41 protein-coding genes and 2 pseudogenes are annotated in these 41,706 nt (G+C 66.8%); 23 read left to right on the top strand and 20 right to left on the bottom strand.

What is annotated here, in order from left to right; all coding sequences use genetic code 11:
* Positions 1-181, top strand: a 181-nt coding sequence (locus G3N61_RS21820; protein WP_205823547.1) for a hypothetical protein, incomplete at its 5' end; no start/stop codon positions are given.
* A 22-nt stretch (positions 182-203) separates the two neighbouring features.
* On the opposite strand, the gene apaG is transcribed toward G3N61_RS21820, so the two are convergent.
* Entirely contained in the window at positions 204-578 is a 375-nt protein-coding gene (gene apaG / locus G3N61_RS21815) for a Co2+/Mg2+ efflux protein ApaG (protein WP_011350820.1), read from the bottom strand.
* 178 nt (positions 579-756) lie between these two features.
* Here apaG and rpe point away from each other — a divergent pair, with 178 nt between their 5' ends.
* The 8 genes from rpe (at position 757) to G3N61_RS21775 (ending at position 8,069) form a co-directional block, all read left to right on the top strand.
* Positions 757-1,443 (top strand): ribulose-phosphate 3-epimerase, encoded by a 687-nt coding sequence (gene rpe, locus G3N61_RS21810; RefSeq protein WP_011883156.1) that lies wholly within the window; start codon positions 757-759, stop codon positions 1,441-1,443.
* A 4-nt stretch (positions 1,444-1,447) separates the two neighbouring features.
* Complete coding sequence (locus tag G3N61_RS21805; RefSeq protein ID WP_089449836.1) at positions 1,448-2,212, top strand: phosphoglycolate phosphatase; 765 nt, start codon at positions 1,448-1,450, stop codon at positions 2,210-2,212.
* Positions 2,213-2,569: 357 nt separating this feature from the next.
* Positions 2,570-4,063, top strand: a complete 1,494-nt coding sequence (gene trpE / locus G3N61_RS21800) for an anthranilate synthase component I (RefSeq protein ID WP_043191540.1) — start codon at positions 2,570-2,572, stop codon at positions 4,061-4,063.
* Between the two features lie 13 nt (positions 4,064-4,076).
* Entirely contained in the window at positions 4,077-4,664 is a 588-nt protein-coding gene (locus G3N61_RS21795; protein WP_043191542.1) for an aminodeoxychorismate/anthranilate synthase component II, read from the top strand.
* Positions 4,665-4,677: 13 nt separating this feature from the next.
* The gene (gene trpD / locus G3N61_RS21790) at positions 4,678-5,709 is read left to right on the top strand and encodes an anthranilate phosphoribosyltransferase (RefSeq protein ID WP_043191545.1); all 1,032 of its coding nucleotides are present in this window, start codon (positions 4,678-4,680) and stop codon (positions 5,707-5,709) included.
* Positions 5,710-5,738: 29 nt separating this feature from the next.
* Positions 5,739-6,524: an indole-3-glycerol phosphate synthase TrpC gene (trpC, locus tag G3N61_RS21785; RefSeq protein WP_043191548.1), complete on the top strand. Its 786-nt coding sequence runs from the start codon at positions 5,739-5,741 to the stop codon at positions 6,522-6,524.
* Positions 6,524-7,150, top strand: a complete 627-nt coding sequence (locus tag G3N61_RS21780) for a CYTH domain-containing protein (protein ID WP_089449834.1) — start codon at positions 6,524-6,526, stop codon at positions 7,148-7,150. The genes trpC and G3N61_RS21780 overlap by 1 nt, the downstream gene beginning before the upstream one ends.
* A 13-nt stretch (positions 7,151-7,163) precedes the next feature.
* On the top strand, positions 7,164-8,069 hold the full coding sequence (locus G3N61_RS21775; protein WP_205823545.1) for a uracil-DNA glycosylase: 906 nt from the start codon (positions 7,164-7,166) through the stop codon (positions 8,067-8,069).
* A gap of 118 nt (positions 8,070-8,187) precedes the next feature.
* Here G3N61_RS21775 and G3N61_RS21770 read toward each other — a convergent pair whose 3' ends face one another.
* The 4 genes from G3N61_RS21770 to G3N61_RS21755 form a co-directional block, all read right to left on the bottom strand.
* The gene (locus G3N61_RS21770; protein ID WP_043191557.1) at positions 8,188-8,784 is read right to left on the bottom strand and encodes an NAD(P)H-dependent oxidoreductase; all 597 of its coding nucleotides are present in this window, start codon (positions 8,782-8,784) and stop codon (positions 8,188-8,190) included.
* A gap of 147 nt (positions 8,785-8,931) precedes the next feature.
* Positions 8,932-10,731: a PDZ domain-containing protein gene (locus G3N61_RS21765; protein WP_205823544.1), complete on the bottom strand. Its 1,800-nt coding sequence runs from the start codon at positions 10,729-10,731 to the stop codon at positions 8,932-8,934.
* A 106-nt stretch (positions 10,732-10,837) separates the two neighbouring features.
* The gene (locus G3N61_RS21760; protein ID WP_043191561.1) at positions 10,838-11,566 is read right to left on the bottom strand and encodes a DsbC family protein; all 729 of its coding nucleotides are present in this window, start codon (positions 11,564-11,566) and stop codon (positions 10,838-10,840) included.
* A gap of 90 nt (positions 11,567-11,656) precedes the next feature.
* Complete coding sequence (locus G3N61_RS21755) at positions 11,657-12,835, bottom strand: UbiH/UbiF family hydroxylase (RefSeq protein WP_205823543.1); 1,179 nt, start codon at positions 12,833-12,835, stop codon at positions 11,657-11,659.
* A gap of 246 nt (positions 12,836-13,081) precedes the next feature.
* On the opposite strand from G3N61_RS21755, the gene ychF reads away from it, so the two are divergent.
* Positions 13,082-14,176 carry a redox-regulated ATPase YchF gene (gene ychF / locus G3N61_RS21750; protein ID WP_089449830.1) on the top strand — a complete coding sequence of 365 codons (1,095 nt, stop codon included), beginning with the start codon at positions 13,082-13,084 and terminating at the stop codon, positions 14,174-14,176.
* 170 nt (positions 14,177-14,346) lie between these two features.
* Here ychF and G3N61_RS21745 read toward each other — a convergent pair whose 3' ends face one another.
* From G3N61_RS21745 to G3N61_RS21730, 4 genes are all read right to left on the bottom strand, one after another.
* Positions 14,347-15,267 carry an alpha/beta fold hydrolase gene (locus G3N61_RS21745; protein WP_241017846.1) on the bottom strand — a complete coding sequence of 307 codons (921 nt, stop codon included), beginning with the start codon at positions 15,265-15,267 and terminating at the stop codon, positions 14,347-14,349.
* A 298-nt stretch (positions 15,268-15,565) separates the two neighbouring features.
* Positions 15,566-16,957 (bottom strand): GABA permease, encoded by a 1,392-nt coding sequence (gabP, locus tag G3N61_RS21740; protein WP_043191570.1) that lies wholly within the window; start codon positions 16,955-16,957, stop codon positions 15,566-15,568.
* A 417-nt stretch (positions 16,958-17,374) separates the two neighbouring features.
* On the bottom strand, positions 17,375-17,719 hold the full coding sequence (locus tag G3N61_RS21735; protein WP_205823542.1) for an MmcQ/YjbR family DNA-binding protein: 345 nt from the start codon (positions 17,717-17,719) through the stop codon (positions 17,375-17,377).
* Positions 17,720-17,800: 81 nt separating this feature from the next.
* Positions 17,801-19,120: an MFS transporter gene (locus G3N61_RS21730; RefSeq protein ID WP_205823541.1), complete on the bottom strand. Its 1,320-nt coding sequence runs from the start codon at positions 19,118-19,120 to the stop codon at positions 17,801-17,803.
* A 192-nt stretch (positions 19,121-19,312) separates the two neighbouring features.
* Here G3N61_RS21730 and gcvA point away from each other — a divergent pair, with 192 nt between their 5' ends.
* From gcvA to ettA, 3 genes are all read left to right on the top strand, one after another.
* Entirely contained in the window at positions 19,313-20,230 is a 918-nt protein-coding gene (gcvA, locus tag G3N61_RS21725; protein WP_089449824.1) for a transcriptional regulator GcvA, read from the top strand.
* An 83-nt stretch (positions 20,231-20,313) separates the two neighbouring features.
* The gene (locus G3N61_RS21720; RefSeq protein WP_089449823.1) at positions 20,314-20,622 is read left to right on the top strand and encodes a DUF3761 domain-containing protein; all 309 of its coding nucleotides are present in this window, start codon (positions 20,314-20,316) and stop codon (positions 20,620-20,622) included.
* 189 nt (positions 20,623-20,811) lie between these two features.
* Positions 20,812-22,479 (top strand): energy-dependent translational throttle protein EttA, encoded by a 1,668-nt coding sequence (gene ettA, locus G3N61_RS21715; protein ID WP_027788485.1) that lies wholly within the window; start codon positions 20,812-20,814, stop codon positions 22,477-22,479.
* A 135-nt stretch (positions 22,480-22,614) separates the two neighbouring features.
* Here ettA and G3N61_RS21710 read toward each other — a convergent pair whose 3' ends face one another.
* From G3N61_RS21710 to G3N61_RS21695, 4 genes are read right to left on the bottom strand one after another with little or no spacing between them, the layout of a single operon-like run.
* Positions 22,615-23,238 carry an HAD-IA family hydrolase gene (locus G3N61_RS21710; RefSeq protein ID WP_205823540.1) on the bottom strand — a complete coding sequence of 208 codons (624 nt, stop codon included), beginning with the start codon at positions 23,236-23,238 and terminating at the stop codon, positions 22,615-22,617.
* Positions 23,235-23,786: a cysteine hydrolase family protein gene (locus G3N61_RS21705; RefSeq protein WP_205823539.1), complete on the bottom strand. Its 552-nt coding sequence runs from the start codon at positions 23,784-23,786 to the stop codon at positions 23,235-23,237. Before G3N61_RS21705 ends, G3N61_RS21710 begins: the two co-directional genes overlap by 4 nt.
* A 54-nt stretch (positions 23,787-23,840) precedes the next feature.
* Positions 23,841-25,655, bottom strand: coding sequence for an aminopeptidase P family protein (locus G3N61_RS21700; RefSeq protein ID WP_175023509.1), 1,815 nt, complete (start codon positions 25,653-25,655; stop codon positions 23,841-23,843).
* An 18-nt stretch (positions 25,656-25,673) separates the two neighbouring features.
* Positions 25,674-25,928 (bottom strand): hypothetical protein, encoded by a 255-nt coding sequence (locus G3N61_RS21695; protein ID WP_043191589.1) that lies wholly within the window; start codon positions 25,926-25,928, stop codon positions 25,674-25,676.
* A 171-nt stretch (positions 25,929-26,099) separates the two neighbouring features.
* Here G3N61_RS21695 and G3N61_RS21690 point away from each other — a divergent pair, with 171 nt between their 5' ends.
* The 7 genes from G3N61_RS21690 (at position 26,100) to G3N61_RS21660 (ending at position 32,197) form a co-directional block, all read left to right on the top strand.
* A complete protein-coding gene (locus tag G3N61_RS21690; protein ID WP_043191592.1) occupies positions 26,100-26,864 on the top strand; it encodes a response regulator transcription factor in 765 nt (254 codons plus the stop codon).
* Between the two features lie 26 nt (positions 26,865-26,890).
* A complete protein-coding gene (gene hemA, locus G3N61_RS21685) occupies positions 26,891-28,189 on the top strand; it encodes a glutamyl-tRNA reductase (protein WP_043191595.1) in 1,299 nt (432 codons plus the stop codon).
* A gap of 82 nt (positions 28,190-28,271) precedes the next feature.
* Positions 28,272-29,354 (top strand): peptide chain release factor 1, encoded by a 1,083-nt coding sequence (gene prfA / locus G3N61_RS21680; RefSeq protein WP_043191597.1) that lies wholly within the window; start codon positions 28,272-28,274, stop codon positions 29,352-29,354.
* 7 nt (positions 29,355-29,361) lie between these two features.
* On the top strand, positions 29,362-30,204 hold the full coding sequence (gene prmC / locus G3N61_RS21675) for a peptide chain release factor N(5)-glutamine methyltransferase (protein ID WP_089449820.1): 843 nt from the start codon (positions 29,362-29,364) through the stop codon (positions 30,202-30,204).
* 69 nt (positions 30,205-30,273) lie between these two features.
* Positions 30,274-30,585, top strand: a complete 312-nt coding sequence (grxD, locus tag G3N61_RS21670) for a Grx4 family monothiol glutaredoxin (protein ID WP_021161789.1) — start codon at positions 30,274-30,276, stop codon at positions 30,583-30,585.
* A gap of 13 nt (positions 30,586-30,598) precedes the next feature.
* Positions 30,599-31,195 carry a UbiX family flavin prenyltransferase gene (locus G3N61_RS21665; RefSeq protein ID WP_205823538.1) on the top strand — a complete coding sequence of 199 codons (597 nt, stop codon included), beginning with the start codon at positions 30,599-30,601 and terminating at the stop codon, positions 31,193-31,195.
* Between the two features lie 210 nt (positions 31,196-31,405).
* Positions 31,406-32,197: a class III extradiol ring-cleavage dioxygenase gene (locus G3N61_RS21660; RefSeq protein ID WP_205823537.1), complete on the top strand. Its 792-nt coding sequence runs from the start codon at positions 31,406-31,408 to the stop codon at positions 32,195-32,197.
* Between the two features lie 123 nt (positions 32,198-32,320).
* Here G3N61_RS21660 and G3N61_RS21655 read toward each other — a convergent pair whose 3' ends face one another.
* Positions 32,321-33,919, bottom strand: coding sequence for an APC family permease (locus G3N61_RS21655; RefSeq protein ID WP_043191605.1), 1,599 nt, complete (start codon positions 33,917-33,919; stop codon positions 32,321-32,323).
* Positions 33,920-34,339: 420 nt separating this feature from the next.
* On the opposite strand from G3N61_RS21655, the gene G3N61_RS21650 reads away from it, so the two are divergent.
* A complete protein-coding gene (locus tag G3N61_RS21650; protein ID WP_006477070.1) occupies positions 34,340-34,543 on the top strand; it encodes a cold-shock protein in 204 nt (67 codons plus the stop codon).
* A 99-nt stretch (positions 34,544-34,642) separates the two neighbouring features.
* On the opposite strand, the gene G3N61_RS21645 is transcribed toward G3N61_RS21650, so the two are convergent.
* The 3 genes from G3N61_RS21645 to G3N61_RS21635 all read right to left on the bottom strand — a co-directional run bounded on the left by G3N61_RS21645 (position 34,643) and on the right by G3N61_RS21635 (position 38,135).
* The gene (locus G3N61_RS21645; protein WP_205823536.1) at positions 34,643-35,893 is read right to left on the bottom strand and encodes an Hsp70 family protein; all 1,251 of its coding nucleotides are present in this window, start codon (positions 35,891-35,893) and stop codon (positions 34,643-34,645) included.
* A gap of 188 nt (positions 35,894-36,081) precedes the next feature.
* Positions 36,082-36,687 carry a nitroreductase family protein gene (locus G3N61_RS21640; RefSeq protein WP_089449816.1) on the bottom strand — a complete coding sequence of 202 codons (606 nt, stop codon included), beginning with the start codon at positions 36,685-36,687 and terminating at the stop codon, positions 36,082-36,084.
* A gap of 164 nt (positions 36,688-36,851) precedes the next feature.
* The gene (locus G3N61_RS21635; protein WP_089449815.1) at positions 36,852-38,135 is read right to left on the bottom strand and encodes an MFS transporter; all 1,284 of its coding nucleotides are present in this window, start codon (positions 38,133-38,135) and stop codon (positions 36,852-36,854) included.
* A gap of 220 nt (positions 38,136-38,355) precedes the next feature.
* Between G3N61_RS21635 and G3N61_RS21630 the strand changes: the two genes are divergently transcribed.
* Positions 38,356-38,976, top strand: coding sequence for a TetR/AcrR family transcriptional regulator (locus G3N61_RS21630; protein WP_043191616.1), 621 nt, complete (start codon positions 38,356-38,358; stop codon positions 38,974-38,976).
* 55 nt (positions 38,977-39,031) lie between these two features.
* On the top strand, positions 39,032-39,604 hold the full coding sequence (locus G3N61_RS21625; protein ID WP_041492730.1) for a DUF1415 domain-containing protein: 573 nt from the start codon (positions 39,032-39,034) through the stop codon (positions 39,602-39,604).
* 81 nt (positions 39,605-39,685) lie between these two features.
* Here the strand turns inward: G3N61_RS21625 and G3N61_RS21620 are convergent, their stop codons facing one another.
* The 3 genes and pseudogenes from G3N61_RS21620 to G3N61_RS21610 all read right to left on the bottom strand — a co-directional run.
* A complete protein-coding gene (locus tag G3N61_RS21620) occupies positions 39,686-40,573 on the bottom strand; it encodes an SAM-dependent methyltransferase (RefSeq protein WP_043191902.1) in 888 nt (295 codons plus the stop codon).
* An 89-nt stretch (positions 40,574-40,662) separates the two neighbouring features.
* Positions 40,663-41,586, bottom strand: a pseudogene (locus tag G3N61_RS21615) (class I SAM-dependent methyltransferase); the annotation flags it as partial.
* Positions 41,574-41,706: pseudogene (locus G3N61_RS21610) on the bottom strand (ABC transporter ATP-binding protein); the annotation flags it as partial. The pseudogenes G3N61_RS21610 and G3N61_RS21615, both read right to left, overlap by 13 nt.

Genomic DNA, 41,706 nt, shown 5'->3' with positions numbered 1-41,706 from the left:
CATCGTCGGCGGGCCGCTGGCCGGCGCGCTGATCGAACTCGACGGCTCGCTCGGCTTCCACGGCTGGCAATGGCTGTTCGTCGTCGAAGGCATCCCGGCGATCCTGCTCGCGTTCGTCGTGTGGACGTCGTCGGGCAGAAAGAAGCACGCCCGCAGCAACAACGACCGCCAGCCGCGCTAACGCACTGACGCACTCCGCACGCTCAATGCAGCGTGCGCGGCATGTGCAGTGCGAACTCGTCGACCGGCGCCTCGAAGCGCTCGCCGTCCTCCGCCACGCAGAAGTACGCGCCACGCATCGTGCCGACCGGCGTCGCGATCACGGCCCAGCTCGTGTACTCGAAGTGCTCGCCCGGCTGCAGCAGCGGCTGGTGCCCGACGACGCCGAGCCCCTTCACTTCCTGCACGTGGTTCTCGCTGTCCGTGATGATCCAGTGACGCGCGATCAGCTGCGCCGCGACCTGTCCCGTGTTGCGGATCGTCAGCGTGTACGCGAATGCGTATTGACGGCGATCGGGGTCGGATTGTTCCGGCAAGTAGCTGGTTTTCACCGAAACGGTGAACTGATACTGACTCATGATGTTTCCGGTGGAAGGTGACTGCCCGTGCCGGCAGGGGCAACGGGGCCGCGGGCGCGCCGCATTGGTTCGGCATTCTATGCGCAATCGGGCCTCGGCCGCACGGCCCGCCGCCGCGCACCGGGTCGCCGGACGGTAGAATGACGGTTTTGCGCCGCAACGTCCCCGCTCCCCTGCCATGACCCAATTCCGTATCGCTCCCAGCATCCTGTCGGCCGATTTCGCACGGCTCGGCGAAGAAGTCCGCAACGTCGTCGCCGCCGGCGCCGACTGGATCCACTTCGACGTGATGGACAACCATTATGTGCCGAACCTGACGATCGGCCCGCTCGTGTGCGAAGCGATCCGCCCGCACGTCCAGGTGCCGATCGACGTGCACCTGATGGTGCGCCCGGTCGACCGGATCGTGCCCGATTTTGCGAAGGCCGGTGCAAACCTGATCAGCTTCCACCCGGAAGGCTCCGATCACATCGACCGCACGCTGTCGCTGATCCGCGACCACGGCTGCAAGGCCGGCCTCGTGTTCAACCCGGCCACGCCGCTGAACTACCTCGACCACGTGATGGATCGCCTCGACTTCGTGCTGCTGATGTCGGTCAACCCGGGCTTCGGCGGCCAGTCGTTCATTCCGGAAACGCTGAACAAGCTGCGCGAAGCACGCGCACGCATCGACGCGTACACCGAGCGCACCGGGCGCGAGATCCTGCTCGAAGTCGACGGCGGCGTGAAGACCGACAACATCGCGGAAATCGCGGCGGCCGGGGCCGACACCTTCGTCGCGGGTTCGGCGATCTTCGGCAAGCCCGACTACCGCAAGGTGATCGACGAGATGCGCGCCGCGCTCGCTACCGTCGAGCGGAGCTGACGCCGTGGCCGACTCGTCGCTCGCCGGCCATGCGCCGGCCGGGGCCGCAACGGACGCCGCCCCGATCCGCTTCGCCGCGCCGCGCATCGACGCGGCGCTGATCGATCTCGACGGCACGATGGTCGATACGGCCGACGACTTCACGGCCGGCCTGAACGGGATGCTCGCGCAGCTCGGCGCGCCGGCCACGTCGCGCGACGAGGTGATCGGCTACGTCGGCAAGGGCTCCGAACACCTGATCCAGAGCGTGCTGAAGCCGCGCTTCGCGGCCGACGAAGCGCACGCGCGCTTCGACGACGCGCTGGCGATCTACCAGACCGAATACGCGAAGATCAACGGCCGCCACACGCGCCTCTATCCGGACGTGGCGGCCGGGCTCGACGCACTGCGCGCGGCCGGCATCCGGCTCGCGTGCGTGACGAACAAGCCGCACCGCTTCGCGGTCGAGCTGCTCGAGCAATACGGACTGGCCGATTGCTTCGGCATCGTGCTCGGCGGCGACAGCGTCGCGCGCAAGAAGCCCGATCCGCTGCCGATGCTGACGGCCTGCAACGCGCTCGGCGTCGCACCCGATGCGGCGGTCGCGATCGGCGACTCGGAAAACGATGCGCTGGCAGGCCGCGCGGCCGGGATGGCGACGCTGACGGTGCCCTACGGCTACAACCACGGCAAAGCTATACAAACGATAAATTCGGATGGTATAGTCGATTCGTTGCTGGTCGCAGCTCGCGCAATTTCTGCGCACAACGCCGGCCGGCCAACCATCTGATTATTTCTTCCATCTGCATGTTTCTGAATAAAAAACGGAGTCTGAGCAGCATCGACCGGGGAGCCTGGCCCTGGCGTCGCTGGTCGCGCTAACCTCTTCGATGAGGTACGCTGAAGCACGTCTTCAGCGCCGTTTTTTATCTCGCTGCGCATCCGCGCGCCGACCGTCGCACCACCTCGAGTTCTACCGCGTCCGAACGCTTGCGTTCAGGCTCGGCCGCAGGCTCGCGACGTTCACGCCCGGAGTGCCGGCCGGCAACAGGCACTTCTCGATCGACCGCCCTTTCGCCGACGGCAACCCGCGCAGCGTCAAGTGATCCCTGGCGCACGCGCCGCTCGTCCCGAACAGGACCGGAACATGACCGAACTCGAATTTCAATCGCTCGCGAACGAAGGCTACAACCGCATCCCGCTGATCGCGGAAGCCCTCGCCGATCTCGAAACGCCGCTGTCCCTCTACCTGAAGCTGGCCCAGCCCGAACGTGCAGGCGCCAACTCGTTCCTGCTCGAATCGGTGGTCGGCGGCGAACGCTTCGGCCGCTATTCGTTCATCGGCCTGCCCGCCCGTACGCTCGTGCGTACCCGCAACGGCGTGTCGGAAGTCGTGCGCGACGGCCAGGTCGTCGAGACGCATGACGGCGACCCGTTCCAGTTCATCGAATCGTTCCAGGCGCGCTTCAAGGTGGCGCAGCGCCCGGGCCTGCCGCGCTTCTGCGGCGGTCTCGCCGGCTATTTCGGCTACGACGCGGTGCGCTACATCGAGAAGAAGCTCGCGAACACCGCGCCGCGCGACGATCTCGGCCTGCCCGACATCCAGTTGCTGCTGACCGAGGAAGTCGCGGTCATCGACAACCTCGCCGGCAAGCTGTACCTGATCATCTACGCGGATCCGAGCCAGGCCGAAGCCTATACGAAGGCGAAACAGCGCCTGCGCGAACTGAAGCAGCGCCTGCGCACGACCGTGCAGCCGCCCGTCACGTCGGCGAGCGTGCGCACCGAGACGTTCCGCGAGTTCAAGAAGGACGACTATCTGGCCGCCGTGCGTCAGGCAAAGGAATACATCGCAGCCGGCGAACTGATGCAGATCCAGGTCGGCCAGCGCCTGACGAAGCCGTATCGCGACAATCCGCTGTCGCTGTATCGCGCGCTGCGTTCGCTGAACCCGTCGCCGTACATGTATTACTACAACTTCGGCGATTTCCACGTGGTCGGTGCGTCGCCGGAAATCCTCGTGCGCCAGGAAAAGCGCGGCGAAGACCAGATCGTCACGATCCGCCCGCTCGCCGGCACGCGCCCGCGCGGCAACACGCCCGAGCGCGACGCGGAACTCGCGACCGAACTGCTCAACGATCCGAAGGAGATCGCCGAGCACGTGATGCTGATCGACCTCGCGCGCAACGACGTCGGCCGTATCGCGGAAATCGGCTCGGTGCACGTGACCGACCAGATGGTCATCGAGAAATACTCGCACGTGCAGCACATCGTCAGCTCGGTCGAAGGCAAGCTGAAGCCCGGCATGACGAACTACGACGTGCTGCGCGCGACGTTCCCGGCCGGCACGCTGTCCGGCGCGCCGAAGGTCCGTGCGATGGAACTGATCGACGAGCTCGAGCCGGTCAAGCGTGGGTTGTACGGCGGCGCCGTGGGCTACCTGTCGTTCTCGGGCGAGATGGATCTCGCGATCGCGATCCGCACGGGCCTGATCCACAACGGCAACCTGTATGTGCAAGCGGCGGCCGGCGTCGTCGCGGATTCGGTGCCCGAATCCGAATGGCAAGAGACCGAGAACAAGGCGCGCGCGGTGCTGCGTGCGGCCGAACAGGTCCAGGACGGCCTCGATAGCGACTTCTGACCGGAGACTGACCATGCTGCTCATGATCGACAACTACGATTCGTTTACCTACAACCTGGTCCAGTACTTCGGCGAACTCGGCGAGGATGTGCGCACCTACCGCAACGACGAAATCACGCTCGACGAGATCGCGCGCCTGAATCCCGACGCGATCTGCCTGTCGCCCGGCCCGAGCAACCCGCAGCACGCAGGCATCACGCTCGACGTGCTGAAAGAATTCGCGGGCAAGAAGCCGATCCTCGGCGTCTGCCTCGGCCATCAGGCGATCGGCGAGGCGTTCGGCGGCCGCGTCGTGCGCGCGAAGACCATCATGCACGGCAAGGTGAGCAAGATCGAAACCGACTGCCGCGGCGTGTTCGCCGACCTGCCGAAGCACTTCGACGTCACGCGCTATCACTCGCTCGCGGTCGAGCGCGAATCGCTGCCCGACTGCCTCGAGGTTTCCGCGTGGACCGACGACGGCGAAATCATGGGCCTGCGTCACAAGACGCTGCCGATCGAAGGCGTACAGTTCCATCCGGAATCGATCCTGTCCGAGCACGGCCATGCGCTGCTCGAGAACTTCCTGAAGCAGGCCCGCGCGGCCGCGCACGCAGCCTGACGGGAGCCTCACGATGACGATTACCCCGCAGGAAGCGCTGCAGCGCACGATCGAACACCGCGAGATCTTCCACGACGAGATGCTGCACCTGATGCGGCTCATCATGCGCGGCGACATGTCGCCCGTGATGGCGGCCGCGATCATCACCGGGCTGCGCGTGAAGAAGGAGACGATCGGCGAGATCGCCGCCGCCGCGACCGTGATGCGCGAATTCGCGAACCACGTCGAGGTGCAGGACAACTCGAACTTCGTCGACATCGTCGGCACCGGCGGCGACGGCTCGCACACGTTCAACATCTCCACCGCGTCGATGTTCGTCACGGCGGCGGCCGGCGCGAAGGTCGCGAAGCACGGCAACCGTGGCGTGTCGAGCAAGTCCGGCAGCGCCGACGTGCTCGAGGCGCTCGGCGTGAACATCGACCTGCAGTCCGACCAGGTTGCCGCGTCGATCGCCGAAACGGGCATGGGCTTCATGTTCGCGCCGAATCATCACCCGGCGATGAAGAACATCGCGGCCGTGCGCCGCGAGCTCGGCGTGCGCACGATCTTCAACATCCTCGGCCCGCTGACCAATCCGGCCGGCGCGCCGAACCAGCTGATGGGCGTGTTCCACCCCGACCTCGTCGGCATCCAGGTGCGCGTGATGCAGCGTCTGGGCGCGCAGCACGTGCTGGTCGTGTACGGCAAGGACGGGATGGACGAGGTATCGCTCGGCGCGGCGACGCTCGTCGGCGAACTGCGCGACGGCAAGGTGCATGAATACGAGATCCATCCGGAAGACTTCGGCCTGCAGATGGTGTCGAACCGCACGCTGAAGGTGGAAAATGCCGACGAATCGCGCACGATGCTGCTCGGCGCGCTCGACAACCAGCCGGGCGTCGCGCGCGAGATCGTCACGCTGAACGCGGGCACCGCGCTCTATGCGGCGAACGTCGCCGAATCGATCGCGGACGGCATCCAGCTCGCCCGCGAAGCGATCGCGAGCGGCAAGGCCCGCGCGAAGGTCGACGAACTCGTGCGCTTCACGCAGCAGTTCAAGCGCTGACTCCCCTTACGAATCAAGCAGGAATCCACATGAGCGACATTCTCGACCGAATCATCGCCGTCAAGCGCGAAGAAGTCGCGGCGGCCATGCGCAGCGCGCCGCTCGAGGCACTGAAGCTGGACGCATCCGCGCGCGATCTGCGCGACTTCGTCGGCGCACTGCGTGCGAAGCACGCGGCCGGCCACGCGGCCGTGATTTCCGAAATCAAGAAGGCGAGCCCGTCGAAGGGCGTGCTGCGCGAGCATTTCGTGCCGGCCGACATCGCACGTTCGTATGCGGCGCACGGCGCCGCGTGCCTGTCGGTGCTGACCGACGAGCAGTTCTTCCAGGGCAGCGTCCGCTACCTCGAGGAAGCGCGCGCAGCCTGCACGCTGCCGGTGCTGCGCAAGGACTTCATCGTCGACGCGTACCAGATCATGGAAGCGCGCGCGATGGGCGCCGACGCGATCCTGCTGATCGCGGCCGCGCTCGACACGCCGCTGATGCAGGATCTCGAAGCGTACGCACACTCGCTCGGCCTCGCGGTGCTGGTCGAAGTGCACGACCGCAACGAGATGGAACAGGCGCTGACGCTCAAGACGCCGCTGCTCGGCATCAACAACCGCAACCTGCGCACGTTCGAGACATCGATCCAGACGACGCTCGACATGCTCGACATGATTCCGGCCGACCGGATCGTCGTGACCGAATCGGGCATCCTGTCGCGTACCGACGTCGACACGATGCGCGCGGCGAACGTGAACACCTTCCTCGTCGGCGAAGCGTTCATGCGCGCCGACCAGCCGGGCGAAGAGCTCGCACGGATGTTCTTCTGATGGCGATCGAAAAGGAAATCAAGCTCGCGCTGCCGGCCGGCCAGGCCGACGCCGCGCGACGTTTCTTCGAGACGCTGACCGGCGAACCCGGTCACGACATTACGCTCGCGAACGTCTACTACGACACGCCCGATCTCGCGCTGGCCCGCTCGAAAAGCGCGGTGCGCGTGCGCCGGGCGCCGCACGGCTGGCTGCAGACGTTCAAGACGGTCGGCAGCGCCGAAGGCGGCCTGCATCGCCGCCACGAATGGGAACTGCCGGTCGCCGGCGACGCGCTCGAGATCGATGCGCTCGTCGCGGCCTGCGACGTGCCGGAAGCCGCCGCCGCGCTGAATGACGCGGCCGGCACGCTGTCGGCGCTGTTCCGCACGGATTTTTCGCGTACGCTGTGGCGCATCGCAATCGGCGGCGCAACCGTCGAAGCCGCGGTGGACCTCGGCGAGATCGTCGTCCAGGCGGAACACGAAACGCGCCGCGAACCGATCAGCGAAATCGAACTCGAACTGATCGACGGCCCGGAAGCGGCGCTCGCAACGCTCGCCGCCGAACTGCAGCAGGCGCTGCCGGGCCTCGCTCCCGACAACATCAGCAAGGCGCAGCGCGGCTACCGGCTGCGCGCGCAATAATCACGCATCACGCATGGCAACCCGCAAGACTTCCCGCGCGCCGCAACAGGCGTCGCTGTTCGACGATCTCGTGCCGGAAACGGCACCGGCCGACAATCCGTCCCCGCCTTCCGAGCCGCCCGCGGCCGGGCGCAAGCCCGCAAAGAAAGCCGCCGCACCGGCTGCGGCCCCGACGGCACCGCAGCCTGTTGCCGCCAACGTTCCGCACCTCGCCGCGCAATTCGACGCGCTGCCGGCCGTCTGGCGCGACGTGCTGAAACCCTTTACCGACAGCGACGCGTACGCGCCGCTGTGCCGCTTCGTCGACGACGAGCGCGCGGCCGGCAAGATGGTCTATCCGACCGACGTGTTCCGCGCACTGCGCCTGACGAGCCCGGACGACGTGAAGGTCGTGATCCTCGGCCAGGATCCGTATCACGGCGACGATCGCGGCACGCCGCAGGCGCACGGGCTCGCATTCTCGGTGCCGCCGGCCGTGCGCACGCCGCCGTCGCTGCGCAACATCTTCAAGGAAATCGCCGCGAACTTCGGTCATGACACGCCGCGCCACGGCTGCCTCGACACCTGGGCACGCCAGGGCGTACTGCTGCTCAACACGGTGCTGACGGTCGAGCGCGGCGCCGCCGCGAGCCATGCGAAGCGCGGCTGGGAGCAGTGCACGGACACGCTGATCCGCGAACTCGCCGGCCGCCATCGCGGGCTCGTCTTCATGCTGTGGGGCGCACACGCGCAGGCGAAGCGCACGCTGTTCGACGCAAGCGCGCATTGCGTGCTCGAGGCGCCGCATCCGTCGCCGCTGTCCGCGCACCGCGGCTTCCTCGGTTGCCGCCATTTCGCGCTCGCGAACGACTATCTGGTCGATGCAGGCCGCGAACCGATCGACTGGCGCCTGCCGGAAGTGGCCGAAACGCTCGCCTGACGGCTGCGCCGCCGCTTATTTCGCCACGCCACCAGGCATGCAAAAACGCCGCGCCCCTTTCGGGACGCGGCGTTTTTTTATCGGACGATGCGGCGGGTGCGACGCACCCGCATCGACCTTACGCGGCGGCGATCGCTTCGCGCGCGCTTGCGAGCGAGGCGCTCTGCGCATCCGGCCCGAGGTTCAGGCCTTCCGCGAAGATGAAGCTCACGTCGGTCATGCCGACGAAGCCGAGGAACGTGCGCAGGTACGGGGTCTGGCTGTCGTTCGGCGTACCGGCGTACTTGCCGCCACGGGCCGCCACCACGTGAACCTTCTTGCCCTTGATCAGGCCTTCCGGACCATTCTCGGTGTAGCGGAACGTGACGCCTGCACGTGCGATCCAGTCGAAGTACGTCTTCAGTTGCGACGAGATGCCGAAGTTGTACATCGGTGCGCCGATCACGATGATGTCGGCAGCTTGCAGTTCGGCGATCAGTGCATCGCTCTTCGCGACGATCGCATTCTGTTCCGCGGTGCGCTGGTCGGCCGGCGTGAAGAACGCGCCGAGCACCGATTCGTCGAGGTGCGGCAGTGCATCGGCCAGCAGATCGCGAACCACGACCTTCGCGCCGGGGTTCGATTGTTGCAGCTTTGCCGTCAGTTCATTGGACAGCAGCGTGGATTGCGCACCTTGCGAACGCGCCGCGGAATTGATTTGCAGAATGGTCGTCATGTCAGGCTCCAGTAGGGTTGCGCTTCGGTAGCGCGAGTGACGCCATTGTGCGCGGCCGCATGACCGCGAAAAAGCGGGTTCAGGGCGACGGATTGTTGCAGCAACAGAACAATCCTCGATCGCGCCCCGATACCCGCTTCAGACGGTTCAACCCTTCAGCCAGGCCTCCCGGGCCTTCGATACCGCAACCGGCTTCGCGGCCGCCGCCAGCCGGTAGCGCGTGACTTCCGGGCCGTCGAGCTTCAGTTTCGCGGCGCGCAGCTCGTCGCGGCGGAACGCGTGCACCTCGACCTTGTCACCCGGCCGGTAGCGCGCGAGCAGTGCGTCGAGGTTGGTGCCCGTGACGCGCAGCCCGTCGACCGCGATCAGCGTGTCGCCGGCCGACAGCCCCGCGCGATGTGCGGCGCCGCCTTCGTAGACGGCCGCGAACGTGCAGTCCGCGCCGCCGCGCAGGCGCGCGCCGATCGTCGGCTTCGCGGCCGCGCCGTTCGCGACATCGGGCGTGAGCGTCACGCCGAACGGTGCGAGCAGCTCGGCGAGCGGCAGGTCGCGCGTGCCGTGCACGGCATCGGCGAACAGGCGGCCGAGCGCGACGCCGGTCGCCTCTTCTATCAGTGCCTCGACTTCGTTTTCCTCGACGCCCGCCTGCTTGCCGCGGTAGAAGTCACGGCCATAGCGTTGCCACAGCAGGCGCATCACGTCGTCGAGCGACTTCTTGTTGCGCGTCTGCGCACGGATCGCGAGATCGAAGGCGAGCGCGACGAGCGAACCCTTCGTGTAGTAGCTGACGATCGCGTTGGTCGCGTTCTCGTCCTGGCGGTAGTACTTGATCCACGCGTCGAACGAGCTCTCCGCGACACTTTGCTTGAGCCGGCCCGTGCCGCGCAGCACGCCGGCGACGGTACGGCCGAGCGCCGCGAAATATTCGTCCTGCGACATCAGCCCGCTGCGCACCAGCATCAGGTCGTCGTAATACGACGTGAAGCCTTCGAACAGCCACAGCAGCGACGTGTAGTTTTCCTTCGACAGGTCGTACGGCACGAACGCGGCCGGCTTGATCCGCTTCACGTTCCACGTATGGAAGTACTCGTGGCTGCAGAGGCCGAGATACGTGCGATAGCCTTCCGTCGTTTCGGGCCGCCCCTTCACCGGCAGGTCGGTGCGGTTGCAGATCAGCGCGGTCGACGCGCGATGCTCGAGGCCGCCGTAGCCGTCGCTGACCGCCAGCGTCATGAACACGTAGCGGTCCATCGGCGCTTTCTTCGATTTCGGCTCGAACAGCGCGATCTGCGCTTCGCACACGCGCTTCAGGTCGGTACGCAGGCGCTCCATGTCGAGCTGCGTCACACGCCCCGCGATCACGATGTCGTGCGGCACGCCGTGTGCGTCGAACGTCGCGAGGGCGAATTCGCCGAACGTCACCGGATGGTCGGAGAGCTCGTCGTAGTTCGACGCGCGGTACGCGCCGAACCCGTAGCGCTTCGTGCCGCGCGCCTCGGGCAACGCGGTACCGACGCGCCACGCGCGGAACGCCGCGCCGGCCGGCTTCGCGATGTCGACTTCACACGGCGCGTCTTCGCGGCCGGCAACGCTCAGGAACACGGCCGTCGCGTTGAAGAAGCCGCCCGATTCGTCGAGATACGCGGAGCGCACCGACAGGTCCCATGCATACACGTCGTAGCGCAGCGTCAGCGCGCCGTTCACGGGCGCGGCCTGCCACGTGTGCTTGTCGGTCTTCGCGATCCGCACCTTGCGGCCCGCGTCGTTGAATGCGCCGAGCGTCACGATGTTGCGCGCGAACTCGCGCACCAGGTAGCTGCCCGGAATCCACACCGGCAACGAAAAACGCTGGCCTTCGGGATCGGGATCGGCGACCGTCACCGTTACTTCGAACAGGTGCGCGGCAAGATCTTTCGGGGCAATCGAATAGCGGATCGGCTGGGTCATCGTGGCAATCGGTCGGTCGAATACGGCGGCGAAAACGAAGAGAGGCGCCGGCAGATCATGCGGGCGCCCCTCGCTGGCCGGGCCATGCGGCCCGGCGTGTGGTCGGTTACTTGCTCGAAGCGAGCGCCTGGTTGAGCTGGTCGGCCGACACCGCGCCCGGCAGACGGCGGCCGTCCGGCAGGAAGATCGTCGGCGTACCCGTGACGTTCATCCCGCGGCCAAGCGCGAGGTTCTTGTCGAGCGCAGTGGTATCGCAGGTACCGGCGCCGGACGGGGCACGATGGTCGAGCATCCAGCCCTGCCACGTTTTCGCGCGGTCGGTCGCACACCAGATCGCCTTCGACTTCGCGGTCGAATCCGGCGACAGCACCGGGTACAGGAACGTGTAGACGGTCACGTTGTCGACCGACTGCAGCGTCGTTTCGAGTTTCTTGCAGTACGGGCAGTTCGGATCGGAGAACACCGCGATCTTGCGGGCGCCGTTGCCCTTGACGACCTTGATCGCATTCGCGAACGGCAGGCTCGCGAAGTCGATCTTGTTGATTTCGGACAGGCGTGCGTCGGTCAGGTTCTTGTGCGTCTTGGCGTCGACGAGATCGCCGAGCAGCACGTAGTCGCCCGCCGCATCGCTATAGATGATCTGCGAGCCGAGGTTGACTTCATAAAGGCCCGCGACCGGCGATTTCGACACGCTCTTGATCGGCGCGTCGTTGCCGAGACGGGCCTGCAGCGTCGCTTTCAGCTTGTCGGTGGTCTGGTCGGCCTGCGCGGTGCAGCCAAGCGTCGCCATCGTGACGGCCAGCGCCAGCGACGCGATGCGGATCGTTTTTTTCATCGAAATCTTCCTTCAGCTCAATCGGTGTGCACGGCACAGTGTACGCCGTAACGGAACCGTGTCCGACCGGCGAAACGGCCGAAGGTTCGATCAGCCGAGCGCGGCCGACACGAGCCAGCGCTTCACGAGCGGCTGCGCGCCGACGAAGGCCATGCCCGCATTGCGCACGGCCTTCGCGAACGAGCCCGGCACCGCGAACAGCCGCTGCAGACCGTCGGTTGCGACCATCAGCGCGCGGATGTCCTCGCGCCGCGAACGTTCGTAGCGACGCAGCAGCACCGTATCGCCGAGGTTGCGGAAGCTTTCCTTGCCTGCGATCGCGTCGGCAAGCGCCGCGACGTCGCGCAGCCCGAGGTTCATCCCCTGCCCCGCGAGCGGGTGGATCAGGTGCGCGGCATCGCCGACCAGCGCGACGCGCGGCGCGATCAGCTTGTCGACCGTCTGCAGCGCCAGCGGGAAGCCGGCGGCCGGCGTCACGCAGTCGAGCGTGCCGACCTGGCCATGCGACACGCGCTCGACTTCGGCCGCGAGCTGCGACGGATCGAGGGTGAGCAATTCGTCCGCATGCGCGGTGTGCGCGGACCAGACGAGCGACACATGACCGTCCGGCAGCGGTAGCAGCGCGACGATCTCGCCTTCGTGGAACCACTGGTAGGCCGTCTCGCGATGCGGCAGCGACGCCTTGAAGTTCGCGACGACGCCCGTCTGCCGGTAGTCGCGCCGTTCGACCTTGGCCCCCATTTGCGAGCGCACCCACGAATGCGCGCCGTCCGCGCCGACGACGAGATCGGCTTCCAGCACCTGCCCCGACGACAGCGTGAGCACGGCCGCGTCGTCGCGCACGTCGAAGCCCTGCGCGCGCGCATCGAACCACGTGAGGTTCGGCTGGAATCGCAGCGCGGCGTCGAGCGACGCCTCGACCAGCGACGATTCGGCGATCCACGCGAGTTGCGGCACGGAAGCCTGGTACGCGGAGAAATGCAGCTCCGCGTGCGCATCGCCGTACACGCGCATGTCGTAGACCGGTGCGAGCCGGCCGTGGTCAAGCGCCTGCCAGACCCGCAGCCGCTCGAGCAGGGCCTGCGAACTGGAGGACAGTGCGTAGACGCGCGTGTCGAACGCGAGATCGGCGGGGCGCGGCGTGGCCGGCTGGGCAAGCAAGGCTGTCTTGTAGCCGGACTGGGTCAGCGCGAGCGCGGCCGTCTTGCCGACGAGCCCGCCGCCGACCACGGCGACGTCGAAGGTGTGGTGGGCAGTCATGGCGGGCATTATAGCCGCGGGGCCAAACCCTTACGCGGCCGGACTTTGCGGGAAATCAGCAGAATCGCAGGCCGATGCGGCGGCGCGGCGGCCCGCCGCATCGGCCGTTCGGCGCCAGCCCGGAATCCGGGGCGTCGGCACGGTACAATAGCGTCTTTGACCGTCGGCCCGCCGCGCCCCAAGCGCCGGCCGCCCTTTTTTCCCGCGCCGCCGTGCCCTGTCCGGCCGCGCCGCCTTACCCGTCCGAAGGATTCCATGAGTCTCAAATGCGGCATCGTCGGCTTGCCCAACGTCGGCAAGTCCACCCTGTTCAATGCGCTGACCAAGGCCGGCATCGCCGCCGAGAACTACCCGTTCTGCACGATCGAGCCGAACGTCGGCATCGTCGAAGTGCCCGATACGCGCCTGAAGGCGCTCGCTGAAATCATCAGCCCCGAGCGCATCGTGCCGGCCGTCGTCGAATTCGTCGACATCGCGGGCCTCGTCGCGGGCGCGAGCAAGGGTGAAGGCCTCGGCAACCAGTTCCTCGCGAACATTCGCGAAACCGACGCGATCACGCACGTCGTGCGCTGCTTCGAGGACGAGAACGTCATTCACGTCGCCGGCAAGGTCAGCCCGATCGACGACATCGAAGTGATCAACACCGAACTCGCACTCGCCGACCTCGGCACCGTCGAGAAGGCGCTCACGCGCTATTCGAAGGCCGCGAAGTCGGGTAACGACAAGGAAGCGGCGAAGCTCGTCGCGGTGCTCGAGAAGGTGCGCGCGCAACTCGACCAGGGCAAGGCCGTGCGCGGCCTCGCACTGTCGGACGACGAACAGGCGGTACTCAAGCCGTTCTGCCTGATCACCGCGAAGCCGACCATGTACGTGGCCAACGTGAAGGACGACGGTTTCGAGAACAACCCGCACCTCGACGCGGTACGCAAGTACGCGGAAAGCGAGAATGCGCCGGTGGTCGCCGTGTGTGCGGCGATCGAGGCGGAAATCGCCGATCTCGACGACGCGGACAAGGAAGCGTTCCTCGCCGACATGGGCATGGAAGAGCCGGGCCTCGACCGCGTGATCCGCGCGGGCTTCAAGCTGCTCGGCCTGCAGACCTACTTCACCGCGGGCGTGAAGGAAGTGCGCGCGTGGACGATCCATATCGGCGACACGGCCCCGCAAGCGGCCGGCGTGATTCACACCGACTTCGAGCGCGGCTTCATCCGTGCGCAGACGATCGCGTTCAACGACTTCGTCACGTACAAGGGCGAGCAAGGCGCGAAGGAAGCCGGCAAGATGCGCGCGGAAGGGAAGGAATATGTCGTGCACGACGGCGACGTGATGAACTTCCTGTTCAACGTCTGAGCGTTGCGTTATCGCGTCAGTGAAAAGCCCGCTTATGCGGGCTTTTTTCTTTTTGGCGCACCGGCCTCATCACGACCGGCGCTGATGACCCGATTTCGATCCGGTCAGGCCCGACGCATACCGACCGTTCGACGCGACACTCATCGCGCCGGCCGGATCGACACGTCATGTCAGCGCAGCAACCCGCTGGTGAGGGCCGGCCACAGCGACGAATGCTCGCGGCGGAACATGCCGACGTGTCCGATTGCACGGCCGTCGGGGTTTTCCGGACAGATGAAGTGGATGTCGGACCTGGCTCTCGGCAGCAGGCGCAACCAGTCTGCGATATTGGCCGGCGTGGCAAGCGGGTCGTCGGTTGCGGCCACGATGGTGACCGGAGCGGCAAATTCGTCGTAGAAGTGCCGCGCGACCCCTGCTCCGAATTCGTTCGCCACATATCCCGGCCGACGGCACCAACGGGCCCACTGAAGCCCCACGCACGGCGGCAAATCATCGCCCCAGCCGAGTACCCTGGCCGGAACGTAGCCGAGCAAGCGAACGGAAATCGGCACGTACATATGCGCAAGCAGCAAGGCCGCGAAACGCTTTGGCCAGCGAATGTTGCCGACATACCCGGAAGACGCCGAGATCGCGCACAACGAACGAACCGACGCATGATTCGGCATCAGGCCGACCAGTTGCGCGCCCGCGCTATGTCCGATCAAGTGTGCGTCGCGCGCACCGGTTTCGCCAAGGAGCCAGTCGAGCGCCGCGGGCATGTCGAGCTGCCCCCAATCCTGTTTCCGCGCCCGGGACTGTCGGACGTGATCCGTATCGAGCGACGCGCCGATCCCCCGATAGTCGAATACAAACGTCGAATGGCCGTCGTTGCGCAGCCAATCCGCGAACGGGTAATAAAAGGATTGCCGGATTCCGGTCGCAGGGCAGATGAGCACGGGAGAACGATTGCCGTCGACCACCGGGAAATAGGTTCCCTTGAGCGGGAATCCGTCGCGGGCGGGGAAAGCGATGCTGACGCGAGTTGTCGAGCGCTCAGTCATTATTTCGACTTCAATCCAGTCGACGAGCGAACAGGCGTGTCGATCGCGCAATTGGATATCAGGCCCAGCCTGACCATGCCGATCATCAACAACGGATACCCAATTGATTGATCCATCGATTCACCTCGGCATTCGAAGCAATCAATGTAGGAGCAAGTCTTTGTCGATGAAATCAGACGAGTTCGAATATTGCACGCAAGTTGCGTCTCGCTTCCTGTCTCTCGCCATCAGTCGCGTGACGACTTCGGCCGTCGCACTGGATACGACAAAAGCAAATGGCCCGACCGGCAAACGCCGGTCGGGCCATTTTTCGTGACACAGGCTTTCCGCCCGCCATCACTTCACTTCATCACGTCGCCGACACGCGCCGCCCTTCGCTCGCCTGCGCATCGCGACCACGCTTGTTCAGCCACGACGCCAGCAGCACGATCAACGCGAGTACAGCCGTCGCGCCCACTTCCATCCGGTGATCCTCGCTCACGAGCATCACGGTCAGCGTGCCGCAGATGAACAGGATCACCAGCCACGTGAGCCACGGGAACAGCCACATCCGCAGCGTCAGGTCCGCGCCGGTCGATTCGAGCGTCTTGCGCATCCGCAGCTGCGAGATCGCGATCACGAGATACACGAGCAGCGCGATCGCACCCGACGTTGCGAGCAGGAAGCCGAACACCTGCTCCGGCATCAGGTAGTTCGCGATCACGGTCAGGAACCCGAACGCGGTCGACGCGAGCACGGCCGCGCGCGGCGTGCCGGTCGAATCGGTGCGGTGCAGGAACGCCGGCGCATCCTTGCGCTTCGACAGCGAGAACAACATCCGCGACGCGGTGTACAGCGCCGAATTCAGGCAACTCGCGACCGACACGAGCACGATCACATCGATGATCGCCTTCGCATTCGGAATGCCGATCAGCTCCATCGCGCGCTGATACGAGCCGTGCGTCGGCAGCAGCGGATCGTTCCACGGCACGATGGCCGCGACGACGAGAATCGAGCCGAGATAGAACAGCGTGATGCGCCAGATCACCGAGTTGGTCGCACGCACGATCTGGCGTTGCGGGTTGTCCGATTCGGCGGCCGCGATCGTCACGATCTCGGTGCCGAGGAACGAAAACATCGTGGTCAGCATCGCCGCGAGCACCGCGCTCGCGCCGTGCGGCATGAAGCCGCCATGCGCGAACAGGTTCGATACACCCGACACGGCCGGCGCAGGGATGATGCCGACGATCGCCGCCCCGCCGATGCACAGGAACACGACGATCGCGACGACCTTGATCAGCGCGAACCAGAATTCGAATTCGCCGTAGTTCTTGACCGAGAAGAGATTGGTGACCGTCAGCACCAGCGTGATGCCGAGCGCGAAGATCCAGGTCGCGACGGAGGGGAACCACGCATTCAGGATGGTCGCGGCGGCCGTTGCCTCGATCGGGATCACGAGCACCCAGAACCACCAGTACAGCCAGCCGATCGAGAAACCGGCCCAGTGGCCGATCGCGCGATCGGCATAAGTGGAGAACGAACCGCTGTCCGGATGCGCGACGGCCATCTCGCCGAGCATGCGCATCACCAGCACGACCAGCACGCCCGCGATCGCATACGCGAGGATCGATGCCGGGCCGGCCTCCGCGATCGCGTGGCCTGAACCGACGAACAAGCCCGCGCCGATGACGCCGGCAATCGACATCATCGTCACGTGCCGCTGCTTCAGGCCCGTACCGAGGCCTGTGTTGCTTCCACTCATCTGTCTCTCTCCAAAAAACGGTTCCGGTATGGCCGGGTATCGCGTGAAGGCAGCACGGGGGATTGTGGTTCTTGAGCCGGGCCGGATGCGGCGCCTGCACGGGATGCAGACACGGGGCCGGATCGGGGGCCGTTCCGGAACGGTGCGCCATGCAGTCTGCGAAGCTGCGGGTGCGATGCGGCGCGCAGCGCGCCGACGCATCGCGTGCGCCCTTTCCGTCGGCTTTCGTCAGCTGCCTTCGAAGCGAAGGAGTGTAAGCATCAAACGGTTCTTCACTAAGAACCAATTGAAGAATTTCGATGGAACCACTTGTTGCATCGACGTCGATCGATGCAACGCTTGTACCATTCGCGGCGCCTCGCGAGCGCGCCTGCAGCGCCCGTCGACGCCGGGCAGCAAGCTGCGGCAACTCGCGCGTCAGCTCGCGCCGCGCGCCATCTCGTCGCGCCATTTCGCGGGAACGACAGCTTGCCATTCTCGCAGAAGCAGGTTTTTCACGGCGTCCGGACGGGCCGCCGACAGCCGCGCCAGCACGATCGGCCAGCCGACATAGTGATCCGTCACGTAATACACGTCGGGTTCCGATTCGATCAGCCACGCGCGCTCGTCGGGGCCGACACCCTTCACGACGAGCGTGTCGCCGTCCTCGCGTAGCCGCGCGAGCATCTTGCCCCTCACCTTGAGTGCGGGCGTGCCGTACGACGTGCCTTCCTCGACGCCGCGCCACGCCAGTGCGATCTGCCGGACTTCATCGAATGTCATCGGGCCTCCCGGCCGCACGCCTTCGTTTGACGATCCGGCCACCCTACCGGAATTCGCGACGGCGCGCCGGGCGAAGCACGCCTATCCGCGCGCCGCACGGGCGGCCGTCGCTGCACGCCCAGTCGTCGCGACGATCGCGAAGGCGATCGCATTCGCAGCGGCGCTGGCCAGGATCGGCACGAGATAGCCGCCGCCCGCGTCGTAGATGAAGCCGGCCGCGGTCGGCCCGATCAGCGTGCCGAATGCGATGCTCGTATAGAGCACGCCGATGATCCCGCTCACATTGCGGCCGCCGAAGTAGTCCATCACGACCGCCGGCAGCACGGCGACCCAGCCGCCGTAGAACACGCCGAACACGAGCGCGAACGCGGCGAGCGTCGCGACGGTGCCGGCACCGGCCCACGCGACGAGCGCGACGGCCATGCCGGCGAACATCGCGAGCAGCGACGTGCGGCGGCCGAAGCGGTCGGCGAGGCCGCCGAGAAAGAAACGGCCGGCCGTGCTGCCAACGCCGATCGCGCCGAGCAACAGCACGGCCGTCGACGACGCGACGCCATGATCGAGCGCGTACGGCACGAGGTGAACGAACGGGACGAACACGCCGAACGAGCAGATGAGGCATGCCGCGTACAGACTCGCGAACGGCCGCGACGTGACGGCTTCGCGCACCGTCGCGCCGGCAGACGCCGAAGCGGCGCCCTGCTTGCGGCCCGCGGCTGCCCCTGACACCGGGTGCCCCGCGTCGCGCCCGATGGCTTTCGCGCCGCCGCCTTCGACGGGCTCATGCACCGCCTCCCCGTCCGGCAGCAACCCACGCCCGCGCGGGTCGTTCTCGATCAGCAGCGACATCCCCGCGCCGATCACGACCGCGATCACAGCCAGCGTGAAATACGCACCGCGCCAGCCGACGTGCGCGATCAACGCGGACGCGAGCGGCGGCATCACCAGCGTGCCGACGCCGATCCCCGCAACCGCGAGCCCCGACGCAAAACCGCGCCGGCGCACGAACCAGCGCTGTACCGCGCCGACGGCCGGCACGTACGCGCAGCCGATGCCGAAACCGACACCGAGCCCGTACGCGACATAGACCTGCACCAGCGTATGCGCGGCGCCGGCAGCCGCGAGCCCGGCGCCCGTCAGCAGCATCCCGGCGATGGCGAGCCGCCGCGAGCCGAAGCGGTCGGCGAGCGGCCCGCTGACGATGCCGAAACCGAAATACAGGAAACCGGCGAGCGAGAACACGAGCGAGATCTGCCCGCGCGACGCGGCGAAATCCCGCTGCAGCGATTCGACGAACGCGCTGAACGTATACGCGCTGCCGAAACCGACGAACGTGACGGCGAACGCGGCTGCAACCACGTACCAGCCGTAAAAAAGGCGCGATGCGCCCGGGCGGTTCATGACGATGCTCCTCTCAGGTTCCACCGGCCGCCGGCAGCGACCGGATTGCCTCATGGATATAGTTGAACTATGTTGATCGCATCGGCCGCCGACAGGCAGTCGCGAAGCACGCGATCCGATGCGTCAACGGTACTCGCGCGTACGCATCGTCTCAAACGATATTTCATCGGACTTTCGATTTAGAAAAACTCAATGAATCGTTCCCGCTTGCCGCCCCTCAACGCGCTGCGCGCATTCGAAGCGGCCGCCCGCCACCTGTCGGTGAAGGCGGCGGCCGAGGAGCTGTCGGTCACGCCCGGCGCGGTAAGCCAGATGATTCGCACGCTGGAGGCGCATCTCGGCGTGCAGCTGTTCGAGCGCGTCAACCGCGGCATCCTGCTCACGGCCGCCGGCCGCGACTACCTGCCGCCGGTGCGCAACGCGTTCAGGCAGATCGCCGACGCGTCGCAGCGCGTGTCCGGCGCCGCCGACAGCGGCGTGCTGACGGTAAGCGTCACGCCGTTCTTCGCATCCGCATGGCTCGTCCCGCGCCTCGCCCGGTTCCGGGAGGCTTGTCCGGACGTCGACCTGCAGGTCAGCACGAGCCATGCACTCGCGGACTTTTCACGCGACGGTGTCGATGTCGCGATCCGTCACGGCCTCGGGCGCTACATCGGCCTGTGCAGCGAACGCCTGCTGACGGTGGAGATCGTCGCGCTCGCGTCGCCCGAACTCGTCGCACGGCTCGGCATGCCGGCGACGCCAGCCGATCTCGTCGGCTGGCCGCAGTTGCACGATGCCGAGCGCAAGGGCTGGCACATCTGGTTCGGCGCGCAGCGGATCGACGACTTCGGCCCGCCGCGCGGCCCCGCGTTCGACGACTCGGGCCTGCTGCTGCAGGCGATCGTCGCCGGCCAGGGCGCCGGGCTGCTGCCGGCCGCGATGGTGCGCGGCGAGCTGGCAAGCGGCCGGCTCGTGAAGCTCGCCGACGTCGCGTGGCTCGACGATTTCGCGTACTACCTCGTCTATCCGCCGCATCACGCGGAACGGCCGAAGGTCGCCGCATTTCGCCGGTGGATCCTCGACGCCGCGCAGGCCGACGGCGCGGCGTCGATGTCCGGCACGGCGTAGCGCCACGCCCCCGCGCGGCGCCGATCCGCGGCCGATCGGCTAACATGCGGCCCGGCACCGATAACAACAGACCGAGAGAGACCATGCCTGCCCTGCTCCGCCGCGCGACGCGCATCGCGACCCTGTCCGCCGCGTTCTTCGTCGCGTGCGCCGCGCTGCCCCATCCGGCGCACGCGTACCGCGCCCCGCCCGGCTACGGCAACGAAGCCGATCTCGACCGTCACGACACGTATCGCAACCGCGACGGCGAAACCGTGCACGCGCCCGCACATTCGAAATCGGGCCGCGTGCCCGACGGTGCGAGCGCGCGCTGCCGCGACGGCACGTACAGCTTCAGCCGTCACCGGCGCGGCACGTGCTCGGGGCACGGCGGCGTCGCCGCGTGGCTGTGAGTATGGCCCTGGCCAAAAGGCCGGCATCGCGCCAGCGGCAGGCGGCGGCGAAGTACAATAGCCGCTCTCGCCGCCGACACGCGGCGACGCCGCCGCGCCATGCGTGGCACGCTCCGTACCGAATCCCCCGACGCCGCCCCGCCCGTGCGCTGCGCGGCCGTCTCAACCACTTCTGACTTTCACACCCAAATGGCCCAATACGTTTTCACGATGAACCGGGTCGGCAAGATCGTGCCGCCCAAGCGCCAGATCCTGAAGGACATCTCGCTGTCGTTCTTTCCTGGCGCGAAGATCGGCGTGCTCGGCCTGAACGGCTCGGGCAAGTCGACGCTGATCCGCATCATGGCGGGCGTCGACAAGGACATCGAAGGCGAAGCGACGCCGATGCCGAACCTGAACATCGGCTACCTGCCGCAGGAGCCGCAGCTCGACCCGACGAAGACGGTGCGCGAAGCCGTCGAGGAAGGCCTCGGCGACCTGTTCCAGGCCAACAAGAAGCTGGAAGAAATCTACGCGGCATACGCGGAGCCGGACGCCGACTTCGACGCGCTCGCGGCCGAGCAGGCGAAGTACGAAGCGATCCTCGCGTCGAGCGACGGCGGCAGCCCCGAGCAGCAGCTCGAAGTGGCCGCCGACGCACTGCGCCTGCCGTCGTGGGACGCAAAGATCGAGCACCTGTCGGGCGGTGAGAAGCGCCGTGTCGCGCTGTGCAAGCTGCTGCTCGAAAAGCCGGACATGCTGCTGCTCGACGAACCGACCAACCACCTCGACGCCGAATCGGTCGACTGGCTCGAGCAGTTCCTGGTGCGCTTCCCGGGCACCGTGGTCGCCGTCACCCACGATCGCTACTTCCTCGACAACGCAGCCGAGTGGATTCTCGAACTCGACCGCGGCCACGGCATTCCGTGGAAGGGCAACTACAGCAGCTGGCTCGACCAGAAGGAAGAGCGCCTGAAGCAGGAAGAAGCATCGGAATCGGCACGCCAGAAGGCGATCAAGAAGGAACTGGAGTGGGTGCGCCAGAACCCGAAGGGCCGTCAGGCAAAGTCGAAGGCTCGTATCGCGCGCTTCGAGGAACTGAACAGCCAGGAATACCAGAAGCGCAACGAAACGCAGGAAATCTTCATTCCGGTCGGCGACCGCCTCGGCAATGAAGTGATCGAGTTCAAGAACGTCAGCAAGGCGTTCGGCGACCGCCTGCTGATCGACAACCTGAACCTGAAGATCCCGGCTGGCGCGATCGTCGGCATCATCGGCCCGAACGGCGCCGGCAAGTCGACGCTGTTCCGGATGCTGACGGGCAAGGAACAGCCGGATTCGGGCGAAGTCGTGATGGGGCCGACCGTGAAGCTCGCGTACGTCGACCAGAGCCGCGACGCGCTCGACGGCACGAAGACGGTGTTCGAGGAAATCTCGGGCGGCGCCGACGTGCTGACGGTGGGCAAGTACGAAACGCCGTCGCGCGCGTACATCGGCCGCTTCAACTTCAAGGGCGGCGACCAGCAGAAGATCGTCGGCAACCTGTCCGGCGGTGAACGCGGCCGCCTGCACCTCGCGAAGACGCTGATTTCGGGCGGCAACGTGCTGCTGCTCGACGAACCGTCGAACGACCTCGACGTCGAAACGCTGCGCGCGCTGGAAGACGCCCTGCTCGAATTCGCGGGCTCGGTGATGGTGATCTCGCACGATCGCTGGTTCCTCGACCGGATCGCGACGCACATCCTCGCATTCGAAGGCGATTCGCAGGTCACGTTCTTCGACGGCAACTACCAGGAATACGAAGCCGACAAGCGTGCGCGCCTCGGCGAGGAAGCCGCGAAGCCGAAGCGTCTGCGCTACAAGCCGATCAGCCGCTGACCGGTACGGCCCGGGTGCCCGGCGCTGCGGCAACGCAAGGCCAGGCACCAAGGGTGGCCGCTTCAGGAGCGGCACAACAAAAAAGCGGGCCGCTGGCCCGCTTTTTTTATCTGACGGCTGCTGCTCGCCCGCCGCTTACGCGAGCGCGCCCAGTTCGCGCAGCCGTGCCTCGGTGGCCGCCGCACTCGTGTGATGAATGCCGTGCCAGCCGAGCGCCGTCGCGGCCGCGGCGTTCTTCGCGTTGTCGTCGATGAACACGAGTTCGTGCGGCGCGATGCCCGGCAGGTGCGGCTCGATCCGCGCCTGCATCTCGCGATAGATCGCCGGATCGGGTTTCACGAGCTTCACGCGGCCCGACACGACGATCTCCTTGAAACGCCGCAGCACCGGGAAGTTGTCCCACGCATACGGAAACGTCTGCGCGGACCAGTTCGTCAGCCCGAACAGCGGCATCCCCTGTGCCTCCAGCCGGTCGACGAGTGCGGCCCCCTCTTCGAGCACGCCGCCGATCATCTCGTGCCAGCGCGCGTAGAACGCACGGATCAGCGCCTCATGCTCCGGAAATTTCGCGACGAGCTCGGCCGTCCCCTCTTCGATCGTCTGCCCGCCGTCCTGGCGGATCACCCAGTCCATCGCACACACGTGCGTGAGGAACCAGCGACGCTCGGTGTCGTCGGGAATCAGTTCCCGGTAAAGGTACTCGGGGCTCCAGTCGATCAGCACGCCGCCGAAATCGAACACCACGGCCTTGATCGTCATGCGAACTCCGTTGTCAGGACGTCAGCGAGCGGGCGCGGCGTCACCGGATTGCCCGACAGCGTATTGTTTTGCCATACGAAGTGATGGTGCGCGACGATCTGCGCGGCCGACAGGTGCGCGCGCTCGTTCGTCGTGTGCAGGTCGGACACGACGGTCGTCCGGTAGCCGAGCAGCGCCGCGCGGCGTGCGGCCGAATCGACGCAAAACTCGGTCGCATAGCCGCAGATCAGCACCGAACGGATGCCGTGGCGGTCGAGCTGCGCCGCGAGCGGCGTGTCGTGAAACGAATCGCTCACCTGCTTGCGCACGCGCCAGTCGTCGTTCCCGACGACCAGCCCCGGATGCAGTTCCCAGCCCGGCGTGCCGGGCACGATGTCGTCGTCCGCATCGCCGTCGTGCTGCACGAAGCACACGGGCGCATTCGCCGCGCGCGCCGCCGCCGTCAACCGGTTGATGCCCGATACCACGTCATCGAGCCGGTAAGCGGGCTGCGCCCGCTCCACCAGCCCGCGCTGCATGTCGACCACGATTACTGCGGTGTCCGCCATCGTTGCCCTCGGTTTTGTCGTTCGGCCGTTGTCCGGCCGTTATCGCGTGTTGTTTCAGATCGGCTGCGTGCGCGTGTCGAGCCACGCCTTCGCATCGCCGCTCAGGTGCCGGCCGACGCGCTCGCGCACCGTTGCGTGATACGCGTTCAGCCACGCGCGTTCTTCTTCGTGCAGCATCTCGATCAGCACGCAGCGCGTGTCGATCGGGCACAGCGTCAGCGTCTCGAATGCGAGGAAATCGCCGAACTCGGTCTGCCCGGCCGCGCGGTTCACGACCAGGTTCTCGATCCGGATGCCCCACTGGCCGGGACGGTACACGCCCGGCTCGATCGACGTGATCATGCCCTCTTCCATCGCCGTGTACGGCTCGGCCGGCGCGTAGTGCGAGATGACCTGCGGGCCTTCGTGCACGTTCAGGAAGTAGCCGACGCCATGCCCCGTGCCGTGGCCGTAGTCGAGCCCGGCCGACCACATCGGCGCACGCGCGATTGCGTCGAGCATCGGCGAACGGATGCCGCGCGGGAAACGGGCCCGCGACAGCGCCATCATCGATTTCAGCACGATCGTGAAATCGCGCCGCTGCAGGTCGCTGACCGTGCCGACCGGCACGACGCGCGTGATGTCGGTCGTGCCCGTCACGTACTGGCCGCCCGAATCGATCAGCAGCAGCCCGTCGCCGGCGATCGTCGCGTGCGACTCGCGCGTTGCGTGGTAGTGCGGCATCGCGCCGTTCGCATTGAAGCCCGCGATCGTCGCGAAACTAGCCGACACGTAACCGGGGCGCCGCGCCCGCGCGGCCGTGAGTTTTTCCTCGATCGTCAGCTCGGTGATCGTCTCGCGGTTCACGGCCTGCTCGAACCAGGTGAAGAATTCCGCGAGCGCGGCGCCGTCGTGTTCCATCGTCACGCGCACGTGCTCGATCTCGGCGGACGTCTTGCGCGACTTCGCGAACGTCGACGGATTCACGGCCTCGACCAGCTTCACGCCGGCCGGCACGGCCTCGAGCGTGCCGAACGTCACGCGGCGCGGGTCGATCAGCAGCGTCGCGCCGTCGGGCAGCGCCGCGAGCGCGGCGCGCGCGGCGTCATAGGCTCGAACGTCGACGCCGTCCTGTGCGAGCGACGCAGCCAATGCCGGCGACACCTTGCCGTCGGCGACGAACAGCGTCGCGCGATCGGCGCCGATCATTGCGTGCGCAACGAATACGGGATTGAAGTTGACGTCGGCGCCGCGCAGGTTGAACAGCCATGCGAGGTCGTCGAGCGTCGACACGAAATGCCACTGCGCGCCCTGCGCACGCATCGCGCGGCGCACTTCGGCCAGCTTGCTCGCGCGCGTCGTGTCGGCCTGCGGCGCCGCGTGCTCGAACACCGCGTCGCCGGGCAGCCCCGGCCGCTCGGGCCAGATCGCGTCGAGCAGGTCGAGGTCGGTGCGCAGCGCGATGCCGCGTGCATTCAGCGCGCCCGTCAGCCCGCGTGCGGCCGCGACGCCGAGCACCGCGCCGTCGACGCCGACCGTCGCACCCGCCGCCACGTTCTGCGCGAGCCAGTCGACGTGCGGCGCGCTCTGCTGCCCGCCCGTCATCTTCATCAGTTGCACGCCCGTGCCGGCCAGTTCGGCGTCGGCCTGCACCCAGTAGCGGCTGTCGACCCACAGCCCCGCGAAATCCGCGGTCACGACCAGCGTGCCGACCGAGCCCGTGAAGCCGGACAGCCAGCGGCGGGCCTGCCAGCGCTCCGGCAGGTACTCGGACAGATGGGGATCGGCGGACGGCACGAGATAGGCGGCCAGGTTCTCGCGGGCCATGGCGCCACGCAGCAGCGCGAGGCGGGCCGGCACCGGCGAGACTTCGGGAAGACGGGCATTCATGATTTCACCTGAGAGCATTCAGCGACGGGCCGACAACGCGACCGTCACGGCTACGGCGAGGAGCGCGACGCCGGTGCAGACCGGCCATTCGAGCGTCTCGCCATCGTAAAACAGTCCCGAGAGATTGCCGGCCATGCGGGCCGCGGCCGCGCCGACGATGCCGGCGAGCACCGCGATCCACCACGCCGGCCGGCCCGTGCGCCGCATCGGATGCAGCCATCGGCCGAACAGCCCGACGGCCGCTCCCAGGACAAGGATTCCAAACCAGTTCATTCGACGCCCTCTATAAATTCAGATTCGTCCCATAGGCGTGAACGTTGCCAGCGGCTAGCATCGATTTATCCATCGAACCCGAGACCAGCCGGGTACCGCGAACATTCGAGTGTAGGGGCCGACTCGACGTTATGGCAAGCGCGCACCGGCTACCGTATTGAAGAAATTCTCATGCGAATCACGCTGATCGATCCGGACGCGCGTCATGCCGCGCTCCTGAACCGTCTGCTCTTTGCGGGCGGTCATGTGTGCCACGCGTTTCCGTCCAGCACGGCATTCTTCGAGTGGCTCGCCGCCGACAACACCTGCGACATGCTGATCACCGGCAACTGGGCCGGCGACCAGCCGGCCGAGGAAGTCATCCCGCGCGCGCAGACGATCCTGCCCGGGCTGCCGGCCATCGCCGTGATGCAGTTGCCGCGCGAAAGCGAAATCGTATCGTGCCTGCACGCGGGCGCCGACGATTGCCTCGTGCGCCCCGTGAGCGGGCCCGAGCTGCTTGCGCGCGTCAACGCGCTGAGCCGGCGCGCCGGCGTGCGCCGGCCGCCGACCCGCTCGCGCGAAATGTATGGCGAATACGCGTTCGACGCGACGCACTGCCTCGTTCGCTTCGGCGACGCAATCGTTTCACTCACGCCGAAGGAGTTCCGTTTCGCGCAGTTGCTGTTCGCGAACCTGTCGCGACCGGTGTCGCGCGCCCATATCCTCGAAACGGTATGGGCGCGCCGCCGCGACATGAAGTCGCGCACGCTCGATACCCACGCGTCCCGGCTGCGCAGCAAGCTGCAGCTGCTCCCGGAGCACGGCTACCGGCTGCTGCCGCTGTACGGCTACGGCTATCAGCTCGACCAGGTGCCGATCGAGCCCCCAAATTCCCGGCCCCGCCACGCTGATGCCCGGTATGCGGCGAGTGAGGAAATCGCTGAAACGCTATAATATGGGGCTAAACGATAGCCCTCGATATGCAACTCCTCACGATCGGAATCAATCACCACACTGCGCCTGTCGCCCTGCGCGAACGCGTGGCGTTTCCGCTCGAGCAGATCAAGCCGGCTCTCGTCACGTTCAAGAACGTGTTTCTCGGCCCCCAGGCACCCAATTCACCCGAAGCGGCGATCCTCTCCACCTGCAACCGCACCGAACTGTATTGCGCGACCGACGATCGCGCGGCACGCGAAGGTGCGGTCCGCTGGCTGTCGGAGTATCACCGGATTCCGGTCGACGAGCTCGCGCCGCACGTCTATGCGCTGCCGCAGTCGGAAGCGGTCCGGCACGCATTCCGCGTCGCGTCCGGCCTCGATTCGATGGTGCTCGGCGAAACGCAGATTCTGGGCCAGATGAAGGACGCCGTCCGCACCGCGACGGAAGCCGGCGCGCTCGGCACCTATCTGAACCAGCTGTTCCAGCGCACGTTCGCGGTGGCGAAGGAAGTGCGCGGCACGACCGAAATCGGCACGCAATCGGTGTCGATGGCCGCCGCCGCGGTGCGCCTCGCCCAGCGCATCTTCGAAAAAGTGTCCGATCAGCGCGTGCTGTTCATCGGCGCCGGCGAGATGATCGAGCTGTGCGCGACGCACTTCGCCGCGCAAGGCCCGCGCGAACTCGTCGTCGCGAACCGCACGGCCGAACGCGGCCAGCGGCTCGCCGAACGCTTCAACGGCCGCGCGATGCCGCTCGCGGACCTGCCGACCCGCATGCACGAATTCGACATCATCGTGTCGTGTACGGCGTCGACGCTGCCGATCATCGGCCTCGGCGCCGTCGAGCGCGCGGTGAAGGCACGCCGCCACCGGCCGATCTTCATGGTCGACCTCGCGGTGCCGCGCGACATCGAGCCCGAAGTCGGCAAGCTGAAGGACGTGTTCCTTTACACCGTCGACGATCTCGGCGCGATCGTGCGCGAAGGCAACGCATCGCGGCAAGCCGCGGTCGCGCAGGCCGAAACGATCATCGAGACGCGCGTGCAGAATTTCATGCAATGGCTCGACACGCGCAGCGTCGTGCCGGTGATCCGTCACATGCATACGCAGGCCGACGCGCTGCGCCGGGCCGAAGTCGACAAGGCGCAGAAGCTGCTCGCGCGCGGCGACGATCCGGCCGCCGTGCTCGAAGCGCTGTCGCAAGCGCTGACCAACAAGCTGATCCACGGCCCGACGAGCGCGCTCAACCGCGTGAACGGGGCCGATCGCGATTCGCTGATCGACCTGATGCGCGGCTTCTACCAGCACGCACCGCGCTCGAACGACCAGTCCGGCCACTAGCGCCGGCCGATCGCCCTGCCGCCGGCCGCGCGCCGGCCTATCCTTTCCGAATACCCCTTGCCCGGGAGCGCCGCTCCACACCATGAAGACGAGCATGCAACGCAAGCTCGACCAGCTGTCCACACGGCTGGCCGAACTGAACGACCTGCTGAGCCGCGAAAACGTCACGGCCGACCTCGACCAGTACCGCAAGCTGACGCGTGAACATGCGGAACTCGGCCCGGTGGTCGAACAGTACGCGCTGTGGCGCCAGTCGCGCAGCGACGAGACGGCCGCGCAGGAGCTGCTCGGCGATCTGTCGATGCGCGACTTCGCGGAAGACGAGATCCGCAGCGCGCGCGAGAGCATGACCCGCCTCGAAACCGAGCTGCAGAAGATGCTGCTGCCGAAGGATCCGAACGACGATCGCAACATCTTCCTCGAAATCCGTGCAGGCACGGGCGGCGACGAATCGGCGCTGTTCGCGGGCGACCTGCTGCGCATGTACCTGCGCTTCGCGGAACGCCAGCGCTGGCAGGTCGAAATGATGTCGGAAAGCGCGTCGGATCTCGGCGGCTACAAGGAAGTGATCGTGCGGATCGCGGGCCAGGGCGCGTTTTCGCGCCTGAAGTTCGAATCGGGCGGCCATCGCGTGCAGCGCGTGCCCGCGACTGAAACGCAGGGGCGCATCCATACGTCCGCGTGCACGGTCGCAGTGATGCCGGAAGCCGACGAAATCGGCGAGGTCGAGATCAATCCGGCCGACCTGCGGATCGACACGTTCCGCGCGTCCGGCGCAGGCGGCCAGCACATCAACAAGACCGATTCGGCGGTGCGCGTCACGCACATCCCGACCGGGATCGTCGTCGAGTGCCAGGACGACCGTTCGCAGCACAAGAACAAGGATCGCGCACTGAAGGTGCTCGCCGCGCGCATCAAGGACAAGCAGTATCACGAGCAGCACGCGAAGGAAGCCGCGACCCGCAAGAGCCTGATCGGCTCGGGCGACCGCTCGGAACGGATCCGCACGTACAACTTCCCGCAAGGCCGGATGACCGACCACCGGATCAACCTGACGCTGTACCGGCTCGAAGCGCTGATGGACGGCGATCTCGACGAACTGATCAGCGCGCTGGTCAGCGAGCATCAGGCCGAGCTGCTCGCGTCGCTCGGCGACGCCGACTGAGGCCGCGATGCCCGATACCACCGCCGACGAACTGCTGCGCGCGTCACCACTCGATCCGGTCGATGCGCGCGTGCTGCTCGCGCATGCGCTCGGCTGGACCCGCACGCAACTGATCACGCGCGGCGACGCGCCGCTCGACGCGGCTGCGGTCGAACGCTACCGCACGCTCGAGGCGCGCCGCCTGGCCGGCGAGCCCGTCGCGCAGCTCGTCGGGATGCGCGAATTCTTCGGCCGGCCGTTCGACGTGACGCCCGACGTGCTGATCCCGCGCCCCGAAACCGAGTTGCTCGTCGAAGCCGCACTCGACGCGATCGACGGACTGCCGCATCCGGCCGTGCTCGATCTCGGCACGGGCAGCGGCGCGATTGCCGTCTCCATCGCTGCCGAGCGACCCGATGCGCGCGTGTGGGCGCTCGACCGTTCGCCGGCCGCACTCGCGGTCGCGCAACGCAACGCCGGCAAGCTGCTCGACGCGCACCGCCCCGGCGGCCCGCTGCACTGGCTGCAAAGCGACTGGTACGCGGCGCTCGAGCCGTCACTCGCATTCGACTCGATCGTCAGCAACCCGCCGTACATCGCGCAACACGATCCGCACCTCGCACAAGGCGACCTGCGTTTCGAGCCGCGCGGCGCACTCACCGACGATGCCGACGGCCTCAGCGCGATCCGCACGATCGTCGCGGGCGCCGGCACCTATCTGAAACCGGGCGGCACGCTCTGGATCGAGCACGGCTACGACCAGGCCGAAGCCGTGCGCGCGCTGCTCGCATCGCACGGCTTCGTCGCAGTCGAATCGCTCGCCGATCTGGCCGCGATCGAACGCACGACAGGCGGCCGCCTGCCGGGCTGATGCCCGGCCCGCCCGGTTGAAATCCGCTATCATTTCGATCTAACGCCCCGCAAACACGCAAGGTCAGTCATGGACACCCAACAACGTATCAAGCAAATCGTCGACGAAAACCAGGTCGTGCTCTTCATGAAGGGCAACGCACAATTCCCGATGTGCGGCTTCTCGGGCCGCGCCATCCAGGTGCTGAAAGCCTGCGGCGTCGACCAGTTCAAGACGGTCAACGTGCTCGAAGACGACGAGATCCGCCAGGGCATCAAGGAATTCTCGAACTGGCCGACCATCCCGCAGCTCTACGTGAAGGGCGAATTCATCGGCGGCTCGGACATCATGATGGAGATGTACCAGTCGGGCGAACTGCAGCAACTGTTCGCCGCCGCGTAAGCCTCCCCTTTCGATGGCATCTCCCAGCGCGCCGCCACGCCGGCTGATCGTCGCGATCACCGGCGCCACCGGCGCGATCTACGGCGTACGGCTGCTCGACCTGCTGCGCGCCGGCGGCGGCGTCGAAACGCACCTGCTGATTTCGACCGCCGGCTGGCTCAACATCCAGCACGAACTGAAGCTGTCGAAGGCCGATGTCGAAAGCCGTGCGGACGTCGTGCACTCGGTGCGCGACGTCGGCGCGACGATCGCATCGGGATCGTTCGCGACCGACGGGATGGTGATCGCGCCGTGCTCGATGAAGACGCTCGCGAGCGTCGCGCACGGGCTATCCGACAACCTGATCACACGCGCCGCCGACGTCACGTTGAAGGAGCGCCGCCGCCTCGTGCTGATGGTGCGCGAAACACCGTTCAACCTCGCGCATCTGCGCAACATGACGGCCGTTACCGAAATGGGCGGCATCATCTTCCCGCCGCTGCCCGCGTTCTACGCGATGCCGAAGACGATCGAGGAACTCGTCGACCAGACCGTCACGCGCGTCCTCGACCTGTTCGCGCTCAACGCCCCGCTGACGACGCCGTGGGCCGGCATCCGGCACGCGCAGTAAGCGCACTTCCGCAGATTCGATCTGCGCGCATCTTCGCGAATTTTCGGCGAAATACATTCGATTTCACGAATACAACGGCCATCAGCCGTAGCGTGCGCCACACCATCCCGATTATCAACAAACAAGCGTCAATCAAATTCCAGAGCGCGGATTTATCAATGCGCAGTCCGCGCCTATAGTCACTGGCAAATCCCTTTGCAGGCCACCGCCATGAACCGCTTGCCTTCGCTCTACCTGTCCCACGGCGCCCCGACGCTGCCGATCGACCCGACGCTGCCGTCCGGTGCATTCACGTACCTCGCTGCCGAATTGCCGCGCCCGCGCGCGGTGCTGATGCTGTCCGCGCACTGGGGCACGCAGCGGCCCGTCGCCAGCATCGCCGCGCATCCGGACACGATCCACGACTTCTACGGCTTTCCGCAGGCGCTGTACGACATCCACTACCCGGCGCCCGGCGCGCCTGACGTCGCCGAGCGCGCGGCCGGGCTGCTGAACGCGGCCGGCATCGAGACCGCGACGACCGAGCACGGCCTCGACCACGGCGCGTGGGTACCGATGCTGCTGATGTTCCCGGAAGCCGACGTGCCGGTGGCGCAGTTGTCGATCCAGCCGCGCGCGGATGCCGCCCACCACTTCGCGCTCGGCCGCGCGCTGCGACCGCTGCGCGACGAAGGCGTGATGGTGATCGGCTCGGGCCAGATCACGCACAACCTGCGCGCCGCCGATTTCGGTGCGGCACCGGAGGATGCGGATCCGCGCGTCGCGGAATTCACCGACTGGTTCGAGGCGAAGCTGGCCTCGCGCGACATCGACGCCCTGCTCGACTACCGCCGGCAGGCGCCGCACGCGGCGCTGATGCATCCGACCGACGAGCATCTGCTGCCGGTGTTCACGGCGCTCGGCGCGGCGGACGACGACTACCAGCTCGGCATCCAGTCGCTCGGCACGTACCAGCGCGTGCTCGCGATGACGAACTACGTGTTCTCGAGCACGGCCGCCTGAGCGGCACGGCGCCAACCGGCGCGCGGCACCCGCATCAACGAAAAAGCCCGCCCGAGCGATGCTCGGGCGGGCTTTTTCTTGCCTTGGCTGCCGCCGCCGATTCCGGCGGCAGGTCAGGCGTCGTCAGGCACCGACCCCTTCGAGGATCTCGTCGTGCGACTCGCGCTCGTCGAGATACTTGGTGCGGTAGCCGGTGCTCACGCCCCAGAAGTAGAACACCAGCGCGATTGCCGCGACGACCAGCATGTCCCAGCCGTACGGCAGCACGCCGTGACCGCCGAACTCCTTGCTGCCGATCAGCGACAGCACGGCCATCGTCGGCAGGTACGCGACCAGCCACCAGGCGGCCTTCAGGTCGTCACCCCAGCCGGTCCAGCCCGACTTCGCCTGGAAGTAGAAGTACACCGGCAGCGCGACGATCATCAGCAGGATGATCTCGCCCGTCAGCGGCCACTTCGCCCAGTACAGGATCAGCGATGCGCAGACGAATGCGAACGGCGCGATCAGCTTCATCAGCGGAATCGACAGCGGACGCTCGATGTCGGTCGCCGCACGGCGCAGCGCCATCAGGCTGATCGGGCCGGTCAGGTACGAGATCACCGTCGCGACCGAGATCACTGCCGCGAGCGAGCTCCAGCCGCGGAAGAAGAACAGGAAGATGAACGAGACCAGCAGGTTGAACCACATCGCCTGACGCGGCACGCCGTAGAGCGGGTGCACGTTGCCGAACATCTTCGGCATCGTGTTGTTGCGCTCCATCGCGTAGATCATGCGGGTGGTCGTCGCCATGTACGTCGTCCCGGTGCCGCTCGGGCTGACGAATGCGTCGACGTACAGCAGGATCGCAAGCCAGTTCAGGTTCAGCGCGATCGCCAGTTCGGCGAACGGCGACTTGAAGTTGAAGTGCGACCAGCCCTGTGCGACGTCGGCCGGATTCACCGAGCCGATATACGCCATCTGCAGCAGCACGTAGATCACGAGCGCGATCAGGATCGACGTGATCACCGCGAACGGCACGCTGCGCGACGGATTGCGCGCTTCGCCCGCGAGGTTCACCGGGCTCTGGAAGCCGTTGAACGCGAACACGATGCCGCTCGTCGCGACCGCGGTCAGCACCGCCGACCAGCCGTACGGCGCGAAAGTCGCGTTCGACGCCGTGCCGAGGTTCTCCGGATGGTAGCTCGTCAGCATCAGGCCGAGGATCGTGAGGCCGGGGATCAGGAACTTGAAGATCGTGATCGTGGTGTTCGCACGGGCAAACGCCTTCACGCCCCAGTAGTTCAACAGGAAGTAGATGACGACCAGCACCGCGGACAGCAGCAGGCCGGGTACCGTCAACTCACCGTTCACGAACAGCGCGTGCGCCCAGGGATACGGCCACGTACTCATGTACTGGATCGACGCTTCAGCCTCGATCGGGATCACGGATACGATCGCGATCCAGTTCGCCCACGCGCTGATGAAGCCGACCAGCGAACCATGCGAGTAGCGCGCGTAGCGCACCATCCCGCCCGACTCGGGGAACATCGCGCCCAATTCCGCGTACGTCAGTGCAATGGCAAGAATCACGACAGCGCCGATGATCCATGCGCAGATCGCCGCCGGACCGGCAATCTTCGCGGCCTTCCAGGCGCCGAACAGCCAGCCCGAGCCGATAATCGAACCCAGCCCCGTCAGCATCAATGCAAACGGGCCGATGTTCCGTTGAATAGAACTCTTCACATCCTCTCCTGTGTCTCAAAAAGCATGGTCGGCCCGCGGTCCGGGATCGGCTCGGACAGCACCGCGCACGCAATTTTGGGGGGGCGAGTCACCCGATCAGGGCAACCCGTCCACGCGGCGCGTAGTTTAACGGTTGCACCTGAAACGTGGCGCCAAAATCGATCGGCCCCTACAAAAAATTCGCGTCGTTTGCAAGCTTTGTAAACCTGATCTACGCAATAACCCTGAGTCAATGGAAATACGGTTGACCACGCGGTTGATAAGCCGTATAAAGGACTTCGCAGGATTTCAAGTGGCGAGTGAATTGGTTCTTTCGTAGTTCGCCCATCAACGGTACTCCGGTTGGTCCTATTACCCCTTCCTTGATTTTCCGCACCCCATGGGCTTCGGCCCCGTTTTATCTTTTTAGGAACAAGTAACATGGCAACCGGTACCGTCAAGTGGTTCAATGACGCAAAGGGCTTCGGCTTCATCACCCCGGAAGGCGGCGGCGACGATCTGTTCGCGCACTTCTCGGAAATCCGCGTCGAAGGCTTCAAGACGCTGCAAGAAAACCAGAAGGTTGAATTCGAAGTGAAGACGGGCCCGAAGGGTCTGCAAGCTGCGAACATCCGTCCGGTCTAAGCTTGGCGCGATTATTCGTGTAAAAAAGCCCCGCTTCGGCGGGGCTTTTTGTTTTTCGGCGCCAGTCGCCCGGCATGGCGGCCTTTTAGCCGCTCGCATTCAACCGAATAGTCGCTGCGCGTGAATGCCGAGGCCCGTCGCGACACTCGCGAGGCGATCGCCGAACACCGGTTGCGCATCCGGGAACGCACCCGCGAGCGCGCCCGACAGGAACGCGAGGCCCGTCGAACCGCCGGTGAAATACAGCGCGCCGACATCGCGCGGCGCAACGCCCGCGAGCCGCACCGTCTCGCGCGCGGCGTCGACGATGCGCGCGGTGTCGTCGTGGCTCGCGTCGACGAGGCGGCCGGCATCGAACGCGATCTGCAGATCCTCTTCCACGTCGTTCAGGTCGATCATCGTCTCCCCGCCCGCCGCGACGCCGATCTTCGCTTCTTCCGCACGCGCCATCAGCGCATGTCCGAGCCGCTGCTCGACCACGCTCGTGAGTCGGTCGTACTGCTGCACCTCGCGGTACAGGTGCTTCATCAGCTTCAGCTCGCCGAGCCGCTTCGGCGTGTAGACCGTGTTGATCAGGTGCCAGGTGGCGAGATCGAAGTAGATCTTGTTCGGCAGCTCGCGCCCTTCGGGGTCGAGCGAACGGTAGCCGAACGCGGGCAGGATCGCCGCCAGCTCGACACGCCGGTCGTAGTCGGTGCCCGCGACGTGCACGCCGTGGTGGGCCAGCACGTCGTCCTTGCGCTCGAGCCGCGCCATCCGCTCGGGCCCGACGCGTACCAGCGAGAAGTCGGACGTGCCGCCGCCGATGTCGGCGACGAGCACGAGCCGCTCCGCCTGCTGGCGCGACTCGTAGTCGAACGCGGCCGCGATCGGTTCGTACTGGAATTGCACGTCCGCGAAGCCGACCGACCGCGCGGCGGCTTCGAGTTGATCCTGTGCGAGGCGGTCGGCGCGCGGATCGTCGTCGACGAAGAACACGGGCCGGCCGAGCACCGCACGGCCGATCGGCGCACCCGCGCGGGTTTCGGCCTTGCGCTTCAGGTGCGTCAGGAAGCGCGCGATGATTTCGGTGTACGCGATCGCGCTGCCGTCGCCGAGATCGGTCGTCGTTTCCGCGAGCGGCGAGCCGAGGATGCTCTTCATCGAGCGCATCAGCCGGCCGTCGAAACCGTCGATGTAGGAAGCCAGCGCCGCACGGCCGTATTCGACCGTCTCTTCGTCGTTGTTGAAGAAGATCGCGGTGGGCAGCGTCAGGTGGTCGCCCTCGACGGGCGCGAGGCGCATGCCGTCGCCGTCGGGCAGCGCCACGGCGGAATTGGACGTGCCGAAATCGATCGCGCAGTAAGTCATGGGAAGTTGCCGCAGCAGGGCCGGCGCGAAAACGGAAAGGACGGGCTTTTTAACATGAAGCCCGCGGGATCACAACCGGGGCTGGCCATCGGTGCCCGCGCAACGGGCCCCGATCGCGACGGCACGCAGCCTGGCGCGCCGGGAGACACGCGGGGCGGGACGCGCGACGCAGCCCGCCCGCCTGGCGGTCAGGCTGCCGCGTCGAAGCCCTTCTTCCACGCGCTCGCATAGACGACCTCGCCGAGCGCATGACGCGTGCGCGGCGCCTTCTCGCGATCGCGCAGCACGGGATCGAGCTTGTCGACGTTGCCGTAGTGGCCGAGCGCGATGATCGCCGGAATCGCGACGTCGGCCGGAATCGCGAACGCGTCGCGGAACGCCTTCGCGTCGAAGCCGCTCATCTGGTGGGCGGCCAGGCCCAGCGCGTGGGCCTGCAGCACCAGCGACATCGCGGCGGCGCCCGCGTCGTACAGCGCGGTCGGCGCCGGTTCGCCCTTCGACGTGAGCGTATGCGCGGTCACCGCGATCAGCACGGGCGCCGGCGCATTCCAGCCCTGGTTGAACGGCACCAGCGTCGCGAACGCGCGCTTGAACGCGTCTTCGTCCTGCGTGCGGTCGAATACGATGAAACGCCACGGCTGCGCGTTGTACGCGGACGGCGCCCAGCGGGCGGCTTCGAACACCGCGTGCAGATCGCCGGCGCTGACGGGTTCATCCGAATACGCGCGCGGGCTCCAGCGGCCCGCGATCAGATCGTGAATCGAAACAGTGGTGGGAGCAGGTTTGACGGACATGCGGATCCTCGCTGACATCGATGAAGGGGCGCGAACGCGTGGCGAACCGCAAGCATACCCGCTTGAGCCGATGCGCGCCCGATCCTCCCGCGCTATGCAAATCTGCGTGCGTGCATTGGCCGGCCGCCCGCCGCGCGGCCAGCCGGGCCACCGGATTGCCGCGCTCAGGCCGCCTGCGCGGCTGCGCGCGACGGGCCGCGGTTGATCCGCAGCACGATCAGCGCGCCGACGATGCACAGCCCGCCCGAGATCATCGACGCGATCGTATAGGTGCCGAGGCTTGCCCGCAGCAGCCCGGCGCCGAGCGCCGCGAACGCCGCGCCGAGCTGGTGGCCGGCGACGATCCAGCCGAACACGACCGGCGCCGCGGCCTTGCCGAACACGTCGGTCGCAAGCCGCACGGTCGGCGGCACGGTCGCGATCCAGTCGAGCCCGTAGAACATCGCGAACAGCGGCAGCCCGAAGAAATCGATCCCGAACGCGTGCGGCAGGTAGATCAGCGACAACCCGCGCAGCCCGTAGTACCAGAACAACAGCACGCGATTGTCGTAGCGGTCGGACAGCCAGCCCGACAGCGTCGTACCGAACAGGTCGAATACGCCCATCGCCGCGAGCAGCGATGCGCCCTGCACTTCGGTCATCCCGTAATCGCTGCACATCGCGATCAGGTGCGTGCCGACGTAACCGTTGGTGCTCGCGCCACAGATGAAGAAGCTGAAGAACAGCAGCCAGAAATCGCGCGAACGGCTCGCCGTCAGCAGCGTACGGAACGCGACCGTGAGCGGGTTCTCCTTCGCCGCCTCGGGCGCGGGCGGCGCATCGGCCGGCTCGCCGTACGGGCGCAGTTGCAAGTCGGCCGGCCGTTCGGGCAACAGGAACGCCACGAGCGGAATCACGATCGCGGCCGCGACCGCGACGACCAGCACGACCGGCCGCCAGCCATGGCGCTGCGCGATCGCCGCGAGCATCGGCAGGAACACGAGCTGGCCGGTGGCCGTGCTCGCGGTCAGGATCCCCATCACGAGGCCGCGCCGCGCATGGAACCAGCGCGTGACGAAGGTCGCGGACAGCGTCAGCGCGACGACGCCCGTCGAGCAGCCGACCATCAGGCCCCAGATCACCACCATCTGCCAGCTCTGCGTCATCATCGACGACAGCGCGACGCCCGCGCTCATCGTCACGAGCGCGACGAGAATCGTCGGGCGCAGCCCGAAGCGCTGCATCGCGGCGGCCGCGAACGGGCCCGTCAGTCCGTACAGCGCGATGTTCACCGAGATCGCCAGCGAGATCGCCGCGCGGCTCCAGCCGAGCTCGCGCTCGAGCGGCACCATCAGCACGCTCGGCGTCGCGCGCGTGCCGGCCGCCGCCAGCAGGATCAGGAATACCACCGCCGCCGCGAGCCATCCGTAGTGAAAGCGCCCGCCGATTCGTGTCACCGCCCAGTTCATCTTCGCGTTCTCCTGTTGGCGGCTCCGGCGCCTCCGCACCCGTTCCGCCCCACCCAGCCAGGCCACCTCCGCCGCACGCTGCATCGGCTGACCCGGGCCGACGCTTGGCATTTGTCTGTCGATCCGATCGGCATTGTTACCGACCGGTCACAAGTGTGTTGCGATCGTAGTGACCAATCGGTAACATGTCAAGCAATTCACTATGCAGTCGAGGGTCATCATGTCGGGCATCGAGATCGCCAAACCGCTGGCGCGCCGCACGCGCCGGCCGATCGACGGCGCCACCGCGCAGGAGCACCTGCTGCGCGCCGCCGAGGAGCTGTTTTACAAGGAAGGCGTTCGGACGGTGGGCGTCGAGGCGGTCGTGGAGCGCGCGGGCGTCAACAAGATGAGCCTGTATCGCCAGTTCTCGTCGAAGGACGAGCTGATCCTCGCGTATCTGGAGCGGATGGATGCGTGTTTCTTCGACCGCTTCAATACGAGCGTCGCGAAACACCCGGGCCAGCCGAAAGCGCAGCTGATCCAGTATTTCGTCGATCTCGCCGAGCGCGCGACGCAGAAGGATTACCGCGGCTGCCCGTTCGTCAACGTCGCCGCCGAATTCCCGGATGCGTCGCACCCGGCGCGCGAACGCGTCGCGCAGAACAAGGAACAGCTGATGAAGCGGCTCGTCGCACTGTGCGAAAGCGCCGGCGTGCGGCAGCCGCAGGCGCTCGCCGACTCGCTCGCGCTGGTGATCGAAGGCATCTACGCGGCAAGCCAGACCTATCGGCACGGCGAAACGCCGATCGGCGTCGCCCCCGCGCTCGTCACGCAGTTGATCGAAGCCGCCTGCGCGTGACGGCGCGCCCGCTACAATGCGGCCCTCGCCGCCCTTCCGCCCGACTGGTTTCACGATGACCGACACCCGCCCCGAATCGCACGACGACATCCTCGCCGCCACACGGCACTGGCTCGCGCGCGCGGTGATCGGGCTCAATCTGTGCCCGTTCGCGAAAAGCGTCTATGTGAAGGAACAGGTGCGCTACGCGATCAGCGAAGCGACGACGCTGGAAGACGCGCTCGCCGAACTCGAAACGGAGCTGCGCGCGCTCGACGCGGCCGACCCGCAGCAGGTCGACACGACGCTCGTGATCTTCCCGCATGCGTTCGCCGATTTCATCGACTACAACGATGCGCTGTTCTTTGCCGACCGGCTGGTGCGGCAGCTGCGGCTCGACGGCGTGCTGCAGATCGCGAGCTTCCATCCGGACTACCGGTTCGAAGGCAGCGAGCCCGACGACATCGAGAACTACACGAACCGCGCGCCGTATCCGATCCTGCACCTGCTGCGCGAGGACAGCATTGCGCGCGCGGTCGACGCGTTCCCGGACGCGTCCGCGATCTACGAAAAGAATCAGGAAACGCTGCGCCGCCTCGGCCACGATGGCTGGCGCGAATGGATGCGCCGGCCGGGCGACGACGTCTGACGCGACGTGCAACGGGCGGCGGGCATCGTGCACCGCGCGACGCACTGACAGCGGCGCGGTGCGGCGTGCCCGCCCCGCGTGTCAGCCTGCGGCCGGTTCGACGGCCTCGCCGCCCGCCGCCGCTTCCGGCACGAAGAAGCGCTCGTTCAGCTCGGCGAGCCCGAACATCCCGAGAATCTCGTTCAACCGCTCGCCGGGCCGCCGGCGCGGCAGGTTCTTGTACTGCGCGATGATCAGCTCGTTCTTCATCGAGTGCTCCCAGCCGACCAGCTCGGTCACGCTGACCTGGTAGCCGTGCGCTTCGAGCTGCAGGCAGCGCAGCACGTTGGTGATCTGGCTGCCGAATTCGCGCGTATGGAGCGGATGCCGCCACACTTCCGTCAGCGCGCTCGCGAGCGACTTGCCCTTGTTCTTGCGCAGCACCCCCGCGACCTCCGCCTGGCAGCACGGCACCAGCACGATGTGCTGCGCGCGCTTCGCGAGCGCGAAGCGGATCGCGTCGTCGGTCGCCGTGTCGCACGCGTGCAGCGCGGTGACGACGTCGACCGTTTCAGGCAATTTCGGCGACGTGATCGAATCGGCCACCGACAGGTTCAGGAACGACATGCCGCCGAACCCGAGCCGGGCGGCCAGCTCGGCCGAGCGCGTGACCAGCTCCTCGCGGGTCTCGATCCCGTACACGTGCGACGCGAACGCCGGCGTGCCGTGCCCCGGCTGCTGCTTGAAGAACAGGTCGTACAGGATGAAGCCGAGATACGACTTGCCGGCGCCGTGATCGACGAGCGTCACGCTGCCACGGTCGGCCTGCACGCCGGCGAGCAGCGGCTCGATGAACTGGAACAGGTGATAGACCTGCTTCAGCTTGCGGCGGCTGTCCTGGTTCAGCTTGCCGTCGCGGGTGAGGATGTGCAGTTCCTTCAGCAGTTCGACGGACTGCTCCGGGCGGATTTCGTGGGTCTTGTTCGACATCGTGATGCGGCGCCGGGCCACGGTCGGCTGACCACGGCCCGGCGGCGGGAATTCGTGAGGAATGGCGATAGTTTACCGAAAATGCGCGATCAGGCTCGTGCGCCGAGCCGCCAGAGCGACGTGACCTCGGCCTGGCGTGCCGCATGCAGCGGATCGTCGGCGTCCATCGCCTTCGGGTGCGCGGCGCGGATGTCGTCGCGGCCGAGCACGACGAGGCCCGCTTCGTCGATCCATTGCAGCAGCGTGTCGCGCGGCCGCAGGCCGAGATGCTCGGCGAAATCGGACAGGATCAGCCAGCCTTCGCCGCCGGGCTCGAGGTGCGCGGCGAGCCCCGCGAGGAAGCCACGCAGCATGCGGCTGTCCGGATCGTAGACCGCGTATTCGATCGGTGCGCTCGGCCGGGCCGGCACCCACGGCGGGTTGCAGACCACGAGCGGCGCACGGCCGGCCGGAAACAGGTCGGCTTCGACGATCTCGACACGATCCGCGTGACCGAGCCGGTCGACGTTCTCGCGCGCACAGGCGAGCGCCCGCGGATCCTGGTCGGTCGCGACGACGCGCGCGACGCCGCGTGACGCCAGCACGGCCGCCAGCACGCCGGTGCCCGTACCGATGTCGAACGCGAGCGACGTCGCCGGCAGCGGCGCGCGCGCGACGAGATCGACGTATTCGCCGCGCACCGGCGAGAACACGCCGTAGTGCGGGTGGATCGCCGCGCCGCCGAGCGCCGGGATCGCCACGCCTTTCTTGCGCCATTCATGCGCGCCGACGAGGCCGAGCAGTTCGCGCAGCGACACGACCGACGGCGCGCCGCCAGGCCCGTACGCCTCTTCGCACGCGGCACGCACGTCGGGCGCGCGGCGCAGCGGGATCGTGTAGTCGGCATCGAGCGGGATCAGCAGCATCCCGAGCGTGCGGGCGCGCTGCGACTGCGCGAGACGATGCAGGTTGAATGCGTCGACGCCGGTCGCGGCTTTCGCCTTCTTCGGCTTGCGCTCGACACGGCGCGCCACGGGAACACGGCGTCGGCCTGGAACACGAAGCCGATGCGCGGATCGATCCCGTCGACCGGGCGGCCCATCACGCGCACCTCGCCCGACACGGGCTTGAGCAGCCCGGTGATCATGTTCAGC

It is taken from the genome of Burkholderia sp. Ac-20349 (assembly GCF_017104865.1).
GTDB classification, from domain to species: domain Bacteria; phylum Pseudomonadota; class Gammaproteobacteria; order Burkholderiales; family Burkholderiaceae; genus Burkholderia; species Burkholderia aenigmatica.
Note: the sequence above shows the minus strand (reverse complement) of the source record. Positions and strands in the feature narration are given on the sequence as shown.

Bases quoted from the DNA above. Each gene is read 5' to 3' on its own strand.
- G3N61_RS21645 (WP_205823536.1), bottom strand. From the start codon at position 35,893: ATGACTTACTGCGCGATCGATTTCGGCACGTCCAATTCCGCCGTGGCG.
- prmC (WP_089449820.1), top strand. From the start codon at position 29,362: ATGCCCGATACCACCGCCGACGAACTGCTGCGCGCGTCACCACTCGAT.
- G3N61_RS21650 (WP_006477070.1), top strand. From the start codon at position 34,340: ATGGCAACCGGTACCGTCAAGTGGTTCAATGACGCAAAGGGCTTCGGC.
- ettA (WP_027788485.1), top strand. From the start codon at position 20,812: ATGGCCCAATACGTTTTCACGATGAACCGGGTCGGCAAGATCGTGCCG.
- grxD (WP_021161789.1), top strand. From the start codon at position 30,274: ATGGACACCCAACAACGTATCAAGCAAATCGTCGACGAAAACCAGGTC.
- prfA (WP_043191597.1), top strand. From the start codon at position 28,272: ATGAAGACGAGCATGCAACGCAAGCTCGACCAGCTGTCCACACGGCTG.
- G3N61_RS21730 (WP_205823541.1), bottom strand. From the start codon at position 19,120: ATGAACCGCCCGGGCGCATCGCGCCTTTTTTACGGCTGGTACGTGGTT.
- hemA (WP_043191595.1), top strand. From the start codon at position 26,891: ATGCAACTCCTCACGATCGGAATCAATCACCACACTGCGCCTGTCGCC.
- trpC (WP_043191548.1), top strand. From the start codon at position 5,739: ATGAGCGACATTCTCGACCGAATCATCGCCGTCAAGCGCGAAGAAGTC.
- G3N61_RS21620 (WP_043191902.1), bottom strand. From the start codon at position 40,573: ATGTCGAACAAGACCCACGAAATCCGCCCGGAGCAGTCCGTCGAACTG.
- G3N61_RS21705 (WP_205823539.1), bottom strand. From the start codon at position 23,786: ATGGCGGACACCGCAGTAATCGTGGTCGACATGCAGCGCGGGCTGGTG.
- gabP (WP_043191570.1), bottom strand. From the start codon at position 16,957: ATGAGTGGAAGCAACACAGGCCTCGGTACGGGCCTGAAGCAGCGGCAC.
- G3N61_RS21660 (WP_205823537.1), top strand. From the start codon at position 31,406: ATGAACCGCTTGCCTTCGCTCTACCTGTCCCACGGCGCCCCGACGCTG.
- G3N61_RS21665 (WP_205823538.1), top strand. From the start codon at position 30,599: ATGGCATCTCCCAGCGCGCCGCCACGCCGGCTGATCGTCGCGATCACC.
- G3N61_RS21770 (WP_043191557.1), bottom strand. From the start codon at position 8,784: ATGACGACCATTCTGCAAATCAATTCCGCGGCGCGTTCGCAAGGTGCG.
- G3N61_RS21690 (WP_043191592.1), top strand. From the start codon at position 26,100: ATGCGAATCACGCTGATCGATCCGGACGCGCGTCATGCCGCGCTCCTG.
- ychF (WP_089449830.1), top strand. From the start codon at position 13,082: ATGAGTCTCAAATGCGGCATCGTCGGCTTGCCCAACGTCGGCAAGTCC.
- G3N61_RS21635 (WP_089449815.1), bottom strand. From the start codon at position 38,135: ATGAACTGGGCGGTGACACGAATCGGCGGGCGCTTTCACTACGGATGG.
- G3N61_RS21630 (WP_043191616.1), top strand. From the start codon at position 38,356: ATGTCGGGCATCGAGATCGCCAAACCGCTGGCGCGCCGCACGCGCCGG.
- G3N61_RS21720 (WP_089449823.1), top strand. From the start codon at position 20,314: ATGCCTGCCCTGCTCCGCCGCGCGACGCGCATCGCGACCCTGTCCGCC.
- gcvA (WP_089449824.1), top strand. From the start codon at position 19,313: ATGAATCGTTCCCGCTTGCCGCCCCTCAACGCGCTGCGCGCATTCGAA.
- G3N61_RS21765 (WP_205823544.1), bottom strand. From the start codon at position 10,731: ATGACCCAGCCGATCCGCTATTCGATTGCCCCGAAAGATCTTGCCGCG.
- G3N61_RS21780 (WP_089449834.1), top strand. From the start codon at position 6,524: ATGGCGATCGAAAAGGAAATCAAGCTCGCGCTGCCGGCCGGCCAGGCC.
- G3N61_RS21640 (WP_089449816.1), bottom strand. From the start codon at position 36,687: ATGTCCGTCAAACCTGCTCCCACCACTGTTTCGATTCACGATCTGATC.
- G3N61_RS21755 (WP_205823543.1), bottom strand. From the start codon at position 12,835: ATGCCCGCCATGACTGCCCACCACACCTTCGACGTCGCCGTGGTCGGC.
- G3N61_RS21735 (WP_205823542.1), bottom strand. From the start codon at position 17,719: ATGACATTCGATGAAGTCCGGCAGATCGCACTGGCGTGGCGCGGCGTC.
- G3N61_RS21700 (WP_175023509.1), bottom strand. From the start codon at position 25,655: ATGAATGCCCGTCTTCCCGAAGTCTCGCCGGTGCCGGCCCGCCTCGCG.
- G3N61_RS21695 (WP_043191589.1), bottom strand. From the start codon at position 25,928: ATGAACTGGTTTGGAATCCTTGTCCTGGGAGCGGCCGTCGGGCTGTTC.
- G3N61_RS21625 (WP_041492730.1), top strand. From the start codon at position 39,032: ATGACCGACACCCGCCCCGAATCGCACGACGACATCCTCGCCGCCACA.
- trpE (WP_043191540.1), top strand. From the start codon at position 2,570: ATGACCGAACTCGAATTTCAATCGCTCGCGAACGAAGGCTACAACCGC.
- G3N61_RS21760 (WP_043191561.1), bottom strand. From the start codon at position 11,566: ATGAAAAAAACGATCCGCATCGCGTCGCTGGCGCTGGCCGTCACGATG.
- apaG (WP_011350820.1), bottom strand. From the start codon at position 578: ATGAGTCAGTATCAGTTCACCGTTTCGGTGAAAACCAGCTACTTGCCG.
- G3N61_RS21795 (WP_043191542.1), top strand. From the start codon at position 4,077: ATGCTGCTCATGATCGACAACTACGATTCGTTTACCTACAACCTGGTC.
- G3N61_RS21710 (WP_205823540.1), bottom strand. From the start codon at position 23,238: ATGACGATCAAGGCCGTGGTGTTCGATTTCGGCGGCGTGCTGATCGAC.
- trpD (WP_043191545.1), top strand. From the start codon at position 4,678: ATGACGATTACCCCGCAGGAAGCGCTGCAGCGCACGATCGAACACCGC.
- G3N61_RS21775 (WP_205823545.1), top strand. From the start codon at position 7,164: ATGGCAACCCGCAAGACTTCCCGCGCGCCGCAACAGGCGTCGCTGTTC.
- rpe (WP_011883156.1), top strand. From the start codon at position 757: ATGACCCAATTCCGTATCGCTCCCAGCATCCTGTCGGCCGATTTCGCA.